The organism is Pseudomonas sp. PDM16 (genome assembly GCF_014851865.1).
Lineage (GTDB): Bacteria > Pseudomonadota > Gammaproteobacteria > Pseudomonadales > Pseudomonadaceae > Aquipseudomonas.
In genome coordinates this window covers 733488-790691 of the sequence record NZ_JACVAM010000002.1, presented here as the reverse complement: position 1 = coordinate 790691, position 57204 = coordinate 733488, and the positions used below count along the sequence as shown (strand labels likewise).

53 protein-coding genes and 4 tRNA genes (1 of these 57 cut by a window edge) are annotated in these 57204 nt (G+C 62.4%); 21 read left to right on the top strand and 36 right to left on the bottom strand.

Annotated features, from left to right (window positions below; genetic code table 11):
* A protein-coding gene (locus IB234_RS10200; protein ID WP_192317106.1) for a molybdopterin oxidoreductase family protein crosses the window boundary here: on the bottom strand, positions 1-764 show its start. The gene continues 1342 nt to the left of window position 1, outside the view; only the first 764 of its 2106 coding nucleotides appear in the window; it begins with the start codon at positions 762-764; the stop codon falls past the left edge of the window.
* Between the two features lie 311 nt (positions 765-1075).
* On the opposite strand from IB234_RS10200, the gene argF reads away from it, so the two are divergent.
* Complete coding sequence (gene argF, locus IB234_RS10195) at positions 1076-1993, top strand: ornithine carbamoyltransferase (RefSeq protein ID WP_192317104.1); 918 nt, start codon at positions 1076-1078, stop codon at positions 1991-1993.
* Positions 1990-3093 (top strand): ABC transporter ATP-binding protein, encoded by a 1104-nt coding sequence (locus tag IB234_RS10190; RefSeq protein WP_192317101.1) that lies wholly within the window; start codon positions 1990-1992, stop codon positions 3091-3093. Before argF ends, IB234_RS10190 begins: the two co-directional genes overlap by 4 nt.
* A 43-nt stretch (positions 3094-3136) precedes the next feature.
* Here the strand turns inward: IB234_RS10190 and IB234_RS10185 are convergent, their stop codons facing one another.
* The 5 genes from IB234_RS10185 to ybaK all read right to left on the bottom strand — a co-directional run bounded on the left by IB234_RS10185 (position 3137) and on the right by ybaK (position 8059).
* Positions 3137-3916 carry a PhzF family phenazine biosynthesis protein gene (locus tag IB234_RS10185; protein ID WP_192317099.1) on the bottom strand — a complete coding sequence of 260 codons (780 nt, stop codon included), beginning with the start codon at positions 3914-3916 and terminating at the stop codon, positions 3137-3139.
* A gap of 80 nt (positions 3917-3996) precedes the next feature.
* Entirely contained in the window at positions 3997-4782 is a 786-nt protein-coding gene (locus IB234_RS10180; RefSeq protein ID WP_192317097.1) for a substrate-binding periplasmic protein, read from the bottom strand.
* Between the two features lie 35 nt (positions 4783-4817).
* Positions 4818-6311, bottom strand: coding sequence for a glycerol kinase GlpK (gene glpK / locus IB234_RS10175; RefSeq protein WP_192317094.1), 1494 nt, complete (start codon positions 6309-6311; stop codon positions 4818-4820).
* A 50-nt stretch (positions 6312-6361) separates the two neighbouring features.
* Complete coding sequence (locus IB234_RS10170) at positions 6362-7561, bottom strand: hypothetical protein (RefSeq protein ID WP_192317092.1); 1200 nt, start codon at positions 7559-7561, stop codon at positions 6362-6364.
* Positions 7562-7588: 27 nt separating this feature from the next.
* Complete coding sequence (ybaK, locus tag IB234_RS10165; RefSeq protein ID WP_192317089.1) at positions 7589-8059, bottom strand: Cys-tRNA(Pro) deacylase; 471 nt, start codon at positions 8057-8059, stop codon at positions 7589-7591.
* Between the two features lie 166 nt (positions 8060-8225).
* Between ybaK and IB234_RS10160 the strand changes: the two genes are divergently transcribed.
* Both IB234_RS10160 and glpD read left to right on the top strand, forming a co-directional pair.
* Positions 8226-8984 carry a DeoR/GlpR family DNA-binding transcription regulator gene (locus IB234_RS10160; protein ID WP_192317087.1) on the top strand — a complete coding sequence of 253 codons (759 nt, stop codon included), beginning with the start codon at positions 8226-8228 and terminating at the stop codon, positions 8982-8984.
* Positions 8985-9125: 141 nt separating this feature from the next.
* Positions 9126-10652 (top strand): glycerol-3-phosphate dehydrogenase, encoded by a 1527-nt coding sequence (gene glpD, locus IB234_RS10155; protein WP_192317085.1) that lies wholly within the window; start codon positions 9126-9128, stop codon positions 10650-10652.
* 66 nt (positions 10653-10718) lie between these two features.
* Here the strand turns inward: glpD and IB234_RS10150 are convergent, their stop codons facing one another.
* The 5 genes from IB234_RS10150 to IB234_RS10130 all read right to left on the bottom strand — a co-directional run bounded on the left by IB234_RS10150 (position 10719) and on the right by IB234_RS10130 (position 15626).
* Positions 10719-11735 carry an alpha/beta fold hydrolase gene (locus IB234_RS10150; protein ID WP_192317083.1) on the bottom strand — a complete coding sequence of 339 codons (1017 nt, stop codon included), beginning with the start codon at positions 11733-11735 and terminating at the stop codon, positions 10719-10721.
* Between the two features lie 123 nt (positions 11736-11858).
* Positions 11859-12713 (bottom strand): FHA domain-containing protein, encoded by an 855-nt coding sequence (locus IB234_RS10145; protein WP_192317081.1) that lies wholly within the window; start codon positions 12711-12713, stop codon positions 11859-11861.
* Between the two features lie 10 nt (positions 12714-12723).
* Positions 12724-14409, bottom strand: a complete 1686-nt coding sequence (locus IB234_RS10140; RefSeq protein ID WP_192317079.1) for a serine/threonine-protein kinase — start codon at positions 14407-14409, stop codon at positions 12724-12726.
* A gap of 18 nt (positions 14410-14427) precedes the next feature.
* A complete protein-coding gene (locus IB234_RS10135) occupies positions 14428-15207 on the bottom strand; it encodes a PP2C family protein-serine/threonine phosphatase (RefSeq protein ID WP_192317076.1) in 780 nt (259 codons plus the stop codon).
* Positions 15208-15302: 95 nt separating this feature from the next.
* Positions 15303-15626 (bottom strand): hypothetical protein, encoded by a 324-nt coding sequence (locus IB234_RS10130; protein WP_192317074.1) that lies wholly within the window; start codon positions 15624-15626, stop codon positions 15303-15305.
* 132 nt (positions 15627-15758) lie between these two features.
* Here IB234_RS10130 and IB234_RS10125 point away from each other — a divergent pair, with 132 nt between their 5' ends.
* The 4 genes from IB234_RS10125 to IB234_RS10110 all read left to right on the top strand — a co-directional run bounded on the left by IB234_RS10125 (position 15759) and on the right by IB234_RS10110 (position 18287).
* Positions 15759-16478: an endonuclease I family protein gene (locus tag IB234_RS10125; protein WP_318651996.1), complete on the top strand. Its 720-nt coding sequence runs from the start codon at positions 15759-15761 to the stop codon at positions 16476-16478.
* A gap of 167 nt (positions 16479-16645) precedes the next feature.
* Complete coding sequence (locus IB234_RS10120) at positions 16646-16855, top strand: cold-shock protein (RefSeq protein ID WP_192317070.1); 210 nt, start codon at positions 16646-16648, stop codon at positions 16853-16855.
* A 100-nt stretch (positions 16856-16955) separates the two neighbouring features.
* The gene (locus IB234_RS10115) at positions 16956-17138 is read left to right on the top strand and encodes a hypothetical protein (protein WP_192317068.1); all 183 of its coding nucleotides are present in this window, start codon (positions 16956-16958) and stop codon (positions 17136-17138) included.
* Positions 17139-17264: 126 nt separating this feature from the next.
* Positions 17265-18287, top strand: coding sequence for a sensor domain-containing diguanylate cyclase (locus tag IB234_RS10110; protein WP_225580465.1), 1023 nt, complete (start codon positions 17265-17267; stop codon positions 18285-18287).
* A gap of 46 nt (positions 18288-18333) precedes the next feature.
* On the opposite strand, the gene IB234_RS10105 is transcribed toward IB234_RS10110, so the two are convergent.
* Positions 18334-18408 (bottom strand) — tRNA-Arg (locus IB234_RS10105).
* A gap of 399 nt (positions 18409-18807) precedes the next feature.
* Here IB234_RS10105 and IB234_RS10100 point away from each other — a divergent pair.
* Positions 18808-19134, top strand: a complete 327-nt coding sequence (locus IB234_RS10100; protein ID WP_192317804.1) for an Arc family DNA-binding protein — start codon at positions 18808-18810, stop codon at positions 19132-19134.
* Between the two features lie 121 nt (positions 19135-19255).
* Here IB234_RS10100 and mgtE read toward each other — a convergent pair whose 3' ends face one another.
* Positions 19256-20698, bottom strand: coding sequence for a magnesium transporter (mgtE, locus tag IB234_RS10095; protein ID WP_192317064.1), 1443 nt, complete (start codon positions 20696-20698; stop codon positions 19256-19258).
* A gap of 316 nt (positions 20699-21014) precedes the next feature.
* On the opposite strand from mgtE, the gene IB234_RS10090 reads away from it, so the two are divergent.
* Positions 21015-21518, top strand: a complete 504-nt coding sequence (locus tag IB234_RS10090) for a DUF4124 domain-containing protein (protein WP_192317062.1) — start codon at positions 21015-21017, stop codon at positions 21516-21518.
* Positions 21519-21559: 41 nt separating this feature from the next.
* Here IB234_RS10090 and IB234_RS10085 read toward each other — a convergent pair.
* The 21 genes from IB234_RS10085 to IB234_RS09985 all read right to left on the bottom strand — a co-directional run bounded on the left by IB234_RS10085 (position 21560) and on the right by IB234_RS09985 (position 43444).
* Positions 21560-21636: transfer RNA gene (locus IB234_RS10085), tRNA-Arg, on the bottom strand.
* A gap of 73 nt (positions 21637-21709) precedes the next feature.
* Positions 21710-21786 (bottom strand) — tRNA-Arg (locus IB234_RS10080).
* 104 nt (positions 21787-21890) lie between these two features.
* Positions 21891-21981, bottom strand: a tRNA-Ser gene (locus tag IB234_RS10075).
* A gap of 62 nt (positions 21982-22043) precedes the next feature.
* Positions 22044-22229 (bottom strand): carbon storage regulator CsrA, encoded by a 186-nt coding sequence (gene csrA, locus IB234_RS10070; protein ID WP_003244478.1) that lies wholly within the window; start codon positions 22227-22229, stop codon positions 22044-22046.
* A 184-nt stretch (positions 22230-22413) separates the two neighbouring features.
* A complete protein-coding gene (locus IB234_RS10065; RefSeq protein ID WP_192317060.1) occupies positions 22414-23652 on the bottom strand; it encodes an aspartate kinase in 1239 nt (412 codons plus the stop codon).
* 102 nt (positions 23653-23754) lie between these two features.
* On the bottom strand, positions 23755-26379 hold the full coding sequence (gene alaS, locus IB234_RS10060; protein WP_192317057.1) for an alanine--tRNA ligase: 2625 nt from the start codon (positions 26377-26379) through the stop codon (positions 23755-23757).
* A gap of 153 nt (positions 26380-26532) precedes the next feature.
* Positions 26533-27525 carry a succinylglutamate desuccinylase gene (gene astE, locus IB234_RS10055; protein ID WP_192317055.1) on the bottom strand — a complete coding sequence of 331 codons (993 nt, stop codon included), beginning with the start codon at positions 27523-27525 and terminating at the stop codon, positions 26533-26535.
* 14 nt (positions 27526-27539) lie between these two features.
* A complete protein-coding gene (locus tag IB234_RS10050; protein ID WP_192317052.1) occupies positions 27540-27827 on the bottom strand; it encodes a topoisomerase II in 288 nt (95 codons plus the stop codon).
* Positions 27828-27842: 15 nt separating this feature from the next.
* Positions 27843-29189 carry an N-succinylarginine dihydrolase gene (gene astB, locus IB234_RS10045; protein WP_192317050.1) on the bottom strand — a complete coding sequence of 449 codons (1347 nt, stop codon included), beginning with the start codon at positions 29187-29189 and terminating at the stop codon, positions 27843-27845.
* Positions 29189-30652: a succinylglutamate-semialdehyde dehydrogenase gene (gene astD, locus IB234_RS10040; RefSeq protein ID WP_192317048.1), complete on the bottom strand. Its 1464-nt coding sequence runs from the start codon at positions 30650-30652 to the stop codon at positions 29189-29191. The genes astB and astD overlap by 1 nt, the downstream gene beginning before the upstream one ends.
* Complete coding sequence (gene astA / locus IB234_RS10035) at positions 30649-31674, bottom strand: arginine N-succinyltransferase (protein ID WP_192317046.1); 1026 nt, start codon at positions 31672-31674, stop codon at positions 30649-30651. The genes astD and astA overlap by 4 nt, the downstream gene beginning before the upstream one ends.
* A 110-nt stretch (positions 31675-31784) precedes the next feature.
* Positions 31785-32801 carry an arginine/ornithine succinyltransferase subunit alpha gene (gene aruF / locus IB234_RS10030; RefSeq protein ID WP_192317044.1) on the bottom strand — a complete coding sequence of 339 codons (1017 nt, stop codon included), beginning with the start codon at positions 32799-32801 and terminating at the stop codon, positions 31785-31787.
* Between the two features lie 174 nt (positions 32802-32975).
* Positions 32976-34196, bottom strand: coding sequence for an aspartate aminotransferase family protein (locus IB234_RS10025; RefSeq protein ID WP_192317042.1), 1221 nt, complete (start codon positions 34194-34196; stop codon positions 32976-32978).
* 270 nt (positions 34197-34466) lie between these two features.
* A complete protein-coding gene (locus tag IB234_RS10020; RefSeq protein ID WP_192317040.1) occupies positions 34467-35006 on the bottom strand; it encodes a hypothetical protein in 540 nt (179 codons plus the stop codon).
* 54 nt (positions 35007-35060) lie between these two features.
* On the bottom strand, positions 35061-36047 hold the full coding sequence (gene argR, locus IB234_RS10015) for a transcriptional regulator ArgR (protein ID WP_192317038.1): 987 nt from the start codon (positions 36045-36047) through the stop codon (positions 35061-35063).
* A gap of 16 nt (positions 36048-36063) precedes the next feature.
* Positions 36064-36828, bottom strand: a complete 765-nt coding sequence (locus IB234_RS10010; protein ID WP_043310739.1) for an ABC transporter ATP-binding protein — start codon at positions 36826-36828, stop codon at positions 36064-36066.
* 39 nt (positions 36829-36867) lie between these two features.
* Entirely contained in the window at positions 36868-37566 is a 699-nt protein-coding gene (locus IB234_RS10005) for an ABC transporter permease (protein ID WP_192317035.1), read from the bottom strand.
* 10 nt (positions 37567-37576) lie between these two features.
* Positions 37577-38266 carry an ABC transporter permease gene (locus tag IB234_RS10000; RefSeq protein WP_192317033.1) on the bottom strand — a complete coding sequence of 230 codons (690 nt, stop codon included), beginning with the start codon at positions 38264-38266 and terminating at the stop codon, positions 37577-37579.
* A gap of 132 nt (positions 38267-38398) precedes the next feature.
* Entirely contained in the window at positions 38399-39172 is a 774-nt protein-coding gene (locus IB234_RS09995; protein ID WP_192317031.1) for an ABC transporter substrate-binding protein, read from the bottom strand.
* 492 nt (positions 39173-39664) lie between these two features.
* Entirely contained in the window at positions 39665-41620 is a 1956-nt protein-coding gene (gene acs / locus IB234_RS09990) for an acetate--CoA ligase (RefSeq protein WP_192317029.1), read from the bottom strand.
* A 270-nt stretch (positions 41621-41890) separates the two neighbouring features.
* The gene (locus IB234_RS09985) at positions 41891-43444 is read right to left on the bottom strand and encodes a sigma-54-dependent transcriptional regulator (protein WP_192317027.1); all 1554 of its coding nucleotides are present in this window, start codon (positions 43442-43444) and stop codon (positions 41891-41893) included.
* 269 nt (positions 43445-43713) lie between these two features.
* Here IB234_RS09985 and phhA point away from each other — a divergent pair, with 269 nt between their 5' ends.
* The 3 genes from phhA (at position 43714) to IB234_RS09970 (ending at position 46122) form a co-directional block, all read left to right on the top strand.
* Positions 43714-44499, top strand: a complete 786-nt coding sequence (gene phhA / locus IB234_RS09980; protein WP_192317025.1) for a phenylalanine 4-monooxygenase — start codon at positions 43714-43716, stop codon at positions 44497-44499.
* A 73-nt stretch (positions 44500-44572) separates the two neighbouring features.
* Positions 44573-44926, top strand: a complete 354-nt coding sequence (locus tag IB234_RS09975) for a 4a-hydroxytetrahydrobiopterin dehydratase (protein ID WP_192317023.1) — start codon at positions 44573-44575, stop codon at positions 44924-44926.
* Positions 44923-46122 (top strand): amino acid aminotransferase, encoded by a 1200-nt coding sequence (locus IB234_RS09970; RefSeq protein WP_192317021.1) that lies wholly within the window; start codon positions 44923-44925, stop codon positions 46120-46122. Before IB234_RS09975 ends, IB234_RS09970 begins: the two co-directional genes overlap by 4 nt.
* A gap of 118 nt (positions 46123-46240) precedes the next feature.
* On the opposite strand, the gene IB234_RS09965 is transcribed toward IB234_RS09970, so the two are convergent.
* Positions 46241-48523 (bottom strand): fatty acid cis/trans isomerase, encoded by a 2283-nt coding sequence (locus IB234_RS09965; RefSeq protein WP_192317018.1) that lies wholly within the window; start codon positions 48521-48523, stop codon positions 46241-46243.
* Between the two features lie 155 nt (positions 48524-48678).
* Here IB234_RS09965 and IB234_RS09960 point away from each other — a divergent pair, with 155 nt between their 5' ends.
* The 8 genes from IB234_RS09960 (at position 48679) to osmE (ending at position 56251) form a co-directional block, all read left to right on the top strand.
* Positions 48679-49188: a hypothetical protein gene (locus IB234_RS09960; protein ID WP_192317016.1), complete on the top strand. Its 510-nt coding sequence runs from the start codon at positions 48679-48681 to the stop codon at positions 49186-49188.
* 60 nt (positions 49189-49248) lie between these two features.
* On the top strand, positions 49249-49728 hold the full coding sequence (locus tag IB234_RS09955; RefSeq protein WP_192317014.1) for a hypothetical protein: 480 nt from the start codon (positions 49249-49251) through the stop codon (positions 49726-49728).
* 216 nt (positions 49729-49944) lie between these two features.
* On the top strand, positions 49945-53655 hold the full coding sequence (gene metH / locus IB234_RS09950) for a methionine synthase (RefSeq protein WP_192317012.1): 3711 nt from the start codon (positions 49945-49947) through the stop codon (positions 53653-53655).
* Between the two features lie 58 nt (positions 53656-53713).
* Positions 53714-54040, top strand: coding sequence for a DUF6176 family protein (locus IB234_RS09945; protein ID WP_192317010.1), 327 nt, complete (start codon positions 53714-53716; stop codon positions 54038-54040).
* The gene (gene pnuC, locus IB234_RS09940) at positions 54040-54603 is read left to right on the top strand and encodes a nicotinamide riboside transporter PnuC (RefSeq protein WP_192317008.1); all 564 of its coding nucleotides are present in this window, start codon (positions 54040-54042) and stop codon (positions 54601-54603) included. The genes IB234_RS09945 and pnuC overlap by 1 nt, the downstream gene beginning before the upstream one ends.
* On the top strand, positions 54600-55121 hold the full coding sequence (locus tag IB234_RS09935; protein ID WP_192317802.1) for an AAA family ATPase: 522 nt from the start codon (positions 54600-54602) through the stop codon (positions 55119-55121). Before pnuC ends, IB234_RS09935 begins: the two co-directional genes overlap by 4 nt.
* 65 nt (positions 55122-55186) lie before the next feature.
* Complete coding sequence (locus IB234_RS09930; protein ID WP_192317006.1) at positions 55187-55840, top strand: potassium channel family protein; 654 nt, start codon at positions 55187-55189, stop codon at positions 55838-55840.
* 78 nt (positions 55841-55918) lie between these two features.
* On the top strand, positions 55919-56251 hold the full coding sequence (gene osmE / locus IB234_RS09925; protein ID WP_192317004.1) for an osmotically-inducible lipoprotein OsmE: 333 nt from the start codon (positions 55919-55921) through the stop codon (positions 56249-56251).
* 77 nt (positions 56252-56328) lie between these two features.
* Here the strand turns inward: osmE and IB234_RS09920 are convergent, their stop codons facing one another.
* Positions 56329-57183, bottom strand: a complete 855-nt coding sequence (locus IB234_RS09920) for a sulfotransferase domain-containing protein (protein WP_192317001.1) — start codon at positions 57181-57183, stop codon at positions 56329-56331.
* Positions 57184-57204: the final 21 nt, after the last annotated feature.

Sequence of the window (57204 nt, the reverse complement as noted above, 5' to 3'; positions counted from 1 at the left end):
CCGTTGATCGGCAGATGGCTGTCGCGGGTCAAGTTCTCGTCGAACAGGGTGTTGAGCAGGCCGAGCAGCAGCGCCGCATCGTTACCCGGACGCACGAAGATATGCTGGTCAGCCATCGCCGCCGTCTCGCTGCGCCGCGGGTCTACCACTACCAGCTTGCCGCCGCGGGCCTTGAGCGCCTTGAGGCGCTTCTCCACGTCCGGCACGGTCATGATGCTGCCGTTGGAGGCCAGCGGGTTGCCGCCGAGGATCAGCATGAACTGAGTGTGGTCGATGTCCGGAATCGGCAGCAGCAGGCCGTGGCCGTACATCAGGTAGCTGGTCAGGTGATGCGGCAGCTGGTCCACCGAGGTGGCGGAGAAACGGTTGCGCGTCTTCAGTTGACCAAGAAAGTAGTTGCTGTGGGTCATCAACCCATAGTTGTGCACGCTGGGGTTGCCCTGATACACGGCCACGGCGTTCTTGCCGTGCTCGGCCTGGATCGCCGAGAAGCGCTCGGCGACCAGCGCGAAGGCCTCGTCCCAGGCAATCGGTTGCCACTGCCCGGCAACCTTGCGCAGCGGCTGGCGCACGCGGTCCGGGTCGTTCTGGATGTCCTGCAGCGCCACCGCCTTGGGGCAGATATGGCCACGGCTGAACGTGTCTAAGGCATCGCCCTTGATCGACAGGATATGTCGGCCGTCGTCGCGATCCTCGGTTTCGATGGTCAGGCCGCAGATGGCCTCACACAGGTGACAGGCACGGTGATGGAGGGTCTTGGTCATGGCCTAGCCTCTATTGTTCTATTCGAGACGACCGGTCTAGTCGCTATCCCGCGACTATGGCTCCAGACACTGAGATTGGCCAGCTGCCTTCAACGTATGAATTGGCGGCCATCATGGCCACCGATTCATACCGGCACGGCCAGGCACCAGGAAAATCTGCCACCGGTGGCGATTTGCTCCTATGCGTCTTTTCCTTATAAGATCCCGCCTCCCCCATTTGTCGCCCTCTCGCGGCTCAAGCCGTTGTGTGGGCTGCTTTTCCCCTGAAAAACAGGGATGCGACAGTTGTCGAAACCAAGGTAGTGAACAAGATGAGCGCCAGACACTTTCTCTCGTTGATGGACTTGAGCCCGCAGGAACTGAGCGGCTTGATCCGTCGAGCCATCGAGCTGAAGGACCTGCGCCAGCGAAGCGTGCTGTTCGAGCCGCTCAAGGGCCGCGTGCTGGGGATGATCTTCGAGAAGGCCTCTACCCGCACCCGCCTGTCTTTCGAGGCCGGCATGATCCAGCTCGGCGGCCAGGCGATCTTCCTGTCCCCGCGCGACACCCAGCTGGGCCGCGGCGAACCGATCGGCGACACCGCCATCGTCATGTCGAGCATGCTCGACGTAGTGATGATCCGCACCTACGCCCACAGCAACCTCACCGAGTTCGCCGCACACAGCACAGTACCGGTGATCAACGGCCTGTCCGATGACTTGCACCCCTGCCAGCTGCTGGCCGACATGCAGACCTTCGAGGAAGCGCGCGGCAGCATCAAAGGCAAGACCGTGGCCTGGGTCGGCGACGGCAACAACATGTGCAACACCTACCTGGAAGCTGCCGTGCAGTTCGACTTCCAGCTGCGCATCGCCTGTCCCGAGGGCTACGAGCCGAAGGCCGAATTCCTCGCCGCCGCTGGTGACCGGGTGAAGGTCGTCCGCGACCCGAGAGAAGCCGTGGCCGGCGCCCACTTGGTCAGCACCGACGTATGGACCTCCATGGGCCAGGAAGAGGAAAGCGCCAAGCGCCTCGAGCTGTTCGCCCCCTACCAGGTCAACCGCGCCCTGCTGGATGCCGCCGACCCCAGCGTGATATTCCTACACTGCCTGCCGGCCCACCGTGGCGAGGAAATCAGTGAAGACCTGCTCGATGACCCACGTTCCCTGGCTTGGCAGCAGGCCGAGAACCGTCTTCACGCCCAGAAAGCCCTGATGGAAATGCTGGTCGCTCCAGGATATCGCGCATGACCCAGATGCTGCTGTCGCTGCGCGGCCTGGCTTGCGGCTACCAGGACATGCGCGTGGTACAAACGCTCAACCTGCACCTCAACGCCGGAGACATCGGCTGTCTGCTCGGCCCTTCGGGCTGCGGCAAGACCACCACCCTGCGCGCCATCGCCGGCTTCGAGCAGGTGCAGGAAGGCGAGATCGAGCTGGGCGGCGAAGTGATCTCCCGCCCCGGTTTCACCCTGGCACCGGAGAAGCGCCGCATCGGCATGGTGTTCCAGGACTATGCCCTGTTCCCCCACCTCACCGTGGCCGAGAACGTGGCCTTCGGCATTCGCAAGCATCCGCAACGCGACAAGGTGGTGGCCGAGCTGCTGGAACTGGTCAAGCTGGGCAACCTCGGCAAACGCTACCCGCACGAGCTGTCCGGCGGCCAGCAGCAACGCGTGTCGCTGGCTCGTGCATTGGCGCCAGAGCCACAGCTGCTGCTGCTCGACGAACCCTTCTCCAACCTAGACGGAGAACTGCGCCGGCGCCTCAGCCGCGAGGTGCGCGACATCCTCAAGTCCCGCGGCACCAGCGCCATCCTGGTTACCCATGACCAGGAGGAAGCCTTCGCCGTCAGCGACCAGGTGGGCGTGTTCAACAAGGGCCGCCTGGAGCAGTGGGACACTCCGTACAACCTCTACCACGAGCCAGCCACGCCGTTCGTTGCCAGCTTCGTCGGCCAGGGATATTTCATTCGCGGTCGGCTGCAGAGTCCCGACACGGTACAGACCGAACTCGGCGTGATTCGTGGCAATCGCGCCTACCAATGGCCAGAGGGTAGTGCCGTGGATGTGCTGCTGCGTCCGGACGACATCGTACCGGCCTCCGACAGCGGCCTGCAGGCCCAGGTGGTCGGCAAGACCTTCCTCGGTGCAGCCACCCTGTACCGCCTGCAACTGCCGACAGGCACCCAGCTGGAAGCCATCTTCCCCAGCCATGCTGACCATCAGCCGGGCCAGCAGGTGGGCATCCGCATCGCCGCTGATCATCTGGTGGTGTTCGCAGCCCAGGGCAGCGTGGCTGCCCAGGTCAACCTCAGCGAGTCCGGCGTACGCCGCTACAGCGGCGGTTGATGCCCGCACGAGGCAGACATCAGAGGCGCGCCGGCCGCCCTGCTTACAGATAGAGCGTACCGCGAGCCACCAGCACGGCCTGGCCTGCGATCTTCACCCTGTCCCCGTCCAGTCGACAGTGCAACTCGCCGCCGCGGGCCGAACACTGATAGGCCCGCAGCTCGCTCTTGCCCAGACGCCCAGCCCAATACGGCGTCAGCAGGCAGTGGGTAGAGCCAGTGACCGGGTCCTCATCGATACCGATGCCCGGAGCGAAGTAGCGCGACACGAAGTCATGCTTGCGCCCCGGCGCCGTGACGATCACACCAAGCCCGTCCAGGAGTGCCAGTGCCGGCAGGTCGGGCTTGCAGTCGCGCACCGCCTGCTCGGAATCCAGCACGACCAGCAACTCGTTGCCCTGCAACGCAGCCTTAACTTTCTGCCCGAGGATTCTCTCCAGCTCTTCGCTCACCAGGATCTCGCTCGCATGCGCACGCGGAAAGTCCAGAACCAGGCGCCCCTGCTCACGGGTCACACCCAAGGCACCGGACATGCAGCTGAAATCCAGGCGCTCACCCGGCTCCCCATACTGCTCGAACAACACATGGGCGCTGGCCAGAGTGGCATGCCCGCAGAGCGGGATTTCCACCGCAGGCGTGAACCAGCGAATGCGCCAGCCGGCCGCTTCGCGCACCACGAAGGCGGTCTCGGCCTGATTGTGCTCGGCGGCTATCCGCTGCATCAGCTCGTCATCCAGCCAGGTATCCAGTCGGTAGACCATGGCCGGATTGCCGTGGAATGGTCGGTCGGTGAAGGCGTCGATCTGATGAAACTCGAGTTGCATGCTGTGCTCCTTGGTCGTTGCACCACAGCATGCCGATGTCCATGGCAAGCACGCCGATACAGTCGCGCTCGATTGCGCCGTTACAGCTCGGAAGCCTCGACACCATAAGCATCGAGCAAGGCCTTCAGGCGGCCGTCGGCACGGTAACGCTGCAGCCCCTGTTCGAACAGCTCGACATAACGGGCGCTATCCTGCCGGACTGGGGAGAAAGCCAGGTAGATAGGCACGTCCGGCTCACGGCAACCCGCCTCACGCACGGATACGGAATCATCCTGCTCCGCCAGATGCGCCTGCAGTACCCAGCTGTTCTCCACCAGGGCATCCAGACGCCCCAGGCGCAGCTTGCTCAGATTGATGTCCAGTGCCCGGTCTCCGGACGCCACCTGCACATGCTGGTCTTCCCGGCGATTGGCCGAGACGTATGCATTGATCAGCTCACCATAGCTGTAGTCGTTGATCACCCCCAGCCGCACGGCCGGCAACGAGTCGACACCGGTAAAGCGCCAGGTGGACCCAGGCAGGGTGTAAAAACAGTTTCGTGACAGCGCTACCGGCGTATCGGTGAAGAGGAAGTCGGGAGCATCTTCGCGGCCGGCCCCCACCGCGGCATTGATCTCTCCACGGCGTACCTGCTGGAGCACCCGAGCCCAGTTGCGTGTCACGTAGCGCACCTGAATGCCATGTTCGGCGAAGATGCTTTGGGCCAGCTCGACGAAGATGCCCGGCCGAGGCGAATCGGCCGCGCAATTGATCGGGCACCAGGGATCGGCAGCTATCACCAGGGTCTCGGCACGGGCCAGCACAGCGAAGCCCAGGCCGGCGAGCAACAGAGCGAAGAGGGTCGGCAGGCGACTACACAATTCCATGTGGCGACCTCAGACAGAGACTCAGCGCAGTTGTATCACTGTCCGGCTTCGCTGCGCACCCGTTTCACCGCGTCCAGCCAGCCGGCATAGAGCCTGGACCGGTGGGCATCGGCCATGCGAGGCGAAAAGCGCTGCTGGCGATGCCAGTGGCTGGCGATCTCATCCAAGTCCTGGTAGAGGCCGGCCTTGAGGCCTGCCAGATAAGCAACGCCGAGGGCCGTGGTTTCGGTGACTACCGGGCGCTCCACCGGCACACCGAGGATATCGGCGAGGAACTGCATCACCCAGTTGTTCACCACCATACCGCCATCCACGCGCAACGCGCTGGGCTCGGCCGCGCCGTCCTGGCGCATCGCCTCCAGCAGGTCACGGGTCTGGAAGCACACGGACTGCAGGCCGGCGGTGACGATTTCCTTGATGCCGGTATCGCGGGTCAGGCCGAAGATGGCGCCGCGAGCCTTGGGATCCCAGTAAGGAGCCCCCAGGCCGGTGAAGGCCGGTACCAGGTACACGCCACAAGCGTCACCGGTCTGCTCGGCCAGCGCCTCGCTGTCGCGGGCATGGCCGATCAGCTTGATGCCGTCGCGCAGCCACTGCACGGCGGCACCGGCCACGAAGATGCTGCCCTCCACCGCATAGGTGACCTTGCCGTCGAGGCGATAGCCGACTGTGGTCAGCAGACGGTTCTTCGATACCACCGGCGTGTCGCCGGTATTCTGGATCATGAAGCAACCGGTACCGTAGGTGCTCTTGACCATGCCCGCCTCGAAGCAGGCCTGGCCGATCAGTGCGGCCTGCTGGTCGCCGGCCATGCCAAGTACCGGGATACCGGCGCCGAGCAGAGACGGCTCTGTGACACCGAAGTCGGCGGCACAATCCAGAACCTCCGGCAGGAGGCTGCACGGAATGCCGAACAGCTCCAGCAATTCGTCGTCCCACTGCTGGGTGTGGATGTTGAACAACAGGGTGCGTGAGGCATTGCTGGCGTCGGTCCGATGCGCCTGGCCATCGGTCAGACGCCACAGCAGGAAGCAATCCACTGTGCCGAAGCGCAGTTCGCCGCGCTCGGCGCGTTCGCGGGCACCTGGCACCGTATCGAGAATCCAGCGCAGCTTGGTGGCGGAGAAATAAGGGTCGATCAGCAAGCCGGTCTTCTCCGACACTCGCGCCTCGTGCCCATCAGCCTTGAGCCCGGCACAGTAGTCGGCGGTGCGCCGGTCCTGCCAGACAATGGCCGGATGGATCGGCGTGCCGGTGGCAGCATCCCAGACCAGGGTGGTCTCGCGCTGGTTGGTAATACCAATGGCGAGCGCTTCGCTGGCCTTCAGGCCCTTGCTGGCCAAAGCCTCGCGACACACTTTGAGAGTGGTTAGCCAGATTTCCTCGGCATCGTGCTCGACCCAACCGTCCTGCGGGAAGTACTGCTTGAACTCCTGCTGCGCACTGGCCAGCGGCAGGCCCTGGGCACTGAAGACAATGGCTCGGGAGCTGGTGGTGCCCTGGTCAATGGCGAGCAGGTATTGAGTCATGGAATCTTTCTTCCTTGTTCTACTTGTAGTCGGGTTTTCGGCATGGGCGATCAGCCCTCACCCTTGCGGGCGGGCAGCACAAGGCCTCTGGCGAAGGCCAACTTGATGCAATGCTCGTCGGAATAGGCAGACATGTTCCAGGCAATTTCTTCGCCCCCCTGAAGCCTGGTGAAGGTCTTGGCGATATTCCCGCGCCACGGCCCAGGACGGCTCGCGTAGTAAAGCTCGAAGAAACGCTGGGCCTGCTCCTGGCCGCCGAAGCACAGCATGAAGGCCATCGGTGTAGCTTCCGGTTGGCAAACGCCGGTAAAGCCTGCGCCATGGGCGGCTAGGTGCTCGAGTGCACGCTCCCGGTCGCCGAACAGGTCGAACAGCGGCAGCACGTATTGCGCGAGCGCCTCGCGCATCTCCCGCACCGACTGCGTCAGAGAAGCACCTGAGACCTGCCAGACGATAACCCTGATCGCCTTCTCCGGTCGGCGCAGCGAGCCGAACAGCACATAGCCGTCGCAGTGCTTGTTGCCGGTGAACTCGCTCAGCCACTTCTTCAGCCGCTTGCTGGAAATGCGGACGTTCACCGTCATCTGTACGTTGGCACGGGCGTTGTAGCGCTCCGCCTCGAAGTCGACTTCGAACAGCGTATCGCGGTCGGCCGCCGTCTTCTTCCACAACGTACCGTGCTTGTTGGGCTTGAATCCCTGCTGCCCCAGCACTCCTCCGGCTTCGACACAGGCGTGCAGGAACTGGGTCTTCGGGTCGAGCAAGCGATTCGCATCGTCCGCGCGCCAAAGCCGCCACTGAGCGAGTCGCTGGTCGAGCATCACCCGAACCCGCTCGAAGTTCTCCCAGGTGTTCTCGACGTGGTAGGTGCTTTCATACTCGAAGCCGTGCGCCTCGGCATGACGGTTGAACAGGTCGCAGTAGTCACCCAGGTAGTTGCCATGCTGCGCGGCGAACGGCGAATCGTCGCCCGAGGTGTAATAGTCGACGGCGAAGGCATTACCGTCCTCGCTAAGGTCCTCGTCCCAGAATTTGCTATCGCAGGCCTGCAACAGGAAATCCAGGCCGGTGATCTCGCGCCGCTCCAGCGCGGTCAGCAGGTCCGTCGAGTCTTCGCGGTGAACATCACCCGTCATTCCCTGGCCAAAGGCCCACGCCAGAAACATGCCGATGTGGATGCCGCCGTTTTCCTCTGGCAGGCCCGCGGGATACTCACCGCCGGAATGCCAGTCGATCCTGTCGTACGCCATGATGCCTTCCTTGGATGCTCAAGCCGCTCAGGGCCGGCCGATGTCGGCGAAGCTCGCCTGGGTATGCTGAGCCAGCACCTCGGCCGCCAGCTCCACTTCCAGGCCGCGCCGGCCGGCGCTGACATGGATGGTCGGGTACTGGCGGGCCGACTCGTCGATGAAGGTGCGCAAACGCTTCTTCTGCCCCAGCGGGCTGATGCCGCCTACCAGGTATCCGGTACTGCGCTGGGCCTGCTGCGGATCGGCCATATCCGCCTTCTTCACCCCGGCGGCGTGGGCCAGAGCCTTGAGATCAAGCGTACCGGCTACCGGCACCACAGCTACCAGCAGCTCGCCTTTTTCGGTCGCCGCAAGCAGGGTCTTGAACACCCTGGCTGGCTCCAGACCCAGCTTTTCTGCGGCTTCCAGACCATAGGAGGCCGCCTTGGGATCATGGCTGTAGCTGTGCACCTGGTGCTCGGCCTTGGCCTTCTTCAGCAGATCGATGGCAGGAGTCATGTTCGAATTCGAAAATTTCTGAAGGAAGCGCGTACATTAGCGGAAAAAGCCGCCGGGAGCAGTCTTTAACATCACACGGAGACGGCACGAAAGATGGCGGAGACCATAAGCGTCTTCAGCCCACAGCACCTCGCTATAATCCGCCGGCCCATAACAAGGAAAGCCCATGCGCCTCCCGCCCCGCCAGCAAAGCATCCTCGAACGCGCTCGTGAGCGCGGCTATGTCAGTATCGAAGAGCTGGCCCAGGCCTTCGCCGTGACCCCGCAGACCATTCGCCGCGACATCAATCAGTTGGCCGAGCAGGGCCTGCTGCGGCGTACCCATGGCGGCGCGGCAAGCGAGGCATCGAGTATCCAGAACACCGCCTACGCCATGCGCGCCGGGCAGATGCGCGACGAGAAGCAGCGCATAGCCGAGGCCATCGCCGCCCAGATTCCAGACTACGCCTCGCTATTCATCAGCATCGGCACCACCACCGAGGCCATCGCCCGCGCCCTGCTCGGCCACAAGCACCTCAAGGTGATCACCAACAACCTGCATGTGGCCTCCACCCTGGCTGACAAGGCCGACTTCGAAGTACTGGTGGCGGGCGGCAGCGTGCGCAGCGACGGCGGCGTGGTCGGTCAGGCGGCGGCTGACTTCATCCAGCAGTTCAAGGTCGACTTCGCCATCATGGGTATCAGCGGTATCGACGACGACGGCAGCCTGCTCGACTTCGACTACCAGGAAGTGCGTGTTTCCCAGGCCATCATCGACAATGCCCGCCAGGTACTGCTGGCCGCAGACTCCAGCAAGTTCGGGCGCAACGCCGTGGTGCGCCTGGGCTCCATCGCCCTGGTCGACCACATCTTCACCGACGCCCCACCCTCCACCGGCCTGACACGCCAGTTGGCCGAGCAGAAGATCCAGCTGCATATCGTTTGATCCTCGATCCGCCCAGGCCAACCACCGACACGAATCCAGATGACCGGCCCGCCCCGGGCTGGCCAAAGCATGCCTGCTCGGCTAGCATATTTTCGAAATCGAACATTTATAAGTTCACTTTGAAACTTACGGTGCCTTGCCATGCCAATGAAGCAGCCCCCACCAATCGCTGAAATCTACGATATGGCCGTGGTCGGCGGTGGCATCAACGGTGCAGGTATCGCCGCCGACGCCGCCGGCCGAGGCCTCTCGGTGTTCCTTTGCGAACGTGACGACCTGGCGCAGCACACCTCTTCCGCCAGCAGCAAACTGATCCACGGCGGCCTGCGCTACCTAGAGCATTACGAGTTCCGCCTGGTGCGCGAGGCGCTGGCCGAGCGCGAAGTGCTGTTGGCCAAGGCGCCGCATATCGTCAAGCCGATGCGTTTCATCCTTCCCCACCGCCCGCACCTGCGCCCTGCCTGGATGATTCGCGCAGGCCTGTTTCTCTATGACAACCTGGGCAAGCGCGAAAAACTGCCGGGTTCGCACGGCGTGCGCTTCGGAGCCGGGAGCCCGCTCAAACCGGAGATGACTCGCGGCTTCGAGTATTCCGACTGCTGGGTAGACGACGCCCGCCTGGTGGTACTCAACGCCATGGCCGCCCGCGAGCGCAACGCCCACATCCACACCCGCACTCGCTGCCTCAGCGCGCGGCGTAGCAAGGGTCTGTGGCACCTGCATCTGGAGCGTGCCGACGGCAGCCTCTTCTCCATCCGCGCCCGCGCCTTGGTCAACGCTGCCGGCCCCTGGGTGGCGCGTTTCCTTCAGGACGATCTGAAGCAGAAGTCGCCCTACGGCATCCGCCTGATCCAGGGCAGCCATATCGTGGTGCCGCGCATTCACGATCAGGAGCAGGCCTATATTCTGCAGAACGAGGACCAGCGCATCGTCTTCGTCATTCCCTGGCTGGAACACTTCAGCCTGGTCGGCACCACCGACCGCGAGTATCAGGGCGACCCCGCCCAGGTACGCATTACTGAAGAAGAGATCGATTACGTACTGAAGGTGGTCAACGCCCACTTCAGAAAGCAGCTTTCACGCAGCGACATCCTGCACACCTATTCCGGCGTGCGCCCGCTGTGCGACGACGAATCGGACGAGCCCTCGGCCGTGACCCGTGACTACACCCTGTCGCTGTCGGGCGTCCAGGGCGACGCACCGCTGCTGTCCGTGTTCGGCGGCAAGCTGACCACCTACCGCAAGCTCGCCGAGTCGGCCATGAGCCAGCTCACACCCTTCTTCCCCCAGCTGAGCCCGGCCTGGACCGCCAAGGCACCATTGCCCGGCGGTGAGAACATGAGCAGTCGCGAGGAGCTGGTGGAGAAGCTGATCGGCCGCTTCGGCTGGCTCGACCGCTTCCTCGCCCAGCGCTGGGTCAGCACCTACGGCAGCCGCACCTGGCGCCTGCTCGACGGCGTGCAGCGACAGAGCGAACTGGGCGAGCACCTGGGAGCCGGACTTTATACCCGCGAGGTGGACTATCTGCGCAACGAGGAATGGGCCATGGAAGCCGAAGATATTCTCTGGCGACGCACCAAGCTTGGCTTGTTCATGACGCCCGGGCAGCAGAATCGCCTGCGCGACTACCTGAACGGTAGCCGGCAATCCTTGACCGCCAGCGCCTGACTCATACTCGAACGCAATCACGCGGCAAGCCCCCATTGCCACGGAATGCATTCATCCCAAAGCCGGCTACAGGGGCTGAGCAGCCGCACTTCCCATCTGAGCCAACTGCTGGTCATCCATGCGGTGCGCGCGCAGGTGTGGCAGCACAGCGGCCAGCAACGGCTCCTTGAACTGGGCCTGGAAACGGTGGGCCAGGCCGCGAATCAACTTCAGTTCACTGCCTTTTATGTGAGCCGCCACATGTACGCCATGCATCACCGGCAATAGCGGATCAGCGGTTCCATGCACCACCAGGGTCGGCACATGCAGGCGATTGAGCATCTCCACCCGGCTCGGCTCGGCGAGAATCGCCAGAATCTGTCGCTGTACACCCTGCGGGTTAAAGGCGCGATCATAGCTACGCTGAGCCTCGGCCAGGAGCTGGGCACGATCGATCTCTTGACCAGGACTGCCAAGTGCCGCCAGCAAATCGGCTTGTTGCTCGATGGCCGAGGCGCGATCCGCGGCCTCGCGCCGAGCCAACTGCTGCAGCAAACGCGCATCCGGCGCCGGCAGCCCAGGCGCACTGGTGCTGGTCATCACCAGTGTCAGGCTCTCCACCCGTTGCGGAGCCATGTCGGCCATGTGCTGGGCGATCATTCCGCCCATGCTGGCGCCTAGCACATGGAAGCGCCGGACACCCAGCGCATCCATCAGCCCGAGGGCATCGCCAGCCATGTCACGCAGTGAATAAGGCGCAACCGCCCCAAGGCCCAACTGATAGCGAAGCACCTCGTAATTCAAGCTCACCGACGGCGCCTCGCCGTGCCAGGTGGATAGGCCGACGTCACGATTGTCGAAGCGAATTACCCGGAAGCCCTGCTGGCACAGGCGCTCCACCACCTCGTCCGGCCAATGGATCAGCTGGCCACCCAGCCCCATCACCAGCAACAGCGCCGGGTCGCTGTCACGCCCCACACTCTGGTAGGCCAGACGCACATCTCCGACATCCGCGGTAGCGGTCGGTGCCTGCAAGTCGCAACGGGAAGCCGCAAGGGACGGCATGCCGCAAAGCAGAGCGGCCAGAAAGAACAACGCACGCATCGAGAACACCCAGAACGCAGAACCCCAGTGAAACGCGAGTCTGCGGATGTTCGTTCGCGAGCGCTGCCACAGTTCAGTGACAATTTGATGAATATTGCCGGGCGGTAGTGACTCCCTCGCGACTCAGAGCAAGTAGACAACACCTAGCACACCCGCCACCAGCAGCAACGCCAGCAGCCCGAACGTCAGAGCACCACCACTCCTGGCGACCGGAGCAGGTGCCGCCTGAGCTTGTGCCACGACACGCAGCGGGTTGACCGTCGAGGTAGCCGCTCCCGCCGACCGTGGGCGAGGTTTCGCCTGTGGCCTAGGCAGATCGACGGCACGTACGAACACGGTGGCATCCTCGTTTTCCTCCTCCGTCGTCTGTGCATCGACTCTGGGGCCGATCACCAGCAGTACCACCGACCCCATGCGCAGCTGGTCGCCAGGTTTAAGCACCGCGACCGCGGCTTTCTCACCGTTGACCTGTACACCGTTGGCCGAGGCTAGGTCCTTCACCTCCAGCACGTCATCTCGCAGGAAGAATTCGCAGTGGCGGCGCGACAGCTCGGCATCGCTGAAGCACAGTTCGCACTTGACCGAGCGCCCGAAGGTCATCGAGCCGCTGACGTGGAACTTCTTGCCCTCGTGCTCACCCTGGATAACCTGCAGAAACCAGCGCTGGGCAGCCTCGGCACGCGCCGTGACCTTCCCCGGATCGACCAGAAGCAGTTCGACATCACCCAAGCGCACCCTGTCTTCCGAGCGCAGCTGATAGCGGCTGGCGATACGCTCATCGTTGACGAAAGTACCCAGTTCGCTCTCGCAATCGCTGATGTAGTAGAGCCCCGCATCCTGACGAATCTCGGCATGGAACGCGCTGACTCCAACATCCTCCAGCATCAGATCGTTGCGGCGATCCCGCCCCAGGGTGAATCGCTCCTCGACCAGCCATACGGGAGCCTGGCGACTGTCGTTGAAGTGCAGTTTGAGCATGTGAGATGTCCTACTGACCGAAGATGTTGTTCCAGGCCCGCTTGATCGGGTTGCTTTGACGGTCGCGGTCAGCCTGAGCCGCTGCGGCGCGAGTTCGGGCGGCACGAGCCTCATCGAGCAGTTGCTCGTGCTCGCCACGCATCCGCATCAGCTCCGAGTTCCCCGGCTCGACCTGCAAACCGCGCTCGATCATCGCCAATGCACCAGGAAAATCGCCACGCTTGTACGCACCGCTGGCCAGATCGCGATACTCCAGTGCCACGCGGTTAAGGCCTGCCAGGGCATCGGCATTGCCCGGCGCCCAACCGAGAACCTGCTGGTAGTAGTAGACCGCGCTGTCCTCTTCCGGCAGCAGCAGGCGCTTGTCGGCAATACTCTGCTCGGCCAGCGCCAGAAAGCGGGCAACACGGGCTTCCAGCAAGCGCTGCAGGCCAGCCTGGGCACCGGCATGCTGCGGGTCAATGACCAAGGCCTGACGGTAATAGAAATCGGCACTGTCTTCGGCCGGCTCGGTGAGCAGTCCTTCGGCCAGACGCTGGTCGGCCTGGACCAACAGCGCAGCGATACGAGACTCGCGGATGCGCTGCAGGCCAGACAGCGCATCATCGTTGCCGGCATCGATAGCGAGCACCTCGTTGAAATAGTGCTCCGCGCTGTCTCGCTCGGGATCAACCAACCGACCGGTAGCGAAGCGCTCTTCGGCCTGGGACAACAGGGCGTCGATCTGCCGCTGCTCCTTGAGATACAGGCCCGCCGACGTCAGGGTGCCGATCAGCACCAGCACGCTAAGCATTACCAACAGGGGCATCGCCGAGCGGCGCCTGCGCGACGCAGGGGCCAAGGAAGTCTGCTCAGGGAGCGGCAGCGCCGGACGAATCTGGGTTTCCTCCAGATCGCTCAGCTCCATCTCGTCCAGTGCCGTCAGCAACGCGCGGCACTCGGTAAAGCGATCCTCCGGCCTCTTGGCCAGCATCCGCGCCAACAGGCTCCGGAAGGCGCCAAGACTATCGGGCAGCGGCGGCAGATCCATCTGTACGTGATTGACCACGGTCTGGGTGTAGTTGCCGCCACGATAGGGATTGTTGCCGGTGAGCATCTCCAGCAGGATCACGCCCAGGCTGTAGATATCGCTGCGTGCGTCCAGAGGCTGGCACTGGGCCTGCTCCGGACTGCTGTAAGCCGGGCTGCCGACGGCGACGCCGAACTGCGTCAGTTCACTGTCGATGTCGAGGTCCTTGGCCACGCCGAAATCGGTGAGCACAGCGGTGCCGTCACCGCGAAACAACACGTTGGCAGGCTTCACGTCGCGATGCACCAAACCCTTGTCATGGACCACCGCCAGGCCGCTGGCGACCTGGCGCACGATCTGCAGGGCGCGCTCGGGGGCAAATACCTCTCCCTTGCGCCGCGCCAGGTCGCCTCCCGGAAGGAACTCCATGGCCAGGTAATAGCGGCCGTCGGCGAGGCGACCGATGTCATGAATAGTGATGATCGACGGGTGATTGAGCGAGGCGACCGTGTGCGCCTCCTTGATGAAGCGCCGGCTGAATGTCTCATCCTCGGCGCTGCGCAGCACCTTGATCGCGACCTTGCGGCTCAACGACTCCTGAGTGGCGAGGAAGACCTCGGCCATGCCGCCCTTGCCCAGTTGGCCGTGCACCCGGTAGCCGGGGATTTCAAGCAGAGTGGTGCTCATGGATGCGCGTCGATCGTTTCAATGCTTGCGGGAAGAGAGCCAACGGCTGAGAAAATTACGGGGCCTGGCATCGAACTTCGTCGACTCGGCCACGCTGCGCCCCAGCACGATGCAGGAGATATTGTCCTTGCCGCCTCGCTGGTTGGCCAGCCCTATCAACTGTTCAACCAATGCATCGAGCGTGGCAGCCCCAGCACAGACCTCGTGGATCTGCTCGTCGTTCAATTCACCGGTCAGGCCGTCGCTGCACAGCAGCAGCAGTTCGCCGGGCGCCAGGTTGCCCTGCACGCGCCCGACCTCAAGCGCCTGCTCGCTCTGCCCCAGGCATTGGGTGACGACGTTGCGGCGTGGATGATGGCGAGCCTCCTCGACGCTCAACTCTCCGGCATCAATCATCGCCTGCACCCAGCTGTGGTCACGACTCAGCCGCTCGATACTTCCAAGGCTGATGCGGTATGCACGACTATCGCCGATCCAGGCGATCTCGTAGCTCGCGCCGATGATGCGGGCAGCCACTATCGTACTGCCCATGCGCCGCCCAACACCCTCCCCACCTGCGGCAAGAATCGCCTGATTGGCGGCATGGATGGCACGTTCTAGATCATCTCCAGTAGCCACAGACTCACGCAGAGTCTCCAGCGCCAGGGCGCTGGCCACCTCGCCGCACCGATGCCCTCCCATGCCATCTGCCACGGCCCATAGGCCGAACTCGGGAAGGCACAGCACCGCATCCTCGTTGTGCTCGCGAACGCGTCCCACGACGCTCTGCGCCGCGAACCCAAGGGACTGCATCGACATGATCTGCTGGTTACCTTCTAAATCCGGACTGCCGCGCATGATGCGGCGCGATGCCGCAACTGTCAGCCCGAGGCGCTCGAAGTGTTAAACAGTCGTCAACGGTTACGCTGCAACTCATAGTCGCTCTGACCAGGATGGCGCTGCACCTCGATACCGCCCGGATACTCGGTGCTCTGCCGGATGCTGCCACCATGGCGGACGCTTGAGCTGCCATGCATTTCCACCTGGTTGCGGCCATAGCCCTGGCTGGGCACGGCATGACCGCCATGGATGTCATAACTCTGGCTGCGACTGGAAGACTCGACGCTGCCAGAAGCGCCAGGACTGACATACTGGATAGGGATCGGCCGGTGCACCGGCTGGTCGGCCAGCGCTGTCCAACTCGGCAGAGCTGCTAGCAGCAAAATGATGATTCGCATGACGAACCTCCTAGTCTGTCGATGATTTCAGTGAGCACCATGAGCCAACGGCGGCATGGCCAGCACCTCGCCACGATTGGCAGGGGCGACGACAGCAGTATCATGCGGCGCTTTTCTCGGGATGTCGTCTCCGTGCCCAAGTGTTTCGCCCTGTTGTTACTCTGCTGCATCTCTCTGCCCACCCTCGCCTCCGCACCCCGCTCGTTCAGCGAAGCCAAGAAGATCGCCTGGAAGCTCTATGCTCAGCAGGCGGTGGAGTTCTACTGTGGCTGCCGCTACAGCGGCAATCAGGTCGACCTGAAGAGCTGTGGCTATACACCTCGCAAGAATCCGCAGCGCGCCGCACGCATCGAATGGGAACACCTGGTACCGGCATGGGTCATCGGCCATCAGCGCCGCTGCTGGCAGCAGGGCGGACGCAAGCATTGCTCACGCAGTGATGAGACCTTCCGCCGCGCCGAGGCGGATCTGTTCAACCTGGTACCCAGCATCGGCGAGATCAACGGCGACCGCAGCAACCTCCCTTTCGCCTGGCTTCCAAACGAACCCGGCCAGTACGGTGCCTGCCTAATGGTGGTGGACTTCAGAAGAGGCAAGGTGATGCCGCGCCCAAAGGTGCGCGGCATGATAGCCCGCACCTACTTCTACATGAGCCAGCGCTATGGGCTTCGTCTATCCAGGCAGGAGCAACAGCTGTTCGACGCCTGGAGCAGGCATTACCCGGTCGAGCCCTGGGAGCGCCAGCGCAACCAACGTATAGCCTGCGTCATGGGTTGGAACAACCCCTTCGTCGGTAGCGTCGACCTGAGCAAATGCCCTGCACCATTTACCGGAAAAGGCAGAAATCATTAGGTAAATCGACACTTTACCTGTAGGGTGGCGGCACTGTGCTGCATGTGTCACCGCAAATCGACCGGTTTAGATCTCGGTCCGACCTACCTCGGTTTCTTTACTCTTTGCACTCAGTCATGGCCTGGGCTGTTCCAGCGCCGTGTTCACTTTGTCCAAGGAGATATCCCATGTCCGCACGTCAAACCGGCACCGTTAAGTGGTTCAACGACGAGAAAGGCTTCGGCTTCATCACTCCGGAAAGCGGCGCCGACCTGTTCGTGCACTACCGCTCCATCCAGAGCGCCGGCTTCAAGAGCCTGAAGGAAGGCCAACAGGTTTCCTTCATCGCCGTTCAGGGCCAGAAAGGCATGCAGGCTGACGAAGTTCAGGTCATCTGACTTCTAGCCTGCCAAAAGAACCGGCCCACGGGCCGGTTTTTTTATCCCTGCTACTTTGCTGCGCACTTGCGTAGCGCCAGATATTCCTCGAGGGGGAACCATGCGCGTCAAGAAAGCCATCCAGCAACCCAAACCGCAACCAGCGGTGGAAACCCGCGAATCCCTCGAAGCCCAGGTTGCCGCCTTCCTCAACTCAGGTGGCGAAATACAGCAGATTGCCAAAGGCATCAGCGGCCAATCCTGGTCCGCCCCCAGCCGCCACATCACCATCGGCAAGAAGTGATTTCACGGTAACAACCACCAGCAGGATGATGGCACTCTGCCTAACAGTTCCTTGCTGATACGAACAAAGCCCTGCATCCTTGGCTCATAACAATGACAACATGCTATGAGCCAGGGATTCGCGCTGATGTTCAAGCGACTGCGCAACGATTTCCAGCTGTCCATCATCACCCTGATGGGCATCATCGGGGTACTGGGCATCACGCCCTATGCGGCCTACCGCCTGCTGCACAATAACCTGCTGGTAGGCGTCGCCGATGTGGTGATAGTCCTCTCCACACTCTCCGCAGTGATCTACGCCTGGCGCACGGGCGATACCGAAAAACCCGGCCTCTATCTGGCATGCGTGTTTTCGGTGGCCGCGACACTTATCGCCATCAATCTGGGCGTCAACGGCCTGTTCTGGATCTATCCGCTGATCCTCTTTAATTTCTTCATGGTCTCCCCCGGAAAAGCCATCGCAGCCACCCTGCTTGTACTCGCCGGACTGGTAGGTCATGCCCTGCGAGAACCCGGCAGCGTGTTCGAAAGCAACTATCAGATGATCTCCTTCCTGGTAACCAATGCCATGGCCGGAGTACTGACCTTCATCTTTGCTTACCGCACCCGCATTCAGCGTGAGCAATTACAACTGCTGGCCATCCAAGACCCGCTGACCGGGGCGCGAAACCGTCGCGCAATGAACGACGAACTTAAGATTGTCGCTTCCAGCAAGCGCCGGCATGGACGCAGCTACGGCGTACTGGCTATGGATCTGGACCACTTCAAGCAAATCAACGATCTTCATGGCCACCAGGCTGGCGACCAAGTGCTTATTGACTACGCGAAGCTGATCCGCAGCTGCTCTCGCCAGGAGGATCGATTGTTTCGCTTCGGAGGCGAAGAGTTTCTGCTGCTGCTTCCAGACACGGATGCCGAGGGGCTCGAAACTGCCGCACAGAACCTGCTCAAGGAAGTAAGATCAGGCCTAAGAAGCCCTGGCGGACCGGTCACCGTCTCCATCGGCGGCGCCATATTGCATGCGGAAGAGCCCTGGAGCCACTGGCTTCAACGTGCAGACCAATGTCTCTACCAGGCAAAAAAAGAGGGAAGAGATCGGGCCATTATTGCCTCCCTCACGTCACTCGCAGCCACTCAAGCCCTGACTTGAGCCCCGCTACCGCCTGCTACCGCCTGCTACCGCAGCTGATCAGTAATGGCGCCCCCTGCTGGAGTCGAACCAGCATCTAACCCTTAGGAGGGGTTTATTCTATCCATTGAACTAAGGGGACCGAGACATCGCTACCGCCGAGGCGGTCGGTAGCCATCTCTGCTATCCAATTGAATTTTCTGAATAACTTCGATGACGCCAGTCATCCTAACTGGGCTAGCACGCTTTGTCATGTGGTTTGCACCACCCCCTTCTCTATGCAGCGCCAAGTGGCCCAACCAATTAAGCAAAAATGCCGACTCGTCGTGTTTTGCCGACCAGAACACATTTCTGACAACCGGTGCTGGCAATACGCCTCCACCCATCTCACAATTTACGCCGTATAATTGGCGTCAAATAGAATGACAACCCAATCTCGATGCCAGGCAGCCAACTGAACCAGTAAGCGCTACCATGGTCATACCAGCGACACATGTAGCTGAATGCCAGCATCGTCCTTCTGAACTAACCGGTTTAGTACATACAACCTATGAAACAGGCCCTCTATTCCAGCCGCACAGCTGACAAGTTCGTAGTCCGCCTCCCCGACGGCATGCGCGAGCGCATCGCCGATGTAGCGCGTAATCACCATCGCAGCATGAACTCGGAGATTATTGCCCGCCTGGAACAGAGCCTGGTTCAGGAAGGCGCGCTGGGAGACGAACTCAATCTGCGCTTGGACAGCCCGGAGCTTTCCCTTCACGAACGAGAGCTGCTACAACGCTTCCGCCAGCTGTCCCACCGTCAACAGAACGCACTGGTAGCGCTGATCGCTCATGATGCGGAACTGAGCAACACGGAGGATTGACTCCTCACCCAACAAAAAAGCCAGTCAACCCAAATCGACTGGCTTTTTTGTTTCTAGGGCTCACTACTACTTCCATGAAAATGACAGACCACCCTCTTGCCCCATCTCTAGTACTGGCCCTTTAAAGCAAAAACAGGGTGGCCAAGCCTAGGAAGATAAAGAAACCACCACTGTCTGTCATTGCAGTGATCATCACGCTTGCCCCCATGGCCGGATCCCGACCCAGGCGAATCAACGTCATCGGAATCAATACACCCATCAGCGCCGCCAGCAAAAGGTTCAGCGTCATGGCGCCAGTCATGACCAACCCCAGAGACCAACTGTCATAGAGCCAGTAAGCAACCACGCCAATCACGCCCCCCCAAAGCACGCCATTGATCAGCGCCACCCCCAGCTCCTTGCGCAAGAGGCGCGAGGTATTGCCGGTACTGACCTGATCCAGCGCCAAGGCCCGGACAATCATGGTGATCGTCTGGTTACCCGAATTCCCACCAATCCCCGCCACGATCGGCATCAGGGCAGCGAGTGCCACCAGCTTCTCAATGGACCCCTCGAACAGACCAATCACACGCGATGCCAGAAAAGCGGTGACCAAATTCACCGCCAGCCATGCCCAGCGGTTGCCGACCGATTTCCATACCGAGGCGAAGATATCCTCCTCCTCCCGCAGACCAGCCATGTTGAGAACTTCGCTCTCGCTCTCCTCACGAATCAGGTCGACCATTTCATCAATGGTCAGCCGCCCAATAAGACGCCCCTCCTTGTCGACCACAGGCGCGGAAATAAGGTCGTAACGCTCGAACGCCTGAGCCGCATCATAAGCGTCCTCGCCCGGCTGGAAGCTCACCGGATCGCTAGCCATGACCTCGCCGACCTGCCTGTCTGGATCATTAACCAGCAGGCGCTTGATGGGCAGCACACCCTTCAGCACGCCGTCGTAGTCAACCACGAACAGCTTGTCAGTGTGGCCCGGCAACTCCTTTAGCCGTCGCAGATAACGCAGCACCACCTCCAGACTGACGTCTTCGCGAATGGTGACCATCTCGAAGTCCATCAGCGCACCGACCTGGTCTTCCTCGTATGACAGAGCAGAACGCACGCGCTCGCGCTGTTGTGCATCCAGGGATTCCATCAGCTCGAGCACTACATCGCGCGGCAACTCTGGAGCTAGGTCAGCCAGCTCATCCGCATCCATGTCCTTGGCGGCAGCGAGAATCTCATGATCATCCATGTCCGCAATCAGCGACTCACGGACCGCATCGGAGACTTCCAAGAGGATGTCGCCATCCCGCTCAGCCTTGACCAACTGCCAGACAGTCAGACGATCATCGAGCGGGAGAGCTTCGAGAATATGAGCGACGTCGGCGGAGTGCAGTTCGTCGAGCTTGCGCTGTAATTCGGCGAGATTCTGGCGATGAACCAGGCTCTCGACCCGGTCTTGATGCTGGCCTTCCTGACGGTGGGTCAGGCTTTCTACCAGTTTGTGGCGATGCAGGAGTTCGACCACCTGAGCGAGGCGGTCCTGCAGGCTTTCCTGCGGTTTTTTGGCTTCTACTTCAGTCATACGGCACGCTCCACCCCAGCAGCTGGGCGCGCCGCGGAGGTCAATCAGTCAACACGCGATTGGGCGGAAAAATATTTGAGTAACTACTGGGTAAGTCCATGGTGGCTATCCACAAGCCCCGACGGGGCTGACGTAGAAATAATAGCACCCCACCCTGTTTCGGCGCGACAAAATCAGGCCCAGAACAAGCACTTGCGACACCCATTTAGACATGCTCGTAACCTTTTTTCCGACGTATGCACCGCACCACAAGGCACGCTAGCAAGATGAAAAAGCCAAGCTAGGCTGGAGAAACAATCGTCAAGGAGGACGAACCATGCTACGAATCATGTGCGCAGGGCTTTGCGCGCTTCTGCTATGCCCCGCCATCCCTAGCCAGGCGTCAACGGTGTTCCGATGCGAAGACGACAATGGCCATATCACCTATACGATGCATGGCTGCCCAGAAAGCGCCAGCCTGGACCTGCAGGACGCCTACAATCCAACACCAGGAAAAGGCAAAGCCGTACCCCTAGCCAAGCCTCATAAAGCGCAAAAGAAAGCTCGCAGCAAGGTAGACGAACGTCAGGTAGTAGTCGTCGGCACCAAGCAGGACGGCTGCGGCAACAAACTCACCAGCAACGAACGGCGCCGCGCAGTCATTCGCCAACAGGTGCGCGGAGGCATGACCCAGCGCGACGTGGAAAGCACCTTGGGAAAACCGGACAAGATCACCAGCAGTAACGGACAAACCCGGTACCACTACGCCGACGACAAAGGAAATCGCCGCCAGGTGACATTCGATGAGTTCGGCTGCGTGCAAGAGAAGGGCAAACGCTGAAAAAGCAAAAGGCCCGCATCGCTGCGGGCCTTTTGGCTTTATGGCGCACTCAGGAGGATTCGAACCTCCGACCGCCCGGTTCGTAGCCGGGTACTCTATCCAGCTGAGCTATGAGTGCATATGGCGCTTTTAGACCAGATCACCACTGGTTGAAACAAAATGGCCTGCATTGCTGCAAGCCATCTTCGATATGGCGCACTCAGGAGGATTCGAACCTCCGACCGCCCGGTTCGTAGCCGGGTACTCTATCCAGCTGAGCTATGAGTGCGTGGGTTGCGCATTTTAGTGATCTTAACCATCAGGTCAAGCACTTTTCCGAATCAGCTCAATAACTTATCGGATTTAGCACAAACACAACCGAAGTTGTGAATATGGCGGAGAAGGGGGGATTCGAACCCCCGACACCCTTTTGAGGTGTACTCCCTTAGCAGGGGAGCGCCTTCGGCCACTCGGCCACCTCTCCGCAACACGGGGCGCATGATAACCATGTTTTCCCCGTTTGCAAAGCCAAAATTTCGAGAAAAATTAGTGGCTTGGTTCGTCGCCCTTCTCTTTCTGGATGCGCTGGTAAATCTCTTCGCGATGCACGGCAACCTCCTTAGGAGCATTGACGCCAATGCGCACCTGATTACCTTTCACGCCCAACACGGTGACAGTGACATCATCACCCACCATCAGGGTCTCTCCGACCCGGCGAGTCAGAATCAGCATTCCTTTCTCCTTACGGATTCAATTACGGGACAACAGTCTGCAAGAAATAAATGGTGGCAGCCCCGCGCATATCAAGTGCGACGCCTCCACCCAGTATTGACCAGCCCGGACAAAAGAAAAGTCCCCTGCCAAACCGACCAAAAAAGAGAAAGGCGCGGATGACCGCGCCTTTCGGGTAAAGCAGTTACTCGGCCTGTCGGGCCGGAGCATCCAGCTCGAAGGCGGTGTGCAGCGCGCGCACAGCCAGTTCCAGATACTTCTCTTCGATGACCACGGAGACCTTGATCTCGGAGGTAGAGATCATCTGGATATTGATGGTCTCCTTGGCCAGGGCCTCGAACATACGGCTAGCAACACCCGCATGGGAACGCATGCCGACGCCGACGATGGAGACCTTGGCAATGTCGGTATCACCAACAACCTCGCGAGCCCCCAGCTCACGCGCGGTATTTTCCAACACGCCCATGGCATTGCTGTAATCGTTGCGGTGCACGGTGAAGGTGAAATCGGTGGTGTTATCGTGCGCGACGTTCTGCACGATCATGTCCACTTCGATATTGGCAGCACTGATCGGGCCGAGGATTTTGAAGGCTACACCCGGGATATCCGGCACGCCGCGAATGGTCAGCTTGGCCTCGTCGCGATTAAAAGCGATGCCGGAAATGATCGGCTGTTCCATGGATTCCTCTTCATCAAGGGTAATGAGGGTGCCCGGCCCCTCCTGGAAGCTGTGCAACACGCGCAGCGGGACGTTGTACTTGCCGGCGAACTCCACCGAGCGGATCTGCAGCACCTTGGAACCGAGGCTGGCCATTTCCAGCATCTCTTCGAAGGTAATCTTGTCCAAGCGCTGAGCCCGAGGCACCACACGCGGGTCGGTGGTATAGACACCATCGACATCCGTATAGATCTGGCACTCGTCGGCCTTCAACGCCGCAGCCAGGGCCACACCGGTAGTGTCCGAGCCACCACGACCGAGGGTGGTGATGTTGCCTTCGTCGTCCACACCCTGGAAACCGGCGACCACAACAACGCGGCCAGCCTTAAGGTCAGCACGAATCTTCTGGTCATCAATCTGCAGAATACGCGCCTTGGTATGGGAGTTGTCGGTGAGGATGCGCACCTGGTTGCCGGTATAGGACACTGCCGGCACGCCGCGCTTGATCAGGGCCATGGCCAACAGAGCGATGGTCACTTGCTCGCCGGTGGAAACCATCACGTCCAGTTCGCGCGGGATCGGCTGACCATCGCTGACCTGCTTGGCCAGGTCGATCAGGCGGTTGGTCTCGCCACTCATGGCAGACACCACCACGACGATGTCGTCGCCGTTTTCGCGGAACTTCTTCACCTTGTCGGCCACCTGCTGGATACGATCCACGGTACCGACGGAGGTGCCCCCAAACTTCTGTACGATCAACGCCATGTCAAAAAGCCGCCTGATTCCTCGAAGGGCGCCCATTAAACCCGCATCGGGTCACACTGCCAAGGCCCGCCGGACGCACTGCAGGCCTTGGTTTCGCCGTATTTAGGCGCCTTGTTCGACGAAGGTTGCCGCCAGGGCCAGCGCTTCGTCCAGCTTGCCGGCATCCACGCCGCCGCCCTGGGCCATGTCCGGGCGACCGCCGCCTTTACCACCGACAGTCGCCGCGGCCTGACGCATCAGGTCGCCGGCCTTGAACTTGGCGGTCAGGTCCTGAGTGACACCGGCAACCAGCACCACCTTGTCCTCGAACACGCCGCCGAGCAGGATCACTGCGCTGCCGAGCTTGTTCTTCAATTGGTCGACCATGGCCAGCAAAGCCTTGCCATCCAAACCGTCGAGACGCGAAGTCAGTACCTTGACGCCCTTCACGTCCACGGCCGAACCGGCCAGATCATTGCCAGCGGCGCTGGCGGCCTTGGCCTTGAGCTGCTCCAGCTCTTTTTCCAGCTGGCGATTGCGCTCGAGCAAGCCGGCAAGCTTGTCCAGCACATTGTCGCGACTGCCCTTGACCAGCGCAGCAGCTTCTTTCAGTTGCTCTTCCGCGCCATTTAGCCAGGCCAGCGCTGCTGCACCGGTAACCCCTTCGATACGGCGCACACCGGCGGCCACGCCGCCTTCGCTGGTAATCTTGAACAGGCCGATGTCGCCGGTGCGCGAGGCATGGATACCACCGCACAGCTCGACGGAGAAGCCGCCACCCATGGTCAGCACGCGCACGTCGTCGCCGTACTTCTCGCCGAACAGCGCCATGGCGCCCTTGGCCTTGGCGGTCTCGATGTCGGTCTCTTCGGTCTCGACCTCGGAGTTCTTGCGGATCTCGGCGTTGACCATCTCTTCCAGCTGTTTCAACTGCTCCGGCTTGATCGCCTCGAAGTGGCTGAAGTCGAAGCGCAGGCGCTGGCTATCGACCAGCGAGCCTTTCTGCTGCACGTGATCACCGAGCACCTGGCGCAGCGCGGCGTGCAACAGGTGAGTGGCGGAGTGGTTCAGTGCAGTGGCCTGACGCACACCAGCATCGACCCCCGCCTGCACAGAGGCACCAACCTTCAGGCTGCCCTGGGCCAGGATGCCGTGATGCAGGAACGCGCCGCCGGCCTTGGTGGTGTCTCGCACATCGAAGCGCACACCAGCGGCGGTCAGCAGACCGCTGTCGCCGATCTGGCCGCCGGACTCGGCGTAGAACGGTGTGGTATCGAGCACCACTACGCCCTCTTCGCCTTCGTTCAGGCTGTCTACCGCTGCGCCGGCCTTGAACAGGGCGACGACACGCCCTTCGCCCTGAGTGGCCTGGTAACCGGTGAATACAGTGTCCACATCAACCTTGACCAGGCTGTTGTAGTCCATGCCGAACGAGCTGGCGGAGCGGGCGCGCACGCGCTGGGCTTCCATCTCACGCTCGAAGCCTTCCTCGTCGAGGGTCAGCTCGCGCTCGCGGGCGATGTCGCCGGTCAGGTCGACCGGGAAGCCGTAGGTGTCATACAGCTTGAACACCACGTCGCCGGGAATGACGCTGCCCTTGAGGTCGGCCAGGTCCTGCTCGAGGATCTTCAGGCCCTGCTCCAGGGTCTTGGCGAATTGCTCTTCCTCGGTCTTCAGCACGCGCTCGATGTGCGCCTGCTGTTGCTTCAGCTCAGGGAAGGCTTCGCCCATCTCGGCCACCAGGGCAGCGACGATCTGGTAGAAGAAACTGCCCTTGGCACCCAGCTTGTTACCGTGACGGCAGGCGCGACGCACGATGCGGCGCAGCACGTAGCCGCGGCCCTCGTTGGACGGGGTCACGCCGTCGGCGATCAGGAAGCCGCAGGAGCGGATGTGGTCAGCCACTACTTTCAGCGAAGCCTGACCTTCGTTGGCGCAACCAATGGCCTTAGCCGCGGCATTGAGCAGGCTCTGGAACAGGTCGATCTCGTAGTTCGAGTTGACATGCTGCAGCACGGCGCTGATGCGCTCCAGGCCCATGCCGGTGTCCACGCTCGGTGCCGGCAGCGCGTGCAGCACACCGTCAGCAGTACGGTTGAACTGCATGAACACGTTGTTCCAGATCTCGATGTAGCGATCACCGTCTTCTTCCGGCGAACCGGGCGGGCCGCCCCAGATGCGCTCGCCGTGGTCGAAGAATATCTCAGTGCACGGGCCGCATGGGCCGGTATCGCCCATCGCCCAGAAGTTGTCGGAGGCGTACGGCGCACCCTTGTTGTCGCCGATGCGGATCATCCGCTCGGCCGGGATGCCGACGTCCTTGTGCCAGATGTCGTAGGCCTCGTCGTCGGTGGCATAGACGGTGACCCAGAGCTTCTCTTTCGGCAGGTTCAGCCACTTGTCGCTGGTGAGGAATTCCCAAGCGTAGGAGATCGCATCGCGCTTGAAGTAGTCGCCGAAGCTGAAGTTACCCAGCATTTCAAAGAAGGTGTGGTGGCGCGCGGTGTAGCCGACGTTTTCCAGGTCGTTGTGCTTACCACCAGCACGCACGCACTTCTGGCTGGTGGTGGCGCGGGTGTAGGCGCGCTTCTCCAAGCCGAGGAAGCAGTCCTTGAACTGGTTCATGCCGGCGTTGGTGAACAGCAGGGTCGGGTCGTTCGCCGGAATCAGCGAGCTGGATGCCACACGGGTGTGCCCCTTCTCTTCGAAGAAGCGGAGGAAGGCTTCACGGATTTCTGCGCTTTTCATTTATTCATTCCAGGCAAACGGCGGCCACGGCAAAGCCGCAAAAGGCCGCATTATATCGGCCTCGCGCGGCATGGACAGCCCGTTTGCGGGGAATTTGGATAGAAAGCCTCTATCGAGCCACGGAGTGACCCAAATCGAGAGCAAAGAACCGTCTCAGAGTTCAGCGGGTACGATCAGGATGCCGGCGCGCAGGCCGTTCTTGACCCTGGGATTGGGGAAGATGATCCGTGCGCCCTGCTCCTCCACCAGCCAGCGGGTGCCGGCAATGTCCTCGGCCAGCAGGAAACCTGGCTCCAGCTCGGTGAAGTTCTCGATATCGTCCGGCAGGTATAGCTTGAAGGCATCACTGTGCTTGATCACCTCACGGGCCACCGCGAACAGCTGCATATTGCCCAGCGAGTCGGATTCAGGCTCGCAGTTCTCGATCAGTTCGCGAAGGCGCTTTTCCAGCAGGTCCAGATTGACCATCTGGTTCTGGCCGAATGGCCGCGCCTTGCCCAGCTCCAGGGTAAAGGCCTCAGCACCCAGGCGCGCGTAGGTGTAGGAGCTGAAGGTGATGCCGGTCTTGCGCTGCAGCAATACGGCATCGATGCCGGCCGCACTCAGACGAGCCAGCTCGGCGCGCGAATGCTCGCGCCCTTCGACGTACGGATAGAGAGCGAACTGTTCGATCTTCGAAGCACGAATTGCGGTGTGCAGGTCATAGTGCAGACGCGCCCGCCCCTCCTTGCTGAAGAAGGTCGCCGCATGACGTTCCAGTTCGTTGGCGCGTAGCGCTTCGAAGCCGCTGCTCTGTTCATGGCGGCCATCGAACAGACGGTTGATGTCCTGCTCGACATAGCGCTCGCCATGCCGCATGGCTTCAGGGTTGCCGAACAGGAACAGGATGCGCGCCTTCGGCAGCAATTGCCCCGAGGCCACGGCCTGGACCAGGCGATCAACCAACTCGATCGGCGCCGTCTCGTTGCCGTGAATGCCGGCCGACAGCAGCAGGTCGAGGCCGCTGTCGTCGCTGGCAGTGGGCGTCACTTCCAGCACACCTTCGCCTAGCCAATGCAGGCGCGCGCCCTCGCGGGTCAGCTGAATCTTCTCGGTCGGTTCGCGGCCGGCCAGGGTGAGTTCGAGCAGTTTGCCGAGGGCGAGCATGGCAGGGGCAATCCTCAGTGGTTGCAGTCGGGACCGTGAACGTGGTCGTCGTCTTCGTCACCCACATCGGCGGGCTCCATTTCCAGCTGCAGGCTGACCAGGTTGGTGGCCAGAGGGCGCAGCAGCAGGTTGGCGTATTCGGTGTCAGCCTCATCGACGTCGACACCGATCAGCAGCTGACCATTGCCAGCCTGCTGGATCCACACTTCCTTGCCCTGCCAGATCACGGCAAAGCGGGTGCAGGAAGTTTCCAGCTGGGTGCCGTCAGTGTCTTCGAGGATGAGTTGCAGGGCGTCGGACATGGAATCAGTACTCTGTTAAGCCAATTGGAAGGGGTAAACCGAGCCCAGTTTAAGGATCTGCGTCAGTTCATCCAATGCTGTGCGGCATTCGACCAGCAATTGCGGGTCGGCCAGATCGCTTTCCGCCAGACGGTCTCGGTAGTGCTTGTCGACCCAGGTATTCAGGGTGCCGAACAGTTCCTGGGTCATCACCACACCTGGGTTGACCGCCGCCAGCTCCTGCTCCTTGAGCGCCACACGCAGGCGCAGGCAGGCCGGACCACCGCCGTTCTGCATGCTCTGCTTGAGGTCGAACACCTTGACCTCACGAATCGGACCGCTGCCGCTGGTCAGGTGCTGCAGGTAGCTCCAGACATTGGCGTTGTTGCGGCACTCCTCGGGTACGATCAGCAGCATGCTGCCGTCGGCGCGGGTCAGCAGTTGACTGTTGAACAGATAGGAACGCACGGCATCGTCGACGCTCACCGCATCGCGTGGCACCAGCACCGGCTGGAAGTTGCCAGCACGGCGAGCGAGCTTGTCACCCAGCTCGGCGAGGACCTTGTCGGTGTCGAGGAAGGCGTCCTGGTGATAGAACAGCACCTCGCCATTGCCGACCGAGATCACGTCGTTGTGGAACACCCCCTGGTCGATCACCGATGGGTTCTGCTGGGCGTAGACCACGCCCTCCTCACCCAGGCCATGCAGGCGGGCTACCGCCTGGCAGGCTTCCAGGGTTTGCCGCGCCGGATAACGCTGCGGCGCCGGGAAGCGGCTGTCGAAGGCACTGCGACCGAACACAAAGAACTCGACGCCGGCTTCGCCATAGCCCTTGCAGAAGCGCGTGTGGTTGGCCGCACCCTCGTCACCGAACTGCCCGACGGCCGGCAGCGCGGCATGGTGAGCGAAGTGCTGCTCATTGTTGAACATGGCACGCAGCACGCGACTGGTGGTCGGGTGTTCGATACTGCGGTGGAACTTGCAGTTGAGGTTGGCGGCGGTGAAGTGCACGCGGCCATCCGCGGTGTCGGCGCTGGGGCTGACGGTGCAGGAGTTGGCAGTCCACATGCTGGAAGCCGAGCTGACGGCGGCCAGCAGCGGCATGGATTCCTTGGCAGCCTTGGCGATCACTTCGGCATCAGTGCCGGTGAATCCGAGACTGCGCAGCACGGCGACGTCCTGGCGCTCCTGCGGGGCGAACACGCCCTGCTTGAAGCCCATGTCCATCAGCGCCTTCATCTTGCCCAGACCCTGTTTGGCCGCTTCCTTCGGGTTGGAGGCCGCCTGGCTGTTGCTTTGCGACGCCACATTGCCGTACGACAGGCCACCGTAGTTGTGGGTCGGGCCGACCAGACCGTCAAAGTTCATCTCATAGGCGGGCATCACAGACTCACTCCCGGGGTCAGGGTGGCGGGCAGGCTCAGGGTTTCGCTTTCCAGCGAGGCGACCGGGTAGGCGCAGTAGTCGGCCGCGTAGTAGGCGCTGGCGCGGTGGTTGCCGGAGGCACCCACGCCGCCGAACGGTGCACTGCTGGCGGCGCCGGTCAGCTGCTTGTTCCAATTGACGATGCCGGCGCGGCTCTCGATCAGGAACTGCTGGTAGCGCTCGGCGGAATCCGACAGCAGGCCGGCAGCCAGACCGTACTGGGTGTTGTTGGCCTCGGTAATGGCGGCGTCGAAACCCTCATAGCGAATCACCTGCAACAATGGGCCGAAGAACTCATCGTCGATACGGTCGGCGACCGCCGTGACATCGAGAATGCCGGGAGTCAGCAGTGCGGCATTAGCCAGTGGCTGCGACATGTCGAGCAACGATATAGCACCCCGATCGAGCAACTGGCGCTGAGCCTTGAGCAGGTGCTCGGCCGCTGCCAGGGAAATCACCGAACCCATGAAGGGTGCTGGCTGCTCGTCAAAAGCACCGACCTTGATCGTTGAGCTGACCGCCACCAGGCGCGCCAGTAGAGCGTCGCCCCAGGCGCCAACGGGCACCAACAAGCGGCGCGCACAGGTGCAACGCTGGCCGGCGGAGATGAAGGCAGACTGGATGATGGTGTAGACGGCGGCGTCCAGGTCCTGGACCTGCTCAACCACCAGCGGGTTGTTGCCGCCCATCTCCAGCGCCAGGATCTTGTCCGGGCGGCCGGCGAACTGGCTGTGCAACAGGTTGCCGGTGCGACTGGAACCGGTGAAGAACAGGCCGTCGATGCCGGCGCTGGCAGCCAAGGCTACGCCGGTTTCGCGGGCGCCCTGCACCAGATTGAGCACGCCCGCCGGCAGGCCGGCCTCGATCCAGCACTTGACCGTCAGCTCGGCGACTTTCGGGGTCAATTCGCTGGGTTTGAACACCACCGTGTTACCGGCCAACAACGCCGGCACGATATGGCCGTTGGGCAGGTGACCGGGGAAGTTGTATGGGCCAAACACCGCGACCACGCCATGCGGCTTGTGGCGCAGTACGGCAGTGGCGTCAGCCAGCGGGCCGCTCTTGGTACCGGTACGCTCGCGGTAGCTCTGGATGGAGATGGCGACCTTGTTGACCATGCTGGTCACCTCGGTGGCGGACTCCCACAGTGGCTTGCCGGTTTCCTCGCCGATGCAGCGGGCCAGCTCATCAGCATGGCTCTTCAGGGTGGCGGCAAACTGTTCAAGCACAGCGATACGCTCGTCCAGCGAACGGCGAGCCCATGTTGGGAAGGCTGCGCGAGCAGCGGCAACGGCCTGCTCGACCTGCACGGCGCTAGCGCCCTGGCCACTCCACACAGCTTCCTGACTCACCGGATTGAGCGAGTCGAAGGCCTCGCCCTGCCCGGCCTGCCAGTTGCCGGCGATGTAATGCGTGGTCATTGTTTGCTCTCCTTGGCCGACAGCGGCACGGCGCGCACATTGGCGCCAGCGCTGAGCTGCAGGCGCTTGGCGGTCAGCGGATCGACCACCAGGGTGCCGGCGGCGGCACGCGCCGGCGCGGCGGCGATACGGCAGTCTTCGCGCTTGCGATTATGAATCAGGTAGGGAATGGCATCGTCGCCCGGGGTACCCACGGCCAGCACCAGGCTCTGGCTGTCGCGCACGGCGCGGATCTTGTCGGTCTCCACCTCGATGGCTGGGCCGGCGTCAAAAATGTCGACGAAGCCCTGATAGCTGAAGCCCTCGCCCTTGAGCATGGCCAACGCCGGCTCGGTGTCCGGGTGCACGCGGCCGATCACGCCACGTGCCTCTTCGGAGAGGAAGCAGGTGTAGAGCGGAAACTTGGGCATCAGCTCGGCGATGAAGGCCTTGTTGCCGACACCGGTGAGGTAATCAGCCTGGCTGAATTCCATCTTGAAGAAGTGCCGACCGAGACTTTCCCAGAAAGGCGAGCGACCGTTCTCGTCGGACATGCCGCGCATCTCGGCAATCACCTTGTTACCGAACAGCTCGCGGAACTCGGCCATGAACAGGAAGCGCGCCTTGGACAACAGGCGGCCGTTGAGTCCGGTGCGATGGTCCGCCTGGAGGAACAACGAGCACAGCTCGGAGTTGCCCGTCATATCGTTGGCCAGGAACAGAGTGGGAATCTCGCGGTGGATCTTCAGTTCCTGGGAAGCGCTCACGGTGAGGCCGACCCGGTAGTTGTACCAAGGCTCGCGCAGGCCCACAGCGCCAGCGACAGCGGAGATGCCGACCACTTTGCCATCGTCATCCTCTAGCACGAACAGGTAGTCCGCATCGGCACGCTCGGCCTCGCCACGGAAGGCCTTCTCCGCCCAGCCGACCCGATGCGCCAGACGCTCCTCGTTGGCTGGCAGGGTGGTCAGGCCGGTGCCGGTGCTGCGGGCCAGGTCGATCAGCGCCGACAGGTCGCTGCTACGGACGGGACGAACGATCATATTGCCTCCAGAATTCGCTCCCCTCTCCTTCCGGGCGAGGGGCGGGGGTGAGGGGAACCCTCATCCGGCCCTATGGGCCACCTTCTCCCGGCGGGAGAAGGGTTAACACATCAAACCGCTACCAGCCGTACGCTGACACCCTCGCCGACACCGAGCGCCTCGGCAGCCTCGGTACTGAGGGTCACCGGCTTTCCGGGCACCCAATCCAGGTCGGCGATGATGGCGCGGAAGTCCTGCAACTGACCGTTGCTCACCAGGTACTGGCGACCACCTTTACCCGGCTCGCCGATGCGTACCGGCACCATGCGGCTCTGGGCGATGGAACGAATGCCCGAGGTGCGCGCATGCAGGGTCGGGCCGCCGTCGAAGATGTCGATGTAGTGATCGGTCTCGAAACCCTCGCGCATCAGGATGTCGAAGGTGATCTGTGCCCGGTTGTAAACCTGGCCCATGGCTTCCTGGGCACTATCGGGCAACAGCGGCACGTAGATCGGGTAATGCGGCATCAGCTCGGCGAGGAAGGTGCGGCTCTTCAGGCCACACAGGCGCTCGGCCTCGGTGTAGCTCATGTCGAAGAAGTTGCGGCCGACGGCGTCCCAGAACGGTGAATCGCCGTTCTCGTCGCTGTAGCCAACGATCTCCACCACCACCGCGTCGGCGAAACGCTCCGGGTGACCAGCCATGAACAGCAGGCGGCCACGCGAGTTGAGTTCGGCGAACGGGCTATCCACCAAGTCACGGCGCACGTAGAAGCTGGTCAGCAGGCTGTTGCCGGTGAGGTCATGGCACAGCGAGAGTACGTGGATCTTGTTGTGGATCTTCAGCTCGCGAGACGCATGGACGAAGGTCTCGTTACGGAAGCTGTAGAACGGCTCGGAATAGCCCGCCGAGGCGACGATAGCCGAGCAGCCAACCAGTTGGCCGGACGCCGAATCCTCGAGCACGAAGAAGTAGCTCTCCTCGCCGTTGAAGCTGACTTCGGCGGCGAAGGAAGCCTCGGACGCGGCGATCTTGTCGCCCAGGCGGGCGGCATCGTCCGGCAACGAAGTGACGCCCACCGGGCTGTCCGCAGCCAGACGCTGTACCTCGGCAAGGTCCGACATCTGCGCGGGGCGCATCACCAGCATGGCGTTACTCCTTCAGAGCTGCGCTTCGCCTTGGCGAAACGGTTTTCGAATAAAAGCCCCAGAAGGCTCACGGCCCCTGGAGAAAGATCGGAGCACTCCGATCACGCATGAATCGCTCTTCCTGAAACAATCGGGCGACGCATCCCTGCGCCGCCGCTGCCGGTCACAGGCGAATCAGCCCTGGACCAGCTTGGCCACGGCGCGCTCGAAGCGGTCCAGACCCTCGTTGATGTCGGCATCTTCGACCACCAGGCTCGGAGCGAAGCGCACCACGTCCGGGCTGGCCTGCAGCACCATCACGCCTTCGGCCGCCGCAGCATCGAGCACGGTCTTGGCCTTGCCGACCCAATCTCCAACCAGTTGGCAGCCGATCAGCAGGCCGCGGCCACGTATCTCACCGAAGATGCCGTACTTCTCGCCGATGGCCTGCAGGCGGCTCTTGAACTGCTCGTGCTTGGCCTTGACGCCATTGAGCACCTCGGGGGTGTTGATCACGTCCATCACCGCCTCACCGACCGCACACGCCAGCGGGTTGCCGCCGTAGGTGGTGCCGTGGGTGCCAACGGCTAGGTGCTTGGCCAGGTCGTTGGTGGTCAACATCGCCGCAATCGGGAAACCGCCGCCCAGGCTCTTGGCGCTGGAGAGGATGTCCGGCACGACGTTGTGGTGCATATAGGCGAACAGGTCGCCGGTACGGCCCATGCCGCTCTGCACTTCGTCGAAGATCAGCAGCGCGTTGTGCTCGTCGCACAGTTTGCGCGCGCCTTCCAGGTAGGCCTGCTGCGCCGGCAGCACGCCGCTTTCGCCCTGGATCGGCTCGAGCACCACGGCGCAGGTCTTGTCGGAGATCGCCGCCTTCAGGGCGTCAAGGTCGTTGTACGGCACATGGGTGATGCCCTGGATCTTCGGACCGAAACCATCGGAATACTTCGGCTGGCCACCGACACTGACGGTGAACAGGGTGCGCCCGTGGAAGCTGTTGAGCGCCGAGATGATCTCGTATTTTTCCGGGCCGAAACGATCATGGGCAACGCGACGGGCCAGCTTGAAGGCGGCCTCGTTGGCTTCGGCACCAGAGTTACAGAAGAACACGCGTTCGGCGAAGGTGGCGTCGACCAGCTTCTTAGCCAGGCGCAGGGTCGGCTCGTTGGTGAACACGTTGGACACGTGCCACAGGGTGTTGGCCTGTTCAGTCAACGCCTTGACCAGCGCTGGGTGGCAGTGACCAAGCACGTTGACGGCGATACCGCCGGCGAAGTCGACCAGCTCGCGACCGCTCTGGTCCCATACTCGCGAACCCAGACCGCGCACCGGCACAAAGGCAGCTGGGGAGTAGTTGGGGACCATGAACTGGTCGAAATCGGCGCGCTGCACCGGATCGTGCTGAACGGACATCGGGGCTCTCCTGAATAAGGAACACCGCACAAAATGGCAGGTGATGAAAGGATTGTAGGGGCTGCCCACGGGCCCGCATTGCCGCCATGCGACAACTTCTTACAGCGGCAACCCGCGGTTTTCCTGGGCTTTCGGCAATGCGACAGAAAGCTCCGGAATTGCGCAGTTTAAACGCTGCGTGGGGGGATCGGGGCAAATTGGCAAGCATCGAACTGGGGCAACTTCTCGACAGAGAAGGAACCGGAACGAGCAGACAGGAATCCGGCAGCGTTATCGCCGGGTGCCTGTAGGTTTGCCCAGGACTGCCAAACCGCCCGCCTCTTGCGCAATAGCCCAACCCCACATGTCGGGTATGTAGGATTTGGATTGAAGGGCATGCCCTTCCAAATCCCAGCGCCATAGCTCGCGCCAAAACCCCGGAACCTCTTTGTCATAGCAACGAATCACTGCGTCGACCGAAAAGGCGCCAGGACTAGGCGCCGGGCCGAAAGCACGGCAGGCATAAACGGAACGAAACCACTGGTAGTCCGGCATGATCGTCAGACCATCGCGCTGATACAGAAGAAAGGCCGCCAACCGGCCATCATGGCGGCGCATGATCAGGTAGCGCTCGAACTCAGGACGCCGTGACGGGGAATCCAGCAGCATGAAATGCCCGGCAGCCAGCTGCGAAACGTCTACTCGCGGCAGCGCCTCCCCCGCATTGGCCGGCAACCCCATGGCGCCACTAAACAAACGAGCGATACCGAATAGACCTACCAGCGAGAAAGCCAGCGCGATCGCCATCAGCCCTTTGCGCCGAGCCTGCATGACGGAGCCTCCTGTATCGACTCAGTCAGTCCAGGAGGCCAACATGCAAAGGCCCTAGCCCCGCTCGACGGAGGCCGGGGCGATCTCGAAGGGACTGGCACTCCGCCGCTGATTGCGATCTTCCCGCGGTGTCGCGCCGAAGAAGTTGCGATAGGCGCTGGAGAAGTGCGGCCCCGAAGAGAACCCGCAGGACAACCCGATCTGAATGATCGACTTGCTGGTCTGCATCAGCAGCTGGCGCGCCTTGTTCAGGCGCAACTCCAGGTAGTACTGGCTGGGCACGCGATTGAGGTACTGCTTGAAGATCCGTTCCAGTTGGCGACGCGACACACACACATGCTGGGCGATCTCGTCGGTGGTCAGCGGCTCCTCGATGTTGGCCTCCATCAGCAGTACCGCCTGGGTCAGCTTGGGATGGCTGGAGCCGATACGGTTCTGCAACGGAATGCGCTGGCGCTCGCCGCCTTCGCGGATGCGCTCGACCACCAGCTCCTCGCTCACCGCACCTGCCAGCTCGGCGCCGTGGTCACGGGCCAGCACGGCCAGCAGCAAGTCGAGCACGGCCAGGCCGCCGCAGGCGCTGAGGCGATCACGATCCCAGTCGAACAGGTGGCTGGTGGCGATAACCTTGGGGAAACGCTCGGTGAAATCATCCTGCCAGCGCCAGTGCACCGCGGCGCGGTAGCCATCCAGCAGCCCCAGCTGGGCCAGCGGATAGACACCGGCAGACAGCCCACCAATGGCGATGCCAGTACGAGCAAGTTGCTTGAGCGCAGAGGCCAGTGCCGGAGCCACCTGGGCAGGAGGCTCGTCAGCCAGCAGGAACAGCTTCTGGCAGCCCTCGACGCGACCCGCCCAAGGCTCGCCAGGCAGACGCCAAGCACCCTCGGCGGGCGCCTCGGCCTGCAGGAAGCGCAGTTCGTAGGACACGTCCGGATGAACGCGCTGCGCCACGCGCAGAGCCTCCTCCGCCAGGGCCAGGGTCATGGGCCTGGTTTCTGGCCAGATCAGGAAGGCAATGCAATGGGCAGTGGACGTCATGGCTGCAGTTTAGTGCTTACTTCAGGCTACCGGAAAGGAACTGTTTCAGACGCTCGGACTGCGGATTGGCCAGTACCTCTTTCGGGCAACCAGTCTCCTCCACCAACCCCTTGTGCAGGAAAATCAGCTGGTTCGACACCTCGCGAGCGAAGCCCATCTCGTGGGTCACCACCACCATGGTGCGGCCTTCCTGGGCCAGGTCCTGCATCACGCGCAGCACCTCGCCAACCAGCTCGGGGTCGAGCGCCGAGGTCGGCTCGTCGAACAGCATGACTTCCGGCTCCATGGCCAGCGCGCGGGCGATGGCCACACGCTGCTGCTCACCACCGGACATATGCGCCGGGTAAGCACCCTTGCGATGGGCCACGCCAACCTTGGCCAGATAGTGTTCGGCCTTCTCGATGGCTTCCTTTTTCGGCACGCCGAGCACATGCACAGGCGCCTCGATGACGTTCTCCAGGGCGCTCATGTGCGACCACAGGTTGAAGTGCTGGAACACCATGGACAGGCGCGAGCGCATGCGCTGCAGCTGCTTGGCATCGGCAGCCTTGAGCGCGCCGTCCTTGTTCTTCACCAGCTTGAGCTCTTCGCCGTTGAGCAGAATCTTGCCGCCGTAGGGCTGCTCGAGCATGTTGATGCAGCGCAGGAAGGTGCTCTTGCCGGAGCCGGACGAGCCAATGATGCTGATCACATCGCCCGCCTTGGCAGCCAGCGATACGCCCTTGAGCACTTCGTGGTCGCCGTAGCGTTTGTGCAGATCCTGGATTTCGAGTTTGTACATGGTCTCGGCTCTCGATATCGAATACGGGAAACGCGCGGCTCAAGCCTTGCGCGGGGCCAGGTAGACCAGCCAACGGCGCTCGGCCAGCTTGAACAGGCGCACCAGAATGAAGGTCAGGCAGAGATAGAAGACACCGGCGGTGATATAGGCTTCGAACGGCAGGTAGTACTGCGAGCTCACAGTCTTGGCAGCACCGGTGATGTCGATCAGGGTCACCACCGAGGCCAGGCTGGTGGTGTGCAGCATCATGATCACCTCGTTGCTGTACTGCGGTAGCGCACGGCGCAGCGCGGACGGCAGGAGGATGCGGCGGTACAGCTTGAAGCGCGACATGCCCATGGCCTTGGCCGCCTCGATCTCGCCATGCGGCGTGGCCTTGAGGCTGCCGGCGAGGATCTCGGCGCTGTAGGCGCTGGTGTTGATGGCGAAGGCCAGGCAGGCGCAGAAGGTGGCGTTGGACAGGTAAGGCCACATGAAACTGTCACGCACCGCCTCGAACTGGGCCAGGCCGTAGTACAGCAGGTACAGCTGCACCAGCATCGGCGTGCCACGGATCACGTAGGTGTAGAGCCAGGCCGGGAAGTTGATCGCCGGCTGCTTGGAGACACGCATCAGCCCCAGCGGCACAGCCAGCACCAGGCCGAAGGCCAGGGCGATGGCCAACAGTTTGAGGGTGACCAGCACACCGCCCAGGTAAAGCGGCAGGCTGTCGAGTACCACGTTATAGTCGAAAAGCATGGCAACTCCCTCAGATTTCGGCCGTCTTCACGCCGACCGAATAGCGGCGTTCGAGGTAGCGCAGCACCAGCAGGGACACGCTGGTCATGACCAGGTAGATGGCGGCTGCCAGCAGGATGTAGGTGAACGGCTCGCGGGTCGCGTCGCCGGCGCTCTTGGCGCGGGCCATCATGTCCTGCAGGCCGACCAGGGAGATCAGCGCGGTGGCCTTGATCAGCACCAGCCAATTATTGGTGAAGCCCGGAATCGCCAGGCGGATCATCTGCGGCACCAGGATGCGGAAGAACACCCGCAGCGGGCTCATGCCATAGGCCATGCCGGCCTCACCCTGCCCCTTGGGGATGGCCATGAAGGCGCCACGGAAGGTCTCGGACAGGTATGCACCGTAGATAAAGCCCAGGGTGCTGACGCCTGCGATGAACGGGTTGATGTCGATGTAATCCTCATAGCCCACCAACGGGGCGATGCGGTTCACCAGGTCCTGGCCACCGTAGAAGATCAGCAGGATCAGCACCAGGTCGGGAATGCCGCGAATCACGGTGGCGTAGGTCTCGCCCATCAGGGCCAGCCATTTCACCGGCGACAGACGGAAAGCCGCACCCGCCAGGCCAAGCGCGACCGCCACCGCCATGGACAACAGCGACAACTGCACGGTGAGCCAGGCGCCGTCGAGAATGGTCGAGCCGTAGCCGTTGAACATGAAATCTATCCTCTGGAAGCAGGAGGAGCGCTCTTGCAAGGAGCGAGGGGCATGGGATGAGTCCGGCAGAGCGCTACGCTCACCCGGCCCGTGCCCATCCTCCCCGGTCCGGGAAGGATGGGCGCAGCGGCGTTATTCGCCGTAGACGTTGAACTGGAAGTACTTGTCTTGCACTTCCTTGTACTTGCCGTTGGCGCGGATCGCCAGGATGGCGGCGCTGATCTTGTCGGCCAGAGCCTTGTCACCCTTACGCACCGCGATGCCTTGGCCTTCGCCGAAGTACTTCTCGTCGGTGAAGTCGGGGCCTACCAGGGCGAAGCCTTTGCCGGCGTCGGTCTTGAGGAAACCGTCGTCGATGTTGACCACGTCTGCCAGAGTGCCGTCCAGACGACCGGAGGCCAGATCCAGGAAGACTTCGTTTTGCGAGCTGTAGCGCACGATCTCGGCGCCGGCCGGAGCGAAGACATCGGTAGCGTAGCGATCATAGATGGAGGAGCGCTGCACGCCGATCTTCTTGCCCTTGAGGCCAGCCACGTCGGTGTACTCACTACCGGCCTTCATCGCCAGGCGCGCCGGAGTGGCGTAGTACTTGCCGGTGAAATCCACGGACTTCTTGCGCTCGTCGGTGATGGACATGGACGACAGCACGGCGTCGAACTTGCGCACCTTGAGAGCCGGGATCAGGCCATCGAACTCCTGCTCGATCCACTGGCACTTGACCTTCATCTCTTCGCACAGGGCGTTGCCGATGTCGTAGTCGAAGCCGGTGATGTTGCCTTCCGGGGTCTTGTAGGCGAAGGGTGGGTAGGCCGCTTCGATGCCGATACGCAGCGGTTTGTCATCTGCCTGAACCAGCGCACTGAAAGCGGTCAGCGCCAGTGCGCCGAGAAGTACGATCTTCTTCATCTTGTGCTCCTTCGAATGGGTACCGCGTTTGGCAGAAATGAGTTCGCCATGGCCATGGGGTGAATTGTAGAAAGTGTCGCCGTCTTTGCCGCCACGAAGGGCATTGGAAGAGGGCTGGCCAAGTGGGCGGCATTCTATCGACCAGGGGTAGGTCGATATTTCTTCAAAGCGACAACAAATTACAGAAGCACCGGGCGGGCCGTGGGCCCGTATTGACAGGTCAGCCTAAACGTGACCAATGAGACACGAAAACACAACCTTTTAACAAGGCAATAACCAAGCCAGCTAACGCGCAGCCCAGCAGAATAGACCTTTCGATAGCATGCCCGGCACAGGCACCCAGAGAATCGCCCCGCGGATGTTCCCTGGCGCCCCGTTTTGGCGCACAGCGTTACCCACCACGTTACGCCTTCGGGAAAAATCGGTAATCGCCCCCCAAAAAACAAACCCCGGCTTGTGGCCGGGGTCGTGCACGTCAGCGGAGCCGCCCGATCAGGCGGCCTGCATGGTGCGATGGGTGTCGATGAGGTGCTGCACCACGCCAGGGTCGGCCAGCGTGGAGATGTCGCCGAGGGAATCGTATTCGGCGGTGGCGATCTTGCGCAGGATGCGGCGCATGATCTTGCCCGAACGGGTCTTCGGTAGTCCCGGAGCCCACTGGATAACGTCTGGCGAGGCAATCGGGCCGATCTCCTTGCGCACCCAGTTCTTCAGTTCCTGACGCAGTTGCTCGGATGGCTCCTCGCCTGCATTCAGGGTGACATAGACATAGATGCCCTGCCCCTTGATGTCGTGAGGCACACCGACCACGGCGGCCTCGGCGACTTTCGAGTGGGCGACCATGGCGCTCTCGATCTCCGCGGTACCCATGCGGTGGCCGGACACGTTGAGCACATCGTCGACGCGACCGGTGATCCACCAGTAACCGTCTTCATCGCGACGAGCGCCGTCACCGGTGAAGTACATGCCCTTGAAGGTATTGAAGTAGGTATCGACGAAGCGGTCGTGGTCGCCGTACAAAGTGCGCGCCTGGCCCGGCCAGGAATCGATGATCACCAGATTGCCTTCGGTGGCGCCTTCAAGAATGTTGCCCAAATTGTCGACCAAGGCGGGTTGCACGCCGAAGAACGGGCGCGCGGCGGAGCCTGGCTTCATGGCGTGAGCACCCGGCAGCGGGGTCATCAGGCAAGCGCCGGTCTCGGTCTGCCACCAGGTGTCAACGATCGGGCAGCGGCCCTGGCCGACGTTCTCGTAGTACCAATGCCAGGCTTCCGGGTTGATTGGCTCGCCCACCGAACCGAGCAGTCGCAGGCTGGAGCCGTCGGCGCCCGCCACCGCAGCATTACCCTCGGCCATCATGGCGCGAATGGCGGTCGGGGCGGTGTAGAGGATGTTGACCTTGTGCTTGTCGATGATCTTCTGCACACGGGTCACGTCCGGGTAATTCGGCACGCCTTCGAACATGACGGTGGTGGCGCCGTTGGAAAGCGGGCCATAGATCAGATAGGTGTGGCCGGTGACCCAGCCGATGTCAGCGGTGCACCAGAAGACTTCGCCCGGACGATAGTCGAACACTCGCTCGTGGGTCAGCGAGGCGTAGACCAGATAGCCGCCAGTGGTATGCAGCACACCCTTGGGTTTGCCGGTGGAGCCTGAAGTGTAGAGGATGAACAGCGCCTCTTCGGCCCCCATTTCCTTCGGCGCGCAAGTGCTGCCGGCTACCTTCATCAGGTCCTCGTACCAGATGTCGCGGTGCTGGTTCCACTTGATCTCGGCACCAGTGCGCTTGGCCACGATGACCTTCTGCACGCTGTGGGTTTCCGGGTTGGTCAGGGCGTCGTCGACATTGGCCTTCAGCGCTACCTTCTTGCCGCCACGCACGCCCTCGTCGGCGGTGATCACCACCTTTGACTGGCAGTCGATGATCCGGCCGGCCAGAGCCTCCGGCGAGAAGCCGCCGAATACCACGGAGTGGATGGCACCGATACGGGCGCAGGCCAGCATGGCCACTGCCGCTTCCGGGATCATCGGCATGTAGATAGTCACCACATCGCCGCGGTGCACGTCCTGGCCACGCAGAGCGTTGGCGAACTTGCAGACCTGCTCGTGCAGCTCGTGGTAGGTGATTTCGCGGTGCTCGGACGGATCGTCACCTTCCCAGATGATCGCGATCTGGTCGCCACGAGTTTCCAGATGACGGTCCAGGCAGTTGGCCGAAAGATTCAGGGTGCCGTCGGCGAACCACTTGATATCAACATGATGGTCGTCGAACGAGGTCTGCTTGACCTTGGTGAATGGCTTGATCCAGTCGATGCGCTTGGCCTGCTCGCGCCAGAAGCCATCCGGATTGATCACCGACTGCTGGTACATCGCCTTATAGGTGGCTTCGTCGGTCAGCGTGTTGGCGGCCACCTCGGGGCGGACGGGGTAGAGGGAAGCAGCAGTCATTTGGATACCTCGGCGGGCGGTTGTTTTTGTATGCCGCCTTTTGTATCCCCCGACCCAAAGTAGGGCCATTCGACCATGGTCTTACCGCTCTACGACCATAGTCTTGAGCGATTTTTACGGGCAAAAAAAAGGCGACCCAACAGGGCCGCCACCAATCTCATTCCGGGGAGGAATGTCAGAAACGCAGTCCGATTCGCAGGAGCCGGACGAGTGACTTTTTACGCCTCCATCACTTACCCGACCATTACACCAAGGTCGTAGACAAGCGCCCTACTCCTTGCCGAGGCCATGCTGACGCAGCTTGTTGGCGATGGTGGTGTGCGACACCCCAAGGCGCTTGCCCAGCTGGCGGCTGCTCGGGTGGTCGGCGTACAGGCGCTCCAGCACCGCCCTCTCGAAGCGACCGAGGATGGTGTCCAGATCACCCTCGACGGAGAACTCGCCGAGCGGCTGCGGCGCACCGTAGTCCGGCAGGCGGATGTGCTCGGCCTTCACCGTGCCGCCGTCGCACAGCGACACGGCCTGGAACAGCACGTTTTCCAGCTGCCGCACGTTGCCCGGCCAGTGGTAGTGGGCCATGCGCTCGAAGGCCTGGGGAGCCAGCTTCGGCAGCGGGCAACCGATCTGCCGGCTGGCCGAATCGAGGAAGTGCTCCACCAGTGGCGCCAGGCCGTCCAGGCATTCGCGCAGTGGTGGGATATGCAGACTGAGCACGTTGAGGCGGTGATAGAGGTCCTGGCGAAACTCGCCCTTGTTGCACAGCTCGGATAGGTCGACCTGGGTGGCGCAGATCACCCGCACATCCAGGTACACCTCCTCGTCGCTGCCCACCCGGCGGAAGCAGCCGTCCTGCAGGAAGCGCAGCAGCTTGGCCTGCAGGCGCGGGCTCATCTCGCCCACGCCATCGAGGAACAGGGTACCGCCGGCGGTCAGCTCCAGCAGGCCGAGCTTGCCTTCCGGTCGCGCGCCCTCGAAGGCACCCGGGCCATAGCCGAATAGTTCGGTCTCGGCCATGGATTCCGGCAATCCCGCGCAGTTGAGCGCCATGAATGGCGACTGCCCACGTGGGCTGGCCAGGTGGCAGGCGCGCGCCAGCAACTCCTTGCCGGTACCGGTCTCGCCCTCGATCAGCAGCGGCGCGTCCAGCGGCGCCATACGCCGTGCTTCGCGCACCACGGCGGCCATCACCCTGGAGCTCTGGAAGATCGAGTCGAAGCCACGCAACTCCTGCTTGCGCACGTGGTAGATGCGTTCGCCCACCCGGTCAGCACGGTGCAGGGTGAGCACGGCGCCGGCCAGCGCCTCGCTCTCGTCATGCTCGGACTGCAGCGGCGCGATATCGGCGAGGAACACATCGCCCTTCACCTTCACCCGCAGGCCATTGACCCGCGACTTGTTGGCACGCACCAGCTCGGGCAGGTCGAAGTCGTCGATATAGCGCGACAGCGCCATGCCCGGCACCTCGTCCACCCGCACGCCAAGCAACTGGGCGGCGCTGCGGTTGGCGGCGACGATGCTGCCACCCATGTCGATGGACAGCACCGGAAAGTCCAGCGCGCCGAGCAAGGCGTTGAGTTCGAGGTGACGTCGTTCGCTGGGCATCAGGCCGACGCGCTTGACGCCAAATACGCCGGAGATGGCCTCCAGCTTCGGGCGCAGGGCCTGGAACTGCAGATTGATGAGGTTCGGGCAATGCAGGTAGATGGCGTTGCCCTGCTCGCCGCCGACTTCGCCACGGGCGACGTTGATGCCGTAGTCGACCAGCAGTTCGAGGATGTCGCGCAGGATGCCGACACGGTTTTGGCAATGGACCTTGATTCGCACGGTAATCGACCCTGATCGTTGTTATGGGCTGGGTCACGGCCATTTTTCGCAAGGCGGCCGTTGTTTTTCGTCAAGAATATGTGACGCCAGCGAACTCCAGCAAGGCGATGCCGGAACGCTTTCGCGATTTCGTAATGTTTTATTTACAACAGTAGCCCACCAGAAACCCTCTCCCGCCGCCCTCGCCTGGTGCTCTGCGCACTCATCTGCGGTACTGCTAAGGCAACACAACAACACTCCGCGGCCTGCGCCGCAGATGAGGAGGCTCGATGAAAACCACGCAGTACGTGGCACGGCAACAGGACGACAACGGCTTCATCCACTATTCGGACACCGAGCATCAGGTGTGGAACACCTTGATCACCCGGCAGATGAAGGTGCTCGAAGGCCGCGCCTGCCAGGAGTACTTCGATGGCATCGAACAGCTCGGTCTGCCCACCGAGCGCATTCCCCAACTCGGCGAGGTCAACAAGGTACTGGGCGCCACCACTGGCTGGAGCGTGGCCCAGGTACCGGCGCTGATTCCGTTCCAGACCTTCTTCGAGCTGCTGGCCAGCAAGCGCTTCCCGGTTGCCACCTTTATCCGCACGCCCGAGGAATTGGACTATCTGCAGGAACCGGACATCTTCCACGAGATCTTCGGCCACTGCCCGCTGCTGACCAACCCCTGGTTCGCCGAATTCACCCACACCTACGGCAAGCTCGGCCTGGCCGCCAGCAAGGAGCAGCGCGTGTACCTGGCGCGCCTGTACTGGATGACCATCGAGTTCGGCCTGGTCGACACCCCGCAGGGCCGGCGCATCTACGGCGGCGGCATCCTCTCCTCGCCAAAGGAGACGGTCTACAGCCTGTCCAACGAGCCCGAGCACCAGGTCTTCGACCCGCTGGAGGCGATGCGCACGCCCTACCGCATCGATATCCTGCAGCCGCTGTATTTCGTCCTGCCGCAACTCAAGAGCCTGTTCGAGCTGGCCCACCAGGACATCATGGGCATGGTGCAACGAGCCACGGCGCTGGGCCTGCACGCACCGAAGTTCCCGCCCAAGGCGGCGTGAGCCGACCCGATTCGACGGAACCCGTCCTACGCTTTCCCCCTCTACCCTCAAGACCTCACTGCAGGAGCCCAGAATGTCCCTCGCCCAAGCCCAATGCGAAGCCTGCCGCGCCGACGCGCCCCACGTCTCCGACGAGGAGCTGGCCACGCTGATCCGCGAGATCCCGGACTGGAACATCGAGACCCGCGACGGCCACATGGAGCTGGAGCGCGCCTATCTGTTCCGTACCTTCCGCCACGCCCTGGCCTTCACCAACGCGGTGGGCACCGCCGCCGAGGAAGTCGGCCACCACCCGGCCCTGCTCACCGAATGGGGCAAGGTCACCGTCACCTGGTGGAGCCACGAGATGAAGGGCCTGCACCGCAACGACTTCATCATGGCCGCGCGTACCGACGTGCTGGCCGCCAGCGCCGAGGGCCGCAAGTGAGCCACTTCGCCGCCATCGACCGGGTGCCGGGCGATCCCATCCTCAGCCTGCTCGACGCCTATCGCGCCGACAGCAACCCGGCCAAGCTGGACCTGGGCGTGGGCGTGTACAAGGACGCCCTCGGTATCACCCCGATCCCCTACGCGGTGAAGCTGGCCGAGCGGCAGTTGGTGGAGCACGAGCCGACCAAGAGCTACATCGGCGGCCACGGCGACCCGGTCTTCGGAGAGCAGTTGCTGCGTCTGGTGCTGGGCGCGGACAACGCGCTGCTGCACAGCGGCCTGGCTGGCGCCACCCAGACACCCGGCGGAACTGGCGCCCTGCGCCTGGCCGGCGACTTTATCGCCGCCAACCTGCCGGGTCGCGGCATCTGGCTGAGCGCGCCGACCTGGCCGATCCACGAGAGCATCTTCGCCACCTGCGGCCTGCGGGTGGAGCACTACCCCTACGTCGGCGCCGACAACCGCCTGGATGTCGAAGCCATGCTCGACGCCCTGCAGCGGGTGCCGGCCGGCGACGTGGTGCTGCTGCACGCCTGCTGCCACAACCCTACCGGCTTCGACCTCAGCCAGCACGACTGGCAGCGCGTGCTGGAGGTGGTCAAGGCCCGCGAGCTACTGCCGCTGATCGACTTCGCCTACCAGGGCTTTGGCGACGGCCTCGACGAAGACGCCTGGGCCGTGCGCCTGTTCGCCGCCGAGCTGCCGGAGTTGCTGATCACCAGCTCCTGCTCGAAGAACTTCGGCCTGTACCGTGAACGCACCGGCGCGCTGATCGTGCGCGCGGAGAACGCCGAGAAGCTGATCGATATTCGCAGCCAACTGGCCTCCCTCGCCCGCAACCTGTGGTCCACCCCACCGGCCCACGGCGCCGCCGTGGTCGCCACCATTCTCGCCGACCAGAAATTGCACAGTCTGTGGGCCGGGGAAGTGGAGGCCATGCGCCTGCGCATCGCCAGCCTGCGCAGCGGCCTGGTGGCGGCGCTGCAGCCCCACGGCCTGGCCGAGCGCTTCGCCCACATCGCCAGTCAGCGCGGCATGTTCTCCTACACCGGGCTGAGCGCCGAGCAGGTGCAGCGCCTGCGCCAGGAGTTCAGCGTGTACCTGGTCAACAGCGGCCGCGCCAACGTCGCCGGCATGAGCGAGGAACGCCTGGACTACCTGGCCGCAGCCATCGCCCAGGTGTGCGCCTGCTGACTCTAAGGAATCGCGTTAGCTGCGTTATGGAAATCGCCCGCCGGTAGCAACCGGCATCGGAGCTGCTCGGACATGCGGGAAGCCAAAGGCTTCCCACACAAGGCCGTGCACGAGGTACCTACAGGTTCTGGTAGCGATTCATGTCCAGCACACCCGCTTCCACCGGTTCGGTTTCCTGGATGTAGGCCGACAGATCATGGAAATAGCGCCAGAACTCGGGGTGGCTGCGGCGAATGCCCCAGCGCCCCACTACCTTGTCGAACACGTCCTGCTCGCGAGCCTGCTCCAGTGCACTGACGAATTCCGGCACCTCGCTTGCCTTCAGGTTGAACATGAAGTTCGGATAACTGGTCAGCACGCCAGGGTAGACCGTTAGCGTATCCAGCCCTGGCTGGTAGCGCAGCGACTCACCCGTCATGAAGGCGACATTGCTATGCGCACGGTTGCGCAGGACGCTGTAAACCTCGCGCTTGCCGTTGGCCAGCTCAATCCGCAACAGGGTCGTTTCCGGCAGATGGTCGATGACTTTCAACCCTCCCGCCGGGCGCCCGGTCAGGCGGCTCAGAGCCTGCTCGGCATCTTCCAGGTCCGCCGGCAGGCCCGGTCTATGGCAATCGGCGCCCTCACAGCGGTTGATCGGATCAGGCCGCGCGTTGAGGTCCGCATAACGAGCCAGTAGCGCTTGGGCGAAAGCGCCCTTGGCCCCCTGCTCCGGCAGGTTCAGGCCGGTGGCCGTATCCAGGTCGGCGTCGGCGTAGTCCAGCCACATCTTCAGCTTGCCGCTGTTCTGATACCAATCGTCCAGGTAGACCTGGCGCGATTCCGGCGGCAGCAGGCGGAGGAAGTTCAACTCGGCACCATTGCGGATCAGGTCGAAGTAAAGCCGGGTCTGCGCCTGGTGGGCAACATTGCCGAACACGTCGAAGTTGACTACCAGCTGGTAGTAGGTGCGCTCGAACAACGGGTAGTCCATCAGCCACAGGGTCTGCGGGATCTCGCCAATCAGCCCCTTGCGTACCATGGCGCTGTCGTGATGGCGGTAGATGGACAGCAGGGCATTGTCGTTACCACTCCAGAGGGTCGACCAACCCGGTAACGGCGCGTCGGCATAGGCGTCGCGACGCAGGTCCTCATAGTCGTTGCGCTTGTCCCGGTAGGCCTTCCACAGGCCGAACAGGTCGCCGATGTCGTCAAACTGGCCGGGCATGGCCAGCAATGGCGTGGCCCGGGCACGGTACTCGGCATCGGTGACATAGAGATCGTGCTGCGGGTCCTGGAACACCGCCCAGAAGTTGTCGCGGATCACGTCGGTGGCGATCTGCCCTCGGCACACCGGCCCGCGGATGAAGGTGCGCACGAAGTACTCGGCGTTATCCAGCATGAACTGATAACGGGCCTGGGCCGGAATCGCAGCGAAGGTCTCGAAGGGATTGGCTCGGCGCTGGACTCCATAGCCCGGCACCGCGTCCACCGTCCAGTCGCCGGCGTAGAACAGCTCGCGGGTACGTTCCAGCTTGGCCGCGCTAAGCGGATAGGTGATATGGGTCTTGTGCACGATCGCGCCCTGGATCGGCCACAGACGGTAATAAACGTCGGTACCGGGGTCCTCGTTGGGGCGACGGGTAGCGATCGGATCGATCGGCTGGCCACTCGGCGTGCGTGATCGCACTAACTGGAAGAAGTGTCCCCGCTCTCCCCCTTCGAAGTACAGGTGGGCAAGGAACAGGTGCTCGAACAGCCAGCGGTTGACCAGGCTCTCCCGCGCACCTGGCGCATTGAGGAAGGCTTCCCAGTCGGCCACCTGCTTCCGCTCGGCGGCGGAGGGCTGCAATGCCTGCTCCTCCACCGGGCCTCCTTCCTTCAGCCATTGCTGCAGGGTGGCGTACTCACCGTCACTAAGACCGGTAACGGCGAAGGGCATGCCGGCGTGGGCGAACTTCTTCGCATAGGCATCGAACTCACCAGGCAGCGGACACTGGTTTTCCCGATCAAGAGAGATATCCAAATCGGCCGGCAGCTTGGCATTGGGCTCGAGCGGCTCGCTGCGCCCCAGCTCCAGCATGCGCGCCATCAGCGCGGCCTGACCGGCCTGCGGGTCGAGTACCGAATGGAAACCCTTGCTGCGCCAGGCGGATTCACCCTCAGCATCGAAGTACAAACGCGTGGTGGGTTGTGCCGTGGTCCGTGCGCCGTCATATACCGGCGACTTGCTGGCGCCGCGCAACACACCCTCACCACTGCCGAGATTGAGCTGGCATGGCGAGTCGTAACAGGCATGGCAGGCCACGCATTTCTGGGTAAGGATCGGTTGAACGTCGCGAAGGTAGGAGACCGGCTCGGCAGCATGCGCCGTGGCGCCCGCTACGAACATGACAACAGCGGACCAGACACGGTACGGCATGACCTTTTCCCTGAAGAATGACGAGGCGATTCTAGCCGCATCCGCCGGAAACCGTCGCGGATATGAAGCAGGTCATATCTCGGGGCCGACGGGCGATCTATGCTGCGCCCTGGTCGCTCGCGATCAACCAGCCACCCACGGAAGGGACCCCTACCATGAAATCACTCAGCATGGCGCTCGCCGCCTCGCTCATCGCCACCTGCACCCAGGCCGCAGACTGCGGTTTCATGCCGCTGCATATCACCGCCGACGCCAGCGCCCCTGGCTGGTTCTCCGCCGGCGGCGAACGCTTCGAGGTGCGTTTCAACAACGAAGACTCAACCATCGCCGAACCCGACTCATTCCCTGAGCCGCCAGCCGTTATCCTGGACAAGGCCAGTGGCCGGCAGTGCCTGATAGAGGACGGCGGCATCTGGGCGCGCGCTCCCATGTACCTCAGCCTCGACGAAACGCGCTTGCTGACCCACGAGACCAGCGGCTCCGGTGGTGACCTGATGGTCTACGACACCCTCACCTGCAAGCGACTTCTGAGTCGGGACATTTCCGGCCTTTACCCGGCCGTCGAAGGGAATCACCTGATACTCGGCAGCCAGTGCAATGGAAATGAAATTACCGACTGCAGGGTCCTTGCACGCGAGCCACTGGGACCGCTCTGCCGCCCTTGAGTAAACGAGCAAAGGGGAGCCTCCGAAGCTCCCTACACAATACTTTGACAAGGACCGTCAATGAACCTCGATACCTGCATCGTCAACGCTGCCACCACCGCCTGGGATGAAAGCTACGTCGCCGGCGTCCGTAATCAGAACAACTGCTCGGGCTTCCTGCACGAGGTAGCCCGCCACCTGCAAGTCCCCCTTCCCTCAGGCAATGCGGACAGCATCATGAGCAGGCTGCCCCAGGCTACAGGCTGGAGCCAGCTCAGTAACGGGGCAGATGCCGAGCGAAAGGCAGCCCAGGGATTCTTTGTAGTGGCCGGGATGAAAGGCAAGAACCACAAGGTCCCCAGAAACAATGGTCATGTCGCGCTCGTCATAAGTGGGCCGCTCTATCTCAACAAGTATCCTCGCTGCTGGGCAGGCAGCCTTGGCAGCCCGAGCGGCCAAAGCCAGGGCCAGAAGTCGGTTGGGCAAATCTGGCGCCCCGTCGACCGGGACAACGTGCAGTACTTCGCCTACGAGAGTGCCAGCTGCCTGCCGAAGCTCTGATCAAAAGAATTGGAACCACCTGGCCGGCGGAAACAAGGACGCGCGCTACGCGATCAGCCGGCCAATCAATTCCGGGGGTAGATTCGGATCGCCCTGCAGGGCTTCTACCTGCCAGCCAACATGAGCCGAATTCATGCAAATCCCGCAGCGCCCGGAATTCCACGCGGCTTTGCTATCATCTGGCACTTTTCCGCACGCTTCCCCTAGGTAGTCCCCATGTCCGACCGCAGCGCCCGCCTCCAGGCTCTTTCGCAAGCCCTGAAAGAACGCATCCTGATTCTCGACGGCGGCATGGGCACCATGATCCAGAGCTACAAGCTCGAGGAAGCGGACTACCGCGGCGAGCGCTTCGCCGACTGGCCGAGTGACGTGAAGGGCAACAACGACCTGCTGCTGCTCAGCCAGCCAAATGTCATCGCCGAGATCGAGAAGGCCTACCTGGATGCCGGTGCCGACATCCTGGAAACCAATACCTTCAACGCCACTCAGGTGTCCCAGGCCGACTACGGCATGGAAGGCCTGGCCTATGAGCTGAACGTGGCCGGCGCCCGCGTCGCCCGCCAGGTGGCCGATGCCAAGACCCTGGAAACCCCGGATCGCCCGCGCTTCGTCGCGGGCGTCCTCGGCCCGACCAGCCGCACCTGCTCGATCTCCCCGGACGTCAACGACCCTGGCTTCCGCAACGTCACCTTCGACGAACTGGTGGACAACTACACCGAGGCCACCCGTGGCCTGATCGAGGGCGGCGCCGACCTGATCCTGATCGAAACCATCTTCGACACCCTCAACGCCAAGGCAGCGATCTTCGCCGTGCAACAGGTGTTCGACGAGGACAACGTCGAGCTGCCGATCATGATCTCCGGCACCATCACCGACGCCTCCGGCCGCACCCTGTCGGGCCAGACCACCGAAGCGTTCTGGAACTCGGTGCGCCACGCGAACCCAATATCCGTGGGCCTCAACTGCGCTCTCGGTGCCAAGGACCTGCGTCCTTATCTAGAGGAACTGGCGACCAAGGCCGACACCCATGTGTCCGCCCACCCCAACGCCGGCCTGCCAAATGCCTTCGGCGAATACGATGAAACTCCGGCGGAAATGGCCGCAGTGGTCGAAGAGTTCGCCGCGTCGGGCTTCCTCAACATCATCGGCGGCTGCTGCGGCACCACTCCGCCGCACATCCAGGCCATCGCCGAGGCGGTCGCCAAGTACCCGCCGCGAGCGATCCCGGAAATTCCGAAAGCCTGTCGCCTGTCCGGCCTGGAGCCGTTCACCATCGATCGCAACTCGCTGTTCGTGAACGTCGGCGAGCGCACCAACATCACCGGCTCGGCCAAGTTCGCCCGCCTGATCCGCGAGGAAAACTACACCGAGGCCCTGGAAGTCGCCCTGCAGCAGGTCGAAGCCGGCGCCCAGGTCATCGACATCAACATGGACGAGGGCATGCTCGACTCCAAGGCGGCGATGGTGAAGTTCCTCAACCTGATCGCCGGCGAGCCGGACATCTCCCGCGTACCGATCATGATCGACTCCTCCAAGTGGGATGTGATCGAGGCCGGCCTCAAGTGCATCCAGGGCAAGGGCATCGTCAACTCGATCTCCATGAAGGAAGGCGTCGAGCAGTTCAAGCACCACGCCAAGCTGTGCAAGCGCTACGGCGCCGCCGTGGTGGTGATGGCCTTCGACGAAGTCGGCCAGGCCGATACCGCCGCGCGCAAGAAGGAGATCTGCCAGCGCAGCTACGACATCCTGGTCAACGAGGTGGGCTTCCCGCCGGAAGACATCATCTTCGACCCGAACATCTTCGCCGTGGCCACCGGCATCGAGGAACACAACAACTACGCAGTGGACTTCATCGAGGCCTGCGCCTACATCCGTGACGAGCTGCCCTATGCGCTGTCGTCCGGCGGTGTATCCAACGTGTCGTTCTCGTTCCGCGGCAACAACCCGGTGCGCGAGGCGATCCACTCGGTGTTCCTCTACTACGCGATCCAGAACGGCCTCTCCATGGGCATCGTCAACGCCGGCCAGCTGGAGATCTACGACGAAATCCCGAAAGAGCTGCGCGACGCCGTCGAGGACGTGATCCTCAACCGCACACCCGGCGGTACCGATGCCCTGTTGGCCATCGCCGACAAGTACCGCGGCGACGGCGCGGCCAAGGAAGTGGAAGACGAGGAATGGCGTTCCCTGCCAGTCGGCAAGCGCCTGGAGCATGCACTGGTCAAGGGCATCACCGCGTTCATCGTCGAAGACACCGAGGAATACCGCCAGCAGTGCGCGCGCCCCATCGAGGTCATCGAAGGCCCGCTGATGAGCGGCATGAACGTGGTCGGCGACCTGTTCGGCTCGGGCAAGATGTTCCTGCCGCAGGTGGTGAAGTCCGCCCGCGTGATGAAGCAGGCCGTGGCCCACCTGATCCCCTTCATCGAAGCGGAGAAAGGCGACAAGCCGGAAGCCAAGGGCAAGATCCTCATGGCCACCGTGAAAGGTGACGTCCATGACATCGGCAAGAACATCGTCGGCGTGGTGCTCGGCTGCAACGGCTACGACATCGTCGACCTCGGCGTGATGGTGCCGGCGGAGAAGATCCTGCAAACCGCCATCGCCGAGAAGTGCGACATCATAGGCCTTTCCGGCCTGATCACCCCGTCGCTCGACGAGATGGTCCACGTCGCCCGCGAGATGCAGCGCCAGGGCTTCAACCTGCCACTGATGATCGGCGGCGCCACCACCTCCAAGGCCCACACGGCGGTGAAGATCGAGCCCAAGTACCAGAACGACGCGGTCATCTACGTCACCGACGCCTCGCGCGCCGTGGGCGTGGCCACCCAGCTGCTGTCCAAGGAGCTTAAGGCCGGCTTCGTACAGAAGACCCGCGAAGAGTACGTGGTGGTACGCGAGCGCACGTCAGCCCGCGCCTCGCGCACCGAGCGCCTGTCCTACGACAATGCCGTCGCCAACAAGCCGCAGTTTGATTGGAGCAGTTATCAGGCCGTGCCACCGACCTTCACGGGCGTGAAGGTGTTGGACGATATCGACCTCAACGTATTGGCCGAGTACATCGACTGGACGCCGTTCTTCATCTCCTGGGATCTCGCCGGCAAATACCCGCGCATCCTTAACGACGAAGTGGTCGGCGAGGCCGCTACCTCGCTGTTCAATGATGCCCAGGCGCTGCTGAAGAAGCTGATCGACGAAAAGCTGATCAGTGCCCGCGCAATCTTCGGCTTCTGGCCGGCCAACCAGGTCGAGCATGACGACATCGAAGTCTACGGTGACGACGGCCAACCACTGGCCCGTCTGCACCACCTGCGCCAGCAGATCATCAAGCCCGATGGCAAGCCGAACCTGTCCCTGGCCGACTTCGTCGCGCCCAAGGACAGCGGCGTGACCGACTATGTGGGCGGCTTCATCACCACCGCCGGCATCGGTGCCGAGGAAGTCGCCAAGGCCTATCAGAACGCCGGCGACGACTACAACTCGATCATGGTCAAGGCTCTGGCCGACCGCCTCGCCGAAGCCTGCGCCGAATGGCTGCACCAGGAAGTACGCAAACAGTACTGGGGCTACGAGCCGGACGAGCAGCTGAGCAACGAGGAGCTGATCAAGGAAGCCTACAAGGGCATCCGCCCGGCTCCCGGCTACCCGGCCTGCCCGGACCATACCGAGAAGAAGACCCTGTTCGCCCTGCTCGACCCCGCAGCCGAGTTCGACAAGGCCGGCCGCAGCGGCGTGTTCCTCACCGAGCACTACGCCATGTTCCCAGCCGCTGCCGTCAGCGGCTGGTACTTCGCCCACCCCGAGGCGCAGTACTTTGCCGTCGGCAAGGTCGATCAGGATCAGGTAGAGAGCTACACCGCTCGCAAGGGTCAGGACCTGGCCGTGACCGAGCGTTGGCTGGCACCGAACCTGGGCTACGACAGCTGATTGGAAGAGGCCCGCAAATACGGGCCTCGTTACTGTCGCACCCCACAAGGACCATCGCATGGACGTCAAAGCCGTACTGATCCGTCTCAAACCCGACACTTCCACCCAAGTCGCCGAGTGGCAGGAGCGCATCTTGCAACTCAAGGCGCAGGCTATCGATTCCATCCGCCACGAGGGTATCGAGATCGAGTCCTGGTTTCAGGTGCAGATCGCCGGCGAGCACTACCTGCTGGCCTATATTCGCAGCGATGACATCGCCCGGGCAGAGGCCGTCGGCGCCCAGTCCACGCTGGAGGTGGATGTCGTGCACCGGCAGTTCAAGCAGGATGCCTGGGACCGCAGCGGCATGATCGAATGCGAGCTGCTGGTGGATCTGCACGCCTGATGACGCCGCTGGAAGTCGTCGCAGCCGCCCTCGGCGTCACCGCCGTCTGGCTGACAGTGCGACAGAATATGCTGTGCTGGCCCGTCGGGCTGCTCATGGTGCTGCTCTACGCCTGGTTCTTCTTTGACGCCCACCTGTATTCGCTGGTCCTGCTGCATGGCGTGTTCGCCACCATGCAGCTGTACGGCTGGTGGCAATGGCACCAGGGTGCCGACGACAGTGGACAACGCCCGGTCAGCGACATCAGCCGGCGCGAGACCCTCGTAGGCCTGATCGCAGCACTGCTGATAGGCATGGCGCTCGGCCTGGTGATGCAGCGCTTCACCGAAGCCGTGCATCCCTGGCCAGACGCGCTGCTAACCGCCTTCAGCCTGCTCGCCCAACTGTGGATGGCACTCAAGCGCTGGCAGTGCTGGTTGTTGTGGATCGTGGTCGACGTGCTCTATGTCGGCTTCTTCGCCCTACAGGACTACTGGCTGACCGCCGCTCTATACGGTGTATTCACCGCCCTCGCCGTGCTCGGTCTGCGCGAATGGCGCTCAGCGCGGCCGCCGGCAGCATGAAAGTCGTGGTGCTGACGGGGCCCGAATCCAGCGGCAAGACCTTTCTCGCCGAGCGTCTGCAACGACGCTTCGGCGGCCTGGTGGTCGGTGAATACGTACGCCACTTCATCGACCAGCAGCAACGCGACACCAGCCTTTCGGACATCCCTGCCATCGCCAGAGGCCAGCTCGAATGGGAAGATGCCGCCCGCGCCCAAGCTCCAGAGCTGCTGATTCTCGACACCCACCTGCTGAGCAATGTCCTGTGGAGTCGTACCCTGTTCGGCGACTGTCCGCCCTGGCTGGAGCAAGAACTGCTGAACCGTCAGTACCATCTGCATCTGCTGCTGTCGCCTCTGGATGTCGACTGGGAAAGCGATGGTCAACGCTGCCAGCCCGCGCTGGCGGACCGCCTATGCTTCCACCAAGGCTGTCGTGATTGGCTGCAGCAACATGGGCAGAGCTGGGTGGATATCGATGGCAACTGGATTGAGCGCGAGCGCCAAGCCATCGAGCACGTCCAGCGCCTGATCACCTGAACATCGGGAACCAACCCCACCCACCAACCAGTCTTACCCCTCCCCGCAGACACAGCAGGACGCCCATGTCGCCCATCACCTACATCCGTCGCCACCCTTCCGCCGGCCTGCTGTTCGTCCAGCTGCTCGGCGTGCTTCTGTACCCCTGGATGGAAGGCACGCAGATTGGCCGGGCGCTGTTCGGCGCCTTCGGTGTACTGGTGCTGGGCATGGCGCTGCATGTGGTCAAGCGCAGCCCTGCGCAGGCCTGGGTGGCCGGACTGCTGGCGGTGCTGGTGATCGGTTTGACGCTGCTCGACGTGCTGACTCCCAGCCTGCTGCTGGAGGCGCTGATCTCCGCACTGGAGGCCGCCTTCTACTTCTATGCGGCAGCCAGTCTGATCGCCTACATGAGCGCCGACCTGCATGCCAGTACCGACGAGCTGTACGCCGTCGGCGCCACCTTCACCTTGCTGGCCTGGGCCTTCGCACATCTGTTCACCTTCTGCCAGCTGTTAGCACCAGGCAGCTTCGGTGCGCCTGTAGAGCCCGAAGCCGCGCGCACCTGGATGGAGCTGCTGTTCCTCAGTTTCACCACCCTCTCGGGAGTAGGCCTCAGCGATATCACACCGCTCACGCCCGTGGCTCGTTCGCTGGTGATGATCGAACAGTTCGCCGGCGTCATGTACCTGGCACTGGTGGTGTCGCGCCTGATTGCCATGACCGTCGCCAGGCGCTGAAAAAAGCTCGAACTCCATCGCAAGCGCAACGCTCCAAATTCCAGGGAGCCAGTCCGGCTCATGCGATGGAGCGACATTATGTACAAGCGCACTTTGGCAGCACTGGGCATGGTCGGCGTGATCACCGGCTGTTCCACCATGGAGAACCCCGGCGACTACGTGACCTACCGCGACGAGCCGCTGGTCCAGGACATTCGCGATGGCATGACCAAGGAACAGGTGCTCACCCTCGGCGGGCCGCCCTCTTCCGAGGTGGAGAACACGGTGACGCCGGGCACCTGCAACAACTACATCCTCAATGTGGATGGCAAGGAGCAGCCCTACTACGTGACCTTCGACACCAACGGCCGGGTAAACGGGAAAGGCTTCATGACCTGCGAGCAGCATCAGAAGAATAAGCGACGTATCTGACCCAAGGCACGGTGCGCCACGCGCACCGCTGCGCTTGATCACTAACGCCGATGACTGCTATGCCATCGGCGCCCCGCTCAGGCGAACTCCGTCCAAAAGTCCGCCGGGCGCCCGCAAAAGGCGAGAAACTCGGCGACATCGGCCTTCAGGGTATGAATAACCCTGGCCCGGGCCTCAGCGCTCCAGCGTATAGGCCTGGTGAAGGGACGGCGCAGCCCGAGACGACGGAACAGCCTGTCCTGCGTGGGGATTGGCAGGCGCGCTATCTTGAAGCCTGTGCGAGGATGAGTTCGCAAGTAGCGCAATAAGCGGGTGTCGTAGAGCTTCTCTTCGCCCGAATTTAGCTGAGTGCTGTCCGCCACCGTATTGACGAAACGGCTATCGACGCCGAGAAACTCATAGCACTGTCTGAGTACCTGCTGAGGGTCTCTCTGCAAGTCTTCGAGGAAGATCACCAGAATCTGATCATCGCGGAAGTGGCGACGATAGTTCTGCAAGCGCCGCCAGTAGCGAGAATCCTCCAGCAGAGCAGGCAGCTCGGTCATCGCGGCGTCGATGCCGAAGGGCGCATTGATCGCATAGTTCGGACCTCTGTGGTGGTGCTCACGGTAGCTCGACTCGATGCGCTTGAGCGGATTGCGCACACTGAAGATCAGCTTCATCTCTCGGTTGTGCTCACGTAGCCGAGCGCTGGCAAGCTTCTCGAACTCCACCGCGCTGTATAGCTGGGAGCCTTCCCCGAGCAACTGACCTGGCACGGCGGGAGCGAACAACTCCTCATAGAAGGGACGCTGCTCGGCCAGGTCTTCACTGACGAAATAGTTGGGCTCCTTGATCTCCGGGATGAAGACTTCCGGATGCTCGCCCAACAGATAGCAAAGCGTTGTGGTGCCGCACTTGCTGACGCCAGGCACTAGAAAATCGAGCCTCACGCCCTCGCGCTCTGCTTGCCT

Coding starts and splice junctions, on each gene's coding strand:
- IB234_RS09945 (WP_192317010.1), top strand. CDS start 53,714: ATGGACGTCAAAGCCGTACTGATCCGTCTCAAACCCGACACTTCCACC.
- IB234_RS10130 (WP_192317074.1), bottom strand. CDS start 15,626: ATGCGAATCATCATTTTGCTGCTAGCAGCTCTGCCGAGTTGGACAGCG.
- metH (WP_192317012.1), top strand. CDS start 49,945: ATGTCCGACCGCAGCGCCCGCCTCCAGGCTCTTTCGCAAGCCCTGAAA.
- IB234_RS10115 (WP_192317068.1), top strand. CDS start 16,956: ATGCGCGTCAAGAAAGCCATCCAGCAACCCAAACCGCAACCAGCGGTG.
- argF (WP_192317104.1), top strand. CDS start 1,076: ATGAGCGCCAGACACTTTCTCTCGTTGATGGACTTGAGCCCGCAGGAA.
- IB234_RS10050 (WP_192317052.1), bottom strand. CDS start 27,827: ATGTCCGACGCCCTGCAACTCATCCTCGAAGACACTGACGGCACCCAG.
- IB234_RS10180 (WP_192317097.1), bottom strand. CDS start 4,782: ATGGAATTGTGTAGTCGCCTGCCGACCCTCTTCGCTCTGTTGCTCGCC.
- IB234_RS10010 (WP_043310739.1), bottom strand. CDS start 36,828: ATGTACAAACTCGAAATCCAGGATCTGCACAAACGCTACGGCGACCAC.
- pnuC (WP_192317008.1), top strand. CDS start 54,040: ATGACGCCGCTGGAAGTCGTCGCAGCCGCCCTCGGCGTCACCGCCGTC.
- IB234_RS10135 (WP_192317076.1), bottom strand. CDS start 15,207: ATGTCGATGCAGTCCCTTGGGTTCGCGGCGCAGAGCGTCGTGGGACGC.
- IB234_RS09935 (WP_192317802.1), top strand. CDS start 54,600: ATGAAAGTCGTGGTGCTGACGGGGCCCGAATCCAGCGGCAAGACCTTT.
- IB234_RS09960 (WP_192317016.1), top strand. CDS start 48,679: ATGAAATCACTCAGCATGGCGCTCGCCGCCTCGCTCATCGCCACCTGC.
- glpK (WP_192317094.1), bottom strand. CDS start 6,311: ATGACTCAATACCTGCTCGCCATTGACCAGGGCACCACCAGCTCCCGA.
- IB234_RS10170 (WP_192317092.1), bottom strand. CDS start 7,561: ATGGCGTACGACAGGATCGACTGGCATTCCGGCGGTGAGTATCCCGCG.
- phhA (WP_192317025.1), top strand. CDS start 43,714: ATGAAAACCACGCAGTACGTGGCACGGCAACAGGACGACAACGGCTTC.
- IB234_RS09965 (WP_192317018.1), bottom strand. CDS start 48,523: ATGCCGTACCGTGTCTGGTCCGCTGTTGTCATGTTCGTAGCGGGCGCC.
- IB234_RS09995 (WP_192317031.1), bottom strand. CDS start 39,172: ATGAAGAAGATCGTACTTCTCGGCGCACTGGCGCTGACCGCTTTCAGT.
- IB234_RS10160 (WP_192317087.1), top strand. CDS start 8,226: ATGCGCCTCCCGCCCCGCCAGCAAAGCATCCTCGAACGCGCTCGTGAG.
- IB234_RS10145 (WP_192317081.1), bottom strand. CDS start 12,713: ATGCTCAAACTGCACTTCAACGACAGTCGCCAGGCTCCCGTATGGCTG.
- astD (WP_192317048.1), bottom strand. CDS start 30,652: ATGACCACGCATTACATCGCCGGCAACTGGCAGGCCGGGCAGGGCGAG.
- acs (WP_192317029.1), bottom strand. CDS start 41,620: ATGACTGCTGCTTCCCTCTACCCCGTCCGCCCCGAGGTGGCCGCCAAC.
- IB234_RS10090 (WP_192317062.1), top strand. CDS start 21,015: ATGCTACGAATCATGTGCGCAGGGCTTTGCGCGCTTCTGCTATGCCCC.
- glpD (WP_192317085.1), top strand. CDS start 9,126: ATGCCAATGAAGCAGCCCCCACCAATCGCTGAAATCTACGATATGGCC.
- alaS (WP_192317057.1), bottom strand. CDS start 26,379: ATGAAAAGCGCAGAAATCCGTGAAGCCTTCCTCCGCTTCTTCGAAGAG.
- IB234_RS10020 (WP_192317040.1), bottom strand. CDS start 35,006: ATGCAGGCTCGGCGCAAAGGGCTGATGGCGATCGCGCTGGCTTTCTCG.
- astE (WP_192317055.1), bottom strand. CDS start 27,525: ATGCTCGCCCTCGGCAAACTGCTCGAACTCACCCTGGCCGGCCGCGAA.
- csrA (WP_003244478.1), bottom strand. CDS start 22,229: ATGCTGATTCTGACTCGCCGGGTCGGAGAGACCCTGATGGTGGGTGAT.
- osmE (WP_192317004.1), top strand. CDS start 55,919: ATGTACAAGCGCACTTTGGCAGCACTGGGCATGGTCGGCGTGATCACC.
- IB234_RS09955 (WP_192317014.1), top strand. CDS start 49,249: ATGAACCTCGATACCTGCATCGTCAACGCTGCCACCACCGCCTGGGAT.
- IB234_RS10185 (WP_192317099.1), bottom strand. CDS start 3,916: ATGCAACTCGAGTTTCATCAGATCGACGCCTTCACCGACCGACCATTC.
- IB234_RS10140 (WP_192317079.1), bottom strand. CDS start 14,409: ATGAGCACCACTCTGCTTGAAATCCCCGGCTACCGGGTGCACGGCCAA.
- IB234_RS10005 (WP_192317035.1), bottom strand. CDS start 37,566: ATGCTTTTCGACTATAACGTGGTACTCGACAGCCTGCCGCTTTACCTG.
- IB234_RS10110 (WP_225580465.1), top strand. CDS start 17,265: ATGTTCAAGCGACTGCGCAACGATTTCCAGCTGTCCATCATCACCCTG.
- astA (WP_192317046.1), bottom strand. CDS start 31,674: ATGATCGTTCGTCCCGTCCGTAGCAGCGACCTGTCGGCGCTGATCGAC.
- aruF (WP_192317044.1), bottom strand. CDS start 32,801: ATGCTGGTGATGCGCCCCGCGCAGATGTCGGACCTTGCCGAGGTACAG.
- IB234_RS10000 (WP_192317033.1), bottom strand. CDS start 38,266: ATGTTCAACGGCTACGGCTCGACCATTCTCGACGGCGCCTGGCTCACC.
- astB (WP_192317050.1), bottom strand. CDS start 29,189: ATGCCCGCCTATGAGATGAACTTTGACGGTCTGGTCGGCCCGACCCAC.
- IB234_RS10065 (WP_192317060.1), bottom strand. CDS start 23,652: ATGGCGTTGATCGTACAGAAGTTTGGGGGCACCTCCGTCGGTACCGTG.
- ybaK (WP_192317089.1), bottom strand. CDS start 8,059: ATGACTCCTGCCATCGATCTGCTGAAGAAGGCCAAGGCCGAGCACCAG.
- IB234_RS10190 (WP_192317101.1), top strand. CDS start 1,990: ATGACCCAGATGCTGCTGTCGCTGCGCGGCCTGGCTTGCGGCTACCAG.
- IB234_RS10120 (WP_192317070.1), top strand. CDS start 16,646: ATGTCCGCACGTCAAACCGGCACCGTTAAGTGGTTCAACGACGAGAAA.
- IB234_RS10025 (WP_192317042.1), bottom strand. CDS start 34,196: ATGTCCGTTCAGCACGATCCGGTGCAGCGCGCCGATTTCGACCAGTTC.
- IB234_RS09975 (WP_192317023.1), top strand. CDS start 44,573: ATGTCCCTCGCCCAAGCCCAATGCGAAGCCTGCCGCGCCGACGCGCCC.
- IB234_RS10150 (WP_192317083.1), bottom strand. CDS start 11,735: ATGCGTGCGTTGTTCTTTCTGGCCGCTCTGCTTTGCGGCATGCCGTCC.
- mgtE (WP_192317064.1), bottom strand. CDS start 20,698: ATGACTGAAGTAGAAGCCAAAAAACCGCAGGAAAGCCTGCAGGACCGC.
- IB234_RS09930 (WP_192317006.1), top strand. CDS start 55,187: ATGTCGCCCATCACCTACATCCGTCGCCACCCTTCCGCCGGCCTGCTG.
- argR (WP_192317038.1), bottom strand. CDS start 36,047: ATGACGTCCACTGCCCATTGCATTGCCTTCCTGATCTGGCCAGAAACC.